The organism is Roseburia sp. MSJ-14 (genome assembly GCF_018918225.1).
Taxonomy (GTDB): domain Bacteria; phylum Bacillota; class Clostridia; order Lachnospirales; family Lachnospiraceae; genus Petralouisia.
Window position 1 is genome coordinate 230,687 of sequence record NZ_JAHLQD010000008.1, and the last position, 57,671, is coordinate 288,357.

Here is a 57,671-nt window from a genome sequence, read left to right on the forward strand (position 1 = left end):
AGGGATTCAAGAATGAAAAAGAATCTTAACAAGATTTTAACAAAAAGTATAACAAGAATAGAAAATGTGTGGTATAATATGAGCACTTAGTGAAATCGAACCAAAGGTGAAGATTGAGCTTAGAGCGAGTAATACCTAATCACTTAGCGAGGTACTTTCGAGTTTAGTGAGTACGGTATAATATGAGCACTTAGTGAACAAAGTAAAATAAGTAATAGGTGTTTCAGATAAGAAATGCAGATAAGGAGGAATCATATGGCAACAATTACAATAAAAACAGATAATTTTGAAGAAGAAGTATTAAAAAGTGAAGTACCGGTATTAATAGATTTTTGGGCAACCTGGTGTGGACCATGCCAGATGCAGGGACCAGTAGTAGAACAGGCAGCAGAAGAATTAAAAGATATAAAAGTAGGCAAGGTAAACGTAGATGAAGAAGGAGCACTGGCACAGCAGTTTCGTGTTATGAGTATTCCCACTTTAATCGTATTTAAAGACGGAAAAGAAGCAGGACGAGCAATAGGGTTCCAAACATTAGATGAGATTAAAAAATTAATGGCTTGACGTAAGTTTTAGAACAATTTATAATGAGGACGGTTGTGAAAGACAACTGTCCTTTTTGTGTGTGAAGGACTTCTTAAGAGTGAAAATAATGGAAAAGTCGCATAGTTCTATGACATTTCGTCAAAAATCAGTTGACAAGCAAAAAAAAGTATACTAATATAATAAACATAAGACGAACATAAGTTCGCTAAAGAAGGAGAATAAACATGGCTAAGGATGATAGATTAAGTGCATTAGATGCGGCAATTGCAAAAATTGAAAAGGACTATGGAAAAGGTTCTATTATGAAATTAGGAGATTCAGCGGCAACAATGAATGTTGAGACAGTACCTACAGGATGTCTGAGTCTGGATCTTGCATTAGGAGTAGGCGGAGTACCGAGAGGACGTATTATCGAGGTATATGGTCCGGAGTCCAGTGGTAAGACAACAGTTGCATTACATATGGTTGCAGCAGTACAAAAGCAGGGAGGAATTGCAGGATTTATTGATGCAGAGCATGCATTAGACCCGGTTTATGCGAAGAATATCGGAGTAGATATCGACAATTTATATATTTCACAGCCGGACAACGGTGAGCAGGCGTTGGAGATAACAGAGACAATGGTGCGTTCAGGAGCAGTAGATATTATTATTGTGGACTCCGTAGCAGCATTAGTTCCAAAGGCAGAAATTGACGGTGATATGGGAGATTCTCATGTAGGACTTCAGGCACGTTTGATGTCACAGGCATTGCGTAAATTAACAGCCGTAATCAGTAAGTCTAATTGTATTGTTATCTTTATCAATCAGCTTCGTGAAAAGGTAGGCGTTATGTTCGGAAATCCGGAGACAACTACCGGTGGTCGAGCACTGAAGTTCTATTCTTCCATTCGTATGGATGTCAGAAGAATAGAGACATTGAAGCAAGGTGGAGAATTTATCGGAAACCGAGTTAGAGTAAAGGTAGTTAAGAATAAAGTAGCACCACCATTTAAGGAAGCAGAGTTTGATATTATGTTTGGACAGGGTATTTCCCGTGAAGGAGATATTTTGGATAATGCAGCAGAAATCGGTGTGGTAAATAAATCCGGTGCATGGTATGCATATAATGGAGAAAAAATCGGTCAGGGACGTGAAAATGCAAAGCAGTATTTGAAAGAACACGAACTGATTTGTGAAGAAATTGAAGCAAAAGTAAGAGAGCATTTTAAGCCGGAAGAGAAGAAGGAAGAAGCAGAGCAGGAAACAGGAAAAACAGAAGGTACAAAAGAGGAATAAAAAATGCTGATTACACAGATTTCCGAAGTAGATAAAAAGCGCATGATGATACATACAGAAGAAGGAGTTTCTTTTGTATTGTATAAAGGAGAAATTCGTAGATTTGCATTGCAAGAAGGAGAAGAAATTGCAAGTGAAGTCTATGAAGAAATACGAACGGATATCTTAATAAAAAGAGCCAGAAAACGTGCTATGTTTTTGTTAGAAAAAATGGACCGTACAGAGTCGCAGCTTAGAAATAAGCTGCGACAAGGCTTTTATGGAGAAGACTTAATTGATGATGCAATTGCGTATGTAAAAAAATATCATTATATTGATGATAATCGTTATGCGCAGACCTATGTCAGATATCAAAAGGAACGGAAAAGTAAACGCCAAATTAAGATGGACTTAATGCAAAAGGGTGTTGACCGGGAAATTATCGAACAGGCAATAGAAGCAGAATATGAGCCGGAATCCGAACAAGAATTGATTCTGAAGTGGATAGAAAAAAGGAAGTATAAAATAGGAGAAAGTGATATAAAAGAAAAGCAAAAAATGTATCAATTTTTAATGCGAAAAGGGTTTCGTTCAGAGGATATTTTACATGTCCTGGAATGATGAATAATTCCGAAGTGTGCTACTTGACATAGCATTGAAAAAAGTATAAAATCAATATGTTGTTATACATGTAGGTAGATTGTATAGAAATGTGCAATTTATTGTATATGACATATGAAAACGAATATGTTTTACTATATGTACAATGAAAATTTCATAAGGAGGTGCTCCTGTGCAAGGAATCATTATCGCCGTAGTAGTCACATTGGTTATTGCAATACCTATTACTTACCTTGTAACACTCAGCTATCGCAAGCGTGTGGTAGAATCCAAAATTGGAAGTGCTGAGGAAAAGGCAAGAGAGATAATAGATGAGGCTGTTAAAAGTGCTGAGACGAAAAAGCGTGAAGCTATGCTGGAGATTAAAGAAGAGTCCATTCGAAATAAAAATGAACTGGATAAAGAAATCAAAGAGCGTAGAAATGAGATTCAGCGAAATGAGAGAAGAATTATCCAAAAGGAAGAAAACGTGGATAAGAAGCTGGAAGCAATTGAGAAGCGCGAGGCAGGTTTTGCAGCTAAGGAAGAAGAAATTAACAAGCAAAAAGCAGAAATTGCAAGACTACACGAAAAACGAGTACAGGAACTGGAGAGAATCTCTGGATTAACCTCTGAACAGGCAAAGGATTATCTTTTAAAAACAATTGAAGATGATGTGAAGCTTGATACTGCAAAATTGATTAAGGAAATGGAAAACAAAGCAAAGGAAGAGGCTGGAAAGAAAGCAAAAGAATACGTTGTAAATGCTATTCAAAAATGCGCAGCTGATCATGTATCAGAGACGACAATTTCCGTAGTACAACTTCCGAATGATGAAATGAAGGGAAGAATTATTGGTAGAGAGGGAAGAAATATTCGTACCCTTGAAACCTTAACAGGTGTAGATTTGATTATTGATGATACACCGGAAGCAGTAATTCTTTCGGGATTTGACCCTGTGAGAAGAGAAGTAGCACGAATTGCTTTGGAAAAATTGATTGTGGATGGACGTATTCATCCGGCAAGAATTGAAGAAATGGTTGAAAAGGCTCAAAAAGAAGTTGAGACTATGATGCGAGAAGAAGGAGAGGCGGCAACGTTAGAAGTTGGTGTACATGGCATACATCCAGAACTTGTTCGTTTACTTGGAAAGATGAAGTTTAGGACGAGCTATGGACAGAATGCATTGAAACATTCTATTGAAGTAGCACAGTTATCTGGACTTTTAGCAGCTGAGATTGGTCTTGATGTAAGATTAGCAAAACGAGCTGGTTTATTACATGACATTGGAAAATCTGTAGACCATGAAGTAGAAGGTTCTCATATTCAAATCGGTGTGGATTTATGTAGAAAATACAAAGAGAGTCCAATTATAATTAATGCAGTAGAAGCACATCATGGGGATGTGGAGCCGGAATCTTTAATTGCATGTTTGGTACAGGCAGCTGATGCAATTTCAGCAGCAAGACCGGGGGCAAGAAGAGAAACACTGGAGACATATTCAAACAGATTGAAGCAGTTAGAAGATATTGCTAATGGATTTAAAGGTGTTGACAAATCCTTTGCAATTCAGGCAGGTAGAGAGATTCGGATCATGGTAGTTCCGGAACAAATTAACGATGCAGATATGGTATTGTTAGCACGAGATATCTCAAAGCAGATTGAGAGCGAATTAGAATATCCTGGACAAATTAAGGTAAATGTAATCCGTGAATCTCGTGTTACAGAATATGCAAAATAGTATTAAGTAATATGAAACGTAAAGAAAACCGTTATATATGTAAGTATATGGCGGTTTTTCTTTATGCAATAGGAAATTGCGTCCTATTGCATAAAAAAGAAAATACCACATTGTATGAAAGCATGAAGGGTTATAAGGAGGAAACAAAATGATTAAAAGAGTGAAAAGAGAGTTAGTATATCAGGGTTCCATTTTAGATATTTATAATGATTCGATACAATTACCCGATGGAAAAATAGAACATTGGGATTATGTAGAACATCGCAAGGGAGCAGCAGCGGTAGTTGCAGTTTTAGAAGATGGAAGGTTGTTGTTAGTACGTCAATATCGCAACGCTTTGAACCGTTTTACCTTGGAAATTCCGGCAGGAGCACGAGATTCTGTAACGGAACCGACTTCAGAGTGTGCAGCAAGAGAATTAGAAGAAGAAACAGGATATCGATGTGATAATCTGGAATTTTTAATATCTCTTAAAACAACGGTAGCATTTTGTAATGAATTAGTAGATGTATATGTGGCAAGAAACTTAATCCCTTCTAAACAGAAATTAGATGAAGGAGAGGAAATAGAATTAGAGGCACATACGTTAGAAGATTTATGCGAAAAAATCTATAAAGGGGAAATCCAAGACGGAAAAACAGTGGCTGCAATTATGGCATATAAGAATAAATATCATTTATAAAAGAAAGAATGCATAGAATAGAAAAAAACGGAAATGGAACAAATGAGGGAATTGTTACGTTTGGGTAAAAAGAAGTGGGACTGGAAAAGAACCATAAAAATAGTAATGTTACTTGCATTTCTGGTGGGGGTAGTAGTGGCAAATGTCATAGGAAGAGAACAGATGGCAGGAGCAGGAGTTTTAAACGATTATTTTATTGAAAAATATAAATATGCGGGAATTAATAAAGAAAACTTGTTTTGCTATATTTTAGAAGAACGAATGCCCATGATAATTGTACTTTTGCTTTTGTCCTTTAGTTCCTTTGGAGCTGTAATCGGAGTACTGAATTTAGGGTGGGTTGGTTTTTCGGTAGGATTTATGCTTGCGGCAGCCATGGCGAAGTATGGCGGCAGAGGAATCTTATTAGTTGTTGGTGGGATGTTCCCGCAGTATATTATCTACATTTTGGTGTATATGGGATATTGTGGATTGGCATTTTTTATGGGAAAAGGAATGCATCAAGCAGCTTCAATGAACAGTTTGTGTAAAGAACAGATACGAACATATGGAATGGCATTGATAATAGGAATCGCATTAATGTTGCTATTTGTTACAGGAATTTTTCTGGAAAGTTATCTAAATCCCATATTTCTTAAAAAAATAGTAAAATTTTTTTGACAAAATTTACAAGATATAGAAGGTGAAAAACGAATAGAAACGATATGTTGTATAGAGACGAAAAAGCTGGAAAATATAGGAAAAATACTATTTGATTTTCCAAAAAATTGTCATTATAATATAGATTGTATCGAAAAAAAAGTTTACATTTATGTAAAATTTTAAGATGATAAAATGACAGATGGAGTAATCGAGTATATGGAAGATAAGATTCAAGAATTTATTGTATATTTGAGAGAAGTGAAGAAGACTTCCGAAAATACGGTACTTTCTTATGAAAGAGACTTAAGAAAATTTAATAAGTATTGTTTGGAAGTTGGAATGACAGATGTGAATCAGGTTACGGTAACAGGATTGAATTCTTATATTTTGCATTTGGAAAAGCAGGGGTTGAAGCCTGCAACTATTTCCAGAGGAATTGCTTCATTAAAGGCATTCTGGCACTTTTTACAAAAAGAAGGCTATGTGAAGCAGGATATTGCGGAAGATTTAAAGGCTCCCAAGGTAGAGAAGAAGATGCCATCTGTTTTAAGTCAGGAAGAAACAGCAAGACTGTTAAATGAAACAAATGGAACATCTCCCAAAGAATTACGAGATGGTGCCATGTTAGAATTACTATATGCTACCGGAATAAGAGTTTCGGAATTAATATCATTGCGCTTAGAAGATGTGAATCTGAAAATGGAGTACATCACATGCAGAGATGGCAATAAGGAACGCATCGTGCCTTTTGGAAATGTGGCGAAGGAAAAGCTTCAGGTATATCTTAATGAAGGAAGACCGGAGTTGGTAACACAAGAATCCAGTAATTACTTATTTACAAATTGTTCTGGACATGTTATGAGCCGACAGGGATTTTGGAAGTTGGTAAAGTCTTATGGAAAAAAGGCCGGGATTACTACGGAATTAACACCGCATACGTTGCGACATTCTTTTGCAATGCATTTGGTTAGTAATGGAGCAGATTTACATTCTGTACAGGAAATGCTGGGACATTCCGATATTTCTACTACACAGATTTATGCGAATATGAATCAAAGTAGAATCAGAGAAGTATATGCAAAGGCACATCCAAGAGTGTAAAGTAGGTAAAAGAACAAGATATAGAAAACATCAACATAAAGATACAATAAAAGGAGATGCCACATTTCGTGACATCTCCTTTTACATGTATAATCACATAATCTTTATGCTGTTTCAGCAATATGATAAATCAATTCTTCAGATTCTTTCCAGCCAAGGCATGGGTCTGTAATGGATTTTCCATAGATATGATCGCCAACTTTCTGGCTGCCTGGTTCAATATAACTTTCAATCATAACACCTTTAACCATTTTTTTGATATCCGGTGCAATCTGACGATTGTGCATTACTTCTTTTACAATACGAATCTGCTGTTCATACTGCTTATTGGAGTTTGCATGGTTAGAATCAATAATAGCAGCAGGATGTACCAAATCCATTTTGTCATACATACGGATTAAGCATTCCAAATCTTCATAGTGATAGTTTGGAAGAGAAACACCACGTTTATTTACGGAACCGCGTAGAACAACGTGAGTTAATGGATTTCCGCTGGTGCGTACTTCATATCCGCGATATACAAAGTGGTGTGGATGCTGTGCAGCATACACAGAGTTTAACATAACAGAGAAGTCACCGCTGGTTGGGTTTTTCATTCCTGCTGGAACATCAAAGCCACTCACAGTAAGACGGTGGTGCTGGTCTTCTACGGAACGAGCTCCGATTGCAACATAGGAGAGTAAGTCTTCCATGTAGCTGAAGTTTTCTGGATATAACATTTCATCAGCAGAAGAAAGTCCGCTTTCTTCTAAAGCGCGAATGTGCATTTTACGCATTGCGATTAATCCGCCTACCATATCTGGTTTCTTTTCAGGGTCAGGCTGATGTGCAATTCCTTTGTAACCTTCTCCGGTAGTACGAGGTTTGTTGGTATAGATACGAGGTACAATTACCAAACGGTCTGCAACCTTTTCCTGTACACGACTTAAACGATTGATATAGTCACAAACGGCATCTTCGTTATCCGCGGAACAAGGTCCGATGATAACAAGAAACTTATCAGAATCTCCGGTGATAATATCACGAATCATTTTATCTCTTTCTTTTTTGGTTTCCACTGCTTTTGCAGAGAGTGGAAATTGTTCTTTGATTGCTCCCGGGGAAGGAAGCTGTTTTAAAAATGTAAAACTCATAATCATTCTCCTTTAGTGTTTGAAATATTTTTCTTTAATTAGTTGAATTGGCATTTCTTGTCCGGTCCAAAAGGTAAAAGCAGCAGCACCTTGATATAACAGCATGTATAAGCCGTTAAAATGTGGGCAACCTGCTTTCTTTGCTTGCTTTAACAGCAAGGTTTCCTTAGGATTATATATAATATCTGATACAATTAAATCTTTACGAAACATAGAAACATCGCTTATTGGAGATTTTTCTGTATCAGGTGCCATACCAACGCTGGTTGCATTGGTAAGAATTGCGCTGTCAGAAATACTTTCTGCAAGTGAGTTCTGGTCGGAAATATCCCGAAGGCGAATTGGACAACCTGTTTCTGCGGTTATTTTCCGGCAAAATGTCAAGGTATCATCCCAAGAGGCATTTTTACGTTTGAACATATCAATGGCAGAAACACCATCAAGGGCAGCCTGTACACAGATTGCAGTGGCAGCACCACCAGCACCCAGCAAAGTCATCTTTTTTCCAATGATATCATGACCGGCATCAATAACAGAATGCATATAGCCAATACCATCGGTATTATGTCCTATGAGAACGCCATCCTTAATAATAACAGTATTTACAGCATTTGCAAGTCTTGCCGCAGGAGTAAGTTCATCCAGCAAGGGGATAATATGTACTTTTAAAGGCATGGTTAAGTTAAATCCATGAATTCCAATTGCCTTAAGTCCAAGAATTGCAGATTCTAAATGTTCTGGAGTTACATCAAAGGCAAGGTACACATAATCAAGTCCAAGCTGACGAAATGCCTCATTGTGCATCTGCGGTGAGATGCTGTGGGCAACGGGACTTCCAAGAAGACCGGTAAGTTTGGTTTTCCCAGTAATTTCATAATTCATATATTCACCTGCTTTAATTTATTGGTTTAATGTGTAAAAGTCCTAGACACTATCTTAATAGATAATAAAAAATATGTCAATGACTTGCGGGTTTTATTTTTGTAAGTTATACTATGGTAAAGTAATGATGTGTAAATATAAGTTAGGAGAAAATAACTGTGAATATAAAAGGCAAGAATATCGGAACAGGAAGACCATTGGTGTGCGTACCAATTGTGGAGGAAACGGAAAAGGCGATTATAAAAAAGGCAACAGAGTTAGCAAATCAACCGGAAGATATGATTGAATGGCGCATGGATTGGTACGAAGGATGCGAGAAAACAGAAGCGTTAAGTGATGTAAGTAATAAATTAGCAGAAATTTTTAAGGATAAGATTTTGTTGTGCACATTCCGTAGCAAAGCACAGGGCGGAGAAAAAGAAATATCTAGGGAAAATTATGTGAAGATGTTACAACATCTTGCACAGCATGGAAAGACAGATATGCTGGATGTAGAAGTATATGAACTGAATCATCCGCAAGAACTGATAAAAAATATAAAACAGCAGGGTATTATAACAGTTGCATCGGATCATGATTTTACAAAGACACCGGAAACGAAAGTAATGACAGAAAAATTATTCTATATGAAAAAAATAGGTGCAGACATCGGAAAGTTAGCAGTAATGCCTCAAAACAGAAAAGATGTGCTGCGATTATTAGAAGCAACAGTAGAAGTGAAGGAACAGTTAAAGGATTATCCTGTAATTACCATGTCTATGGGGAAAACTGGGATGATTTCCAGACTTACCGGGCAGTTTTCCGGCTCTTGCGTAACATTTGCAACTGCGGGAAAAGCATCCGCACCGGGACAGCTCCCACTGGATGATGCAGTAATGATGTTAAACAAAATTTCAGAAAGTATGGAAAAATAGCATGAAAAATAATATTTATTTTATTGGATTTATGGGAACCGGTAAGAGTACCATTTCAAAGCATATGGCAGCAATTACCGGATATGAAGAGATAGATACAGATCAGGAGATTGTAAAAAGAGAAAAGATGCGTATTCCTGAAATTTTTGAAGCCTATGGAGAGGAATATTTTCGCAAAAAAGAGACAGAATTTTTAGAGGGGATGCGTGAAAGAGAGCATTGTATTGTATCCTGTGGCGGTGGAATGGCACTGAGAGAGGAAAATATAAAACTAATGCACGAAACAGGTGTGGTTGTTTTGCTTACTGCAACACCGGAAACTATTTTAGAGCGAGTGAAAAACGGAAAAGAACGGCCGATTTTAAATGGACATATGAATGTGCCATATATCCAACAGTTGATGGAGAAAAGAGAACCTTTTTATAAAAAAGCCGGTGAAATAGTAATTCCAACAGACGGAAGAGAATCGTTAGATATGGCAAAAGAGTTAAAACAGAATTTGGCAACCCCCAAATTTTCTTTTGATTTTTCAAAAAAAATATGATATACTTACGAAGTTGTAGATTTTATACCGTGGAAGCACCCATAGTTTAACGGATAAAATACCAGATTCCGGTTCTGGGGCTGGGGGTTCGATTCCCTCTGGGTGCATTGTAACTGTAAATTTAAATTCACTTTTTATAGATTAATATCATAGGAGGACATATGAAGAACTCTTTGAATAATAATGAAAATAAGAAAATCAATATAGATACAATTGTTACATTTTGTAAGGATAATGCACGATATGTTTCAGCAGGAGTACTAACAGTTATTTTGGTAGTTGTATTAGCTGTAACAGCGGCTAATAATGGAAAGTCAGATAGCAAAAAGGAAGGCACCAAGCAGGAACAGGTAGCAGATGCACAGGATGAATATGCTGTAAATGAAAACAAAGAATTAAACAGTTTGATTGGACAGTATTATGGTTTATATGCAAGCGGAGATGTAGATGGGCTTGCACAGATAGCAACTCCGTTATCTGATATGGAGAAAAGTTATATTCAATTGATGAGCGGTTATGTAGAAAGTTATTCCAACATTGATTGTTATACAAAGCAGGGATTAGAGAAGAATTCTTACCTGGTATCAGCAACATATGATATGAAGTTTAATGGAGTAGACGGAACTGTTCCGGGAATGGAATCCTTTTATGTTAGAACCAATAAGGATGGTAAGCTCTATATAGATAATTTATATAGTTCTTTCAATAGCCAAATGCAAGAAACAGACGTAGATCCGGATGTAGAGGCTTTGATTGAAAAATTTAAAGAAAGTGCTGATGTCAAGGCATTACAGGCTGATTTCCAAAATCGTTATACTCAGACTGTTACCGCAGATGCAAATCTTCAGAATGCAGTAAACAGTGTAACAGACGGAATTAAAAATTGGGCATCTAATTATGTAGCACAGCAGGCGGCAGCAGAACAGGCAGCGGCAGAACAGGCGGCAGCAGATGCAGCAGCACAACAGGCGGCAGCAGACGCAGCAGCACAGCAAGCAGCAGCGGAGGCAGCGGCGCAGCAAGCGGCAGCGGAACAGGCAGCAGCAGAGGCAGCGGCACAGCAGGCAGCAGCGGAGGCAGCGGCACAGCAGGCAGCAGCGGATCAAGCAGCACAACAACAGCAGGACACAAACAACGGTTTGAATTATCTTCCGGAAGGAACGACCTTAACAGCGAACGATGCGTATAATATTCGAGTATCTATGAGCGAGACTTCTGATAAAGTAGGAACTACAGCAATCGGAGATTCTTTAAAGGTAGTCTTGAGTTATCAGGAAGGTTGGACAAAGGTTGAATGGAAAGGCAAGACCGGATATATTAAGACGGAGCTTTTGTTGAAAAACTAGAAAATGAATAAGAAATGAAGATAAAATAACAGAAAGGAGAATTGCTTTTTAAGAGCAGTTCTCTTTTCTATATCACAGGTGTGTGATAGAAGAAGATATAGAAGTATTTAGAAATCTGCATAAAAAATGAAAAATGTTTTACCCTAATCAAATAAGAAATGATTAGGAGGAAACCCATGAAAAAGTATGAAGAAATTTGTGTATTAAAAGAAACAAAGAAAAATGCGGAAATGGCAATCAAAGCTATCGATACTTTGATGCAAAAAGTGTATAATCAGGAATTCGCGTATGAATTAACCAGTCAGAAGAAGCGTTTTCAAGAATTTGAACGAAAGGCAGAAGCAGGATTGTGGGAGTATGGAATTACAGCAAAAAAATCCCCATGGGAAGAAGCAATGCTTTGGAGTGGAATTCAAATGAATACACTATGGAATATCAGTACACCCCATGTAGCTGATATGATGATACAGGGAAATACAAGAGGTATTGCAGATTTAATGAAAGTAAGGCATAATAATAAAAATGCAGGAAGTTTTGCAAATGAGATGGCAGAAGAGTTAATGGACTTTGAAGAAGAAAATATAGAACGATTAAAGGGATTTTGTAGGTGAAGAGAATGACAGAACCAGTGAGGATTAATAAGTATTTAAGTGAAGCAGGTGTGTGTTCCAGACGTGAGGCAGACCGCCAGATTGAGGCAGGCCATGTGACAATTAATGGAAGAAAGGCGGTTATGGGGGATAAAGTATCGCCGGGAGATGAGGTGTATTTTGGAAAAAAGAAAGTTTCCAAGGAGGAAGAAATAATTCTGTTGGCAGTAAATAAGCCACGGGGAATTGTATGTACAGCAGAAAAGAGAGAACGAAATAATATTGTGGATTTTGTAAATTATCCTAAGAGAATATATCCCATTGGACGCTTGGATAAGGAGTCACGAGGACTCATTTTGATGACGAATCAAGGGGAATTGGTGAATAAAATGATGCGAAGCGGAAATCGCCATGAAAAGGAATATATCGTGCGAGTGAATCGTGATATTACCAGAGATTTTTTGGAAAAAATGTCAGCCGGAGTATACTTGGAAGAATTAGATGCCACAACAAGAAAATGCAAAGTAGAACAGCTGGGAAAACGTACCTTTCGAATTGTATTAACACAGGGAATGAATCGACAGATACGACGAATGTGTGAAAAATTTCACTATCGTGTAGTAGATTTAAAAAGAACACGAATTATGAATATTCAGTTAGGTGATTTAAAAGAAGGTGCCAGCCGAAGAATTTCACCAGAAGAATGGAAAGAGTTACGGGAATTAATTAAAGATTCGTCAAATGAAACAGTAATTCCGACGTGGCAGTAGGGAGAAAGGAAAGCAGGATGGATAAGAAACAGGCAAAAGCAAGAATCGAAGAATTAAGAAAACAGATAGAATATCACAGTAATCGTTATTATAATATGGATAGTCCTGAAATCACAGATTATGAATATGATATGATGATGCAGGAATTGAAAAAATTAGAAAAAGAATTTCCAGAATTGGTGACAAAAGATTCACCAACACAGAAAGTAGGGGGAACAGCAAAACGTGAAGCAGGCGTGTTGGTGGCACATAATGTTCCCATGTTAAGTCTTCAGGATGTTTTTTCCAGAGAAGAAGTTGATGAGTTCGTAGAACAGATGCAGGAACAGTTAGACCATCCTGAATTCGTAGTAGAGTATAAAATAGATGGTTTATCAATGGCACTTCGTTATGAAGAAGGGGAACTAAAGCTGGCACTTACCCGTGGTGACGGTGTAACTTTTGGAGAAGATGTAACAGAAAATGCCAAGGTAATTCCGGATGTAAAAAAGAAATTGAAATTTCCAACGGAATATTTAGAAATTCGAGGGGAAGTTTACATGAAAAATGCGGACTTTGACCGGGTAAACGAAATACAGGAATTAAATGGGAAAAAGACATTTGCTAATCCACGAAACTGTGCGGCAGGAACACTCAGACAGTTAGATAGCAGAGTTACCAAAGAGCGTGGACTTTCAATGTTTATTTTTAATATTCAACAGGTGCGTGGCATGGAATTTCAAACTCATACAGAAGGATATGAATATTTGAAAAAGAATGGAATTCATGTAATTGATGATTATAAAGTATGTCATACCAAGGACGAAGTGTGGGATGCAATCTGCACCATAGGAGAAAATCGGGGAAATCTTGCTTACGATATAGACGGTGCTGTTGTAAAGATTAACTCACTGGCAGATAGAGAAAAATTGGGGAATACTTCAAAAGTACCACGTTGGGCAGTAGCATATAAATACCCACCAGAAGAAAAAGAAACAAAGCTTTTAGATATTGAATTGTCAGTGGGAAGAACAGGACGTATTACGCCAACCGCCGTATTTGAACCGATACGATTGTGTGGAACCAGTGTATCTCGTGCAACATTGCATAATCAGGATTTTATAGATGACTTAGATATTCGAATTGGGGATACCATACAGGTATATAAGTCCGGAGAAATTATTCCAAAGGTGCGAAAGGTAATAAAAGAAAAAAGACCGGCAGAAGCAGTTCCCTTTAAAATTCCAGAAGTCTGTCCGGTTTGTGGCGCAAAGACACAGCGAGAAAAGGACACAGCAGATATTAAATGTACCTCACCAAACTGTCCGGCACAGTTAGAACGCCATATTATCAATTTTGTTGGCAGAGATGCCATGGATATTAAAGGATTTGGTACAGTTTATATTGAAGAACTGGTACGATTGGGGTATATTAAAGATGTAGCGGATATTTATACCCTGAAAGAACATCGGGAAGAATTGATTGAACAGGGAATTATCGGAAAAGAGAAGAATACAGATAAATTGCTTGCAGCTATTGAAAAATCAAAAGAAAACGATGCCTATCAGTTGCTGACAGGGCTGGGAATTCCAAATGTAGGAAAAGCTGCTGCAAAGGGAATACTAAAGGTATTTAAAAATATGGAAACACTGGAACATGCAACTATAGAAGAACTTCAAAGTGTCAATGATATTGGCGAAGTGAGCGCACGTTGTATTCAGGAATTTTTCCAAAATGAAAAGAACGAAGAACTGATGAAGCGTTTGCGTAGTTATGGCGTGAATATGCAGACCGCAGAGACATCCGGTGGAACCCTGTTTGAAGGAATGACCTTTGTAATTACAGGAACTTTGCCAAGTATGGATAGAAAAGAAGCTGCCGCATTGATTGAAAAACAAGGCGGAAAAGTGTCCGGTTCTGTTTCAAAGAAAACAACATATCTGCTTGCAGGCGAAAGTGCGGGAAGTAAATTGACAAAAGCACAGGAGCTTGGAACAAATATTATTGATGAAGCACAGTTTATGGAAATGCTGTCAGAAGTAAATAAAAATCAATAGATAGTAATAGAAGAAATCATACGATAGAAAGCAGGAGAGAATATGCCAATTAAGGTTCAAAGCGGATTGCCCGCAAGAGAAAAACTAGAATGGGAAAATGTATTTACAATGGACGAAAAGCGGGCGATGCATCAGGATATTCGTCCAATTGAAGTGGGAATACTGAATTTGATGCCCTTGAAAGAAGACACAGAATTACAGTTGCTGCGTGCATTATCTAATACACCATTACAGGTAGATGTTACCTTTGTTACAGTATCAAGCCATGAATCCAAAAACACATCACTAAGCCATTTGAATGAGTTTTACAGCACATTTGAAGAAATCAAAGACAGAAAGTTTGATGGGTTTATTATTACCGGAGCACCGGTCGAAAAAATGGAATACGAAGAGGTAGATTACTGGAAAGAGTTTGAAGAAGTATGCGAATGGACAAAAACAAATGTAACCTCTACCTTGCATTTGTGCTGGGGAGCGCAGGCGGGGCTTTATTATTACTATGGAATACCAAAGCATTTATTGGACCATAAGATGTTCGGTTTGTTTGAACACCGTGTAAGCAATCGCAAGATTCCATTGGTACGAGGATTTGATGATTGTTTCTTAGCACCACATTCACGTCATACAGAGGTGCGTAAAGAAGATATTGAAAAAGTACCGGAACTTACAATTTTAGCAGAATCCGAAAAAGCCGGAGTATTCCTGGTAATGGATGAAACCGGAAAGAAAATTTTCGTAATGGGACATCCGGAATATGACAGAATGACCTTGCACTCAGAATACATACGCGACAAGGAAAAGGGTCTGGATATTCAGGTGCCGGAAAATTATTATGAAAATGATGATTGTACCATTAAGCCAAACCTGATGTGGCGGGCACATGCCAATGCATTATTTACAAACTGGTTGAACTACTATGTGTACCAGACAACGCCGTATGAGTATATTACAGTGCCGCAGAAATAGGGGAAACATTCCAGAAAATCTTTGCAAAAGTACAAGATTCTGTTATAATATAACAATGAATAAGTTTAGGAGGCGTAAAAATGGCTGAAGACAGAAAAGCATATATGATAAAAGACGATAATTTAGGAGAGGTGCGTATTGCAGACGAAGTAGTTGCGATTATTGCAGGACTTGCCGCTACCGAAGTGGATGGAGTAAGCTCCATGGCTGGCAATATCACCAACGAGTTAGTAAGCAAGCTTGGAATGAAGAATCTTTCCAAGGGAATCAAAGTAGACGTACAGAACAATGTTGTAAGTGTAGATGTTGCACTTCATATTAAGTTCGGATTTGTTATTCCGGAAGTATCTGCTAAGGTACAAGAAAGAGTAAAGAGTGCGATTGAGAACATGACCGGATTAGAAGTATCTGATGTAAATGTAAGAATTGCCGGTGTGGAAATGGAAAAGAGCAAGTAAGAGAACCTTGAAAACAAGACAGCGAAGAAAAGTTTCACAGTAATAAGTATACTAGAATAGAAACTGTGAGATATAAAAAACAAAACAAGGGTGTCTTATTTTATGAGGCACCCCTTTTTGAAAGGAAAAAGAATGAGTCGAAGAGAGATTAGAGAACAGATATTCAAACTGTTATTCCGTGCAGAGTTTTATGAGAAAGAAGAGATGTCAGAACAGTTATCTTTATTTTTTGAAGAATTAGATCAGAGAAAAGAAAAAGATATGGATTATATTCAGAAAAAATACGAGGATATCATGGCACATTTAGCAGAGATAGATGCAATGATTAATGAAGTAGCAGAAGGATGGAAAACAAGTCGTATGGGAAAGGTAGATTTAACATTGATTCGCCTTGCAACCTACGAATTAAAATATGAAGAGGACATTCCAACAGGAGTAGCAATCAATGAAGCCGTAGAACTAGCAAAGGCATACGGAACGGATGATTCTGCATCCTTTGTAAATGGAATTCTTGCAAAATTAGTATGATAAAGAACGTATATACCGTAGGACAGGTAAACTCCTACATTAAAAATATGTTTACCCAGGACTTTATGATGAACCGCATTTATGTAAAGGGTGAAGTATCAAACTGCAAGTATCATACTTCCGGTCATATTTATTTTACTCTGAAAGATGAAAGCGGAGCACTCACAGCGGTTATGTTTGCAGGAAATCGTAAGGGTCTTACATTTCCTATGAAAAATGGAGACAATGTAATTGTATTAGGTTCTATTTCCGTATATGAACGAGACGGAAAATATCAGCTTTATGCCAAAGAAATTATTTTGGATGGGGCAGGAGTGTTATATCAGAAGTTCGAGGCATTAAAAAAAGAATTAGAAGAAATGGGTATGTTTGCAGAGGAATACAAACAGCCCATTCCCAAATATATTAAAACATTAGGAATTGTGACAGCACCTACCGGAGCAGCAATTCGTGATATTCAAAATATTTCAAAAAGACGTAATCCCTATGTGCAGACAATTTTGTATCCTGCCTTGGTGCAGGGAGAGGGTGCCGTAGCAAGTATTGTAAATGGAATCCATGCATTAGAACAGCTTAAGGTAGATGTAATCATTGTCGGACGAGGCGGAGGTTCTATCGAGGATTTGTGGGCATTTAACGAAGAAGCGGTAGCACGGGCTATTTTTGAGTGTAGTATTCCCATTATTTCAGCAGTAGGTCATGAAACCGATACGACTATTGCAGACTTTGTGGCAGATTTGCGAGCACCTACCCCATCTGCGGCAGCAGAGTTGGCGGTCTATGATTGGCAGGAATTAGCACAACAATTGTTGTCTGTTAAAATGGAATTAAATCGTGGAATGAGTGATAAGTTAGAGCAGACAGAGGAACGTTTAAAGATGTATGAGCGACAGTTGAAGTTGTTGACTCCCCAGAATCGTTTGAATGATAAGCGTCAGTATGCCATAGACTTAGAGGAAAAACTTCACTTATATATGCAACAAAAACTTCGGGAAAAGAAACATCAGATAGAATTGTACGCAGGGCAACTGGAAGGAATGTCACCGGTAAAAAAACTCAGTCAGGGATATTCCTATGTATCGGATGAGACCGGAAAGGCATTGTCCGATGTAACTAAGGTGAAAAAGGATGATAAGATTATCGTTCATATGCTAAATGGAAAAGTAAATGCAACAGTAACAGAAACGGAGGTTTTCTCATGGGAGAAAAAGAACAGACATTAGAAGAAGTCTTCAAAGAGTTAGAGGAGATTATAGAGAAAATGCAACAAAGAGAAGTATCCCTAGAGGATTCCTTCCGATTATATGAACAGGGAATACAAAAATTAAAACAATGCAATAGTAAGATAGATTATGTAGAAAAGCAAATGCTTTTATTGAATGGTCAGGGAGAACTGGAACCATTAGATGCGGAATAGGAGAAAATACTATGGATATGAAGACAGAAATCGCAGCTCGCACCCAAGCGGCAGAGCAGATTATAAAACAATATCTTCCCATAGAAGAAGGGTATCAGAAAACAGTCATAGAAGCTATGAATTATAGTGTTTTAGCAGGTGGAAAGAGACTTCGACCTATCCTTATGCTGGAGACTTATCGGATGTTCGGTGGTCGTTCTAAGGTAATAGAGCCTTTTATGGCAGCAATGGAAATGATTCATACATATTCCTTGGTGCACGATGATCTTCCGGCAATGGATAATGACGAATTTCGAAGAGGAAAGAAAACAACACACGCTAAGTACGGCGAAGCAATGGGAATCCTTGCAGGAGATGGACTGTTAAATTATGCATTTGAAACAGCGACCAAGGCATTTGAAATAGAGCCGGAAAATAGCAATATAGGAAGAGCATTACAGGTATTGGCATCTAAGGCAGGCATTCATGGTATGTTAGGCGGTCAATGTGTGGATGTGGAATCAGAAGGAAAAGAAGTAACCGAAGAAGTGTTACAGTTTATAGATAAGTTAAAGACAGCAGCATTATTGGAAAGTTCTATGATGATTGGTGCGATCCTTGCAGGAGCGACCAAAAACGAACAGAAAATTGTGGAACAGGCAGCAAGGGAGTTAGGGCTGGCATTTCAGATTCAGGATGATATTTTAGATGTGACCAGCAGTACAGAAGTGTTAGGAAAGCCGGTGGGAAGTGACGAAAAAAATCACAAAACCACCTATGTTACATTAAAAGGACTTGAAGCATCAGCCAAAGAAGTGGAAGAACGCTCCAAGCATAGTGTAGAGCTATTAAGTTCCTTAGTAGTAAAAAATGAGTTTTTAACAAATCTGATGATGGAATTAGTGCATCGTAAGAAATAGTAATGCACAAAGAAAGAAGGAAATTCTTCATGGTATTGGAAAAGATAAATAAGCCCAATGATATAAAAAAATTAACAAGTGCAGAATTACCCATTCTTGCAGATGAAATTCGTGATTTCCTGATTCAGAAAATATCAGAAAATGGCGGACATCTGGCATCAAATCTGGGAGTTGTAGAGCTTACCATGGCATTGCATCTTGCATTTCATTTACCGGAAGATAAGATTATCTGGGATGTAGGGCACCAGTCTTATACCCATAAGTTATTGACGGGACGCAAGGCAGGGTTCGACGAATTGCGAAAATATGGTGGAATGAGTGGATTTCCAAAGAGAAAAGAAAGTGAATGTGACTGTTTTGACACCGGACACAGTTCCACTTCTATTTCCGCAGGACTAGGCTATGCGGAAGCAAGAGAGCTTACTGGACAGGATTATCATGTGATATCGGTAATTGGTGATGGAGCATTAACCGGAGGAATGGCATACGAGGCTTTGAATAATGCTTCTCGTATGAAAACGAATTTTATTATCGTATTAAACGACAATAATATGTCCATTTCAGAAAATGTAGGAGGACTTTCCAGACATTTGGGGAATTTACGGACAGCAGAGGCATACAAGGACTTGAAAACAGGTGTGACGAATTCCTTAAGCAAGATTCCGGTATACGGAGAGCGTATGGTGTCGCAGATACGCAGAACCAAGAGCGGAATCAAGCAATTGTTTATTCCGGGAATGTTATTTGAAGACATGGGAATCACTTATTTGGGACCGGTAGATGGACATGACATTTCAGCAATGTTGCGAATTTTCCGTGAAGCAGTAAAGGTGGATGGTGCAGTATTGGTACATGTATTGACACGCAAGGGGAAGGGCTACCTTCCGGCAGAACGACATCCTGCAAGATTTCATGGAGCAGCACCTTTTGAAATAGAAACAGGAATTCCAATCCATCCAAGAACAAAGGCAAACTATACAGATATTTTTTCTACAGTAATGCGTAAATTAGGAGATCGGGATGAAAAAGTAGTTGCTATTACAGCAGCTATGGGAGACGGAACAGGGTTAAAGCGTTTTCACAATATGTTCCCGGAACGTTTCTTTGATGTGGGAATTGCAGAAGGGCATGCAGTAACATTTGCAGCAGGACTGGCAGCAGCCGGCCTAAAGCCCATTGTGGCTATTTATTCTTCTTTTTTACAAAGAGCGTATGATCAGATTTTACACGATGTCTGTATTCAGGACTTGCCGGTAGTATTTGCCATTGATCGCGCCGGTTTAGTAGGTAGTGATGGAGAAACCCATCAGGGAATTTTTGATTTGTCTTATTTATCTACCATTCCCAATATGGTAGTTATGGCACCCAAAAATAAATGGGAGCTTTCCGATATGGTAAAGTTTGCAGTAAAATATCAGCATCCAATCGCTATTCGTTATCCAAGAGGAGAAGCTTATGACGGCTTGAAAGAGTTTCGTGAGCCGATTACATTTGGAAAAAGTGAAGTAATAAAAAGAGAAAGTCAGATAGCACTTTGGGCTGTGGGAAGCATGGTAAAAACAGCAGTAGAAGTAAGAGAGCTGTTAAAAGCCATGGGGTACCAATGTTCTCTTATCAATGCAAGATTTGTAAAACCGTTGGATTATCAGTTATTGGATGAATTAGCGGAAAATCACCAGCTTATCGTTACGATGGAAGAAAACGTAATCAGTGGCGGATTTGGCGAGCATGTGGTATGCTATATGAATGAAAGAGATATGAAAGAATCAGGTAGTAAGGTTCTTAACATTGCCATTCCGGATGAATATGTGGAGCAGGGGAACGTAGATATATTGAAAAAAGAAACCGGAATTGATAAAGAATCCGTGGTAAAGAAAATTGTAGCGGAATATGCTAAAATACGAGAAAGGTTATAGCATGAAAGAAAGATTAGATGTATTATTAGTACAACGAGGACTTGCACCTTCCAGAGAAAAGGCAAAAGTCATGATAATGGAAGGAAATGTATTTGTAGCAGGTCAAAGAGAGGACAAGGCAGGAACCTCTTTTGATGAAAAAGTGGAAATTGAAGTAAGAGGAAATACGTTAAAATATGTAAGCCGCGGTGGATTAAAACTAGAAAAGGCCATGGCAAACTTTGGAATTTCCTTAGATGGTAAGATATGTATGGATATTGGTGCATCTACCGGAGGATTTACTGATTGCATGCTTCAAAACGGAGCAAAAAAAGTATATTCCGTAGACGTAGGATATGGACAGTTTGCATGGAAGTTACGTCAGGATGAGCGCGTGGTATGTATGGAAAAAACCAATATCCGTTATGTAACACCGGAAGATATTGATGATGTTTTAGATTTTGCATCAGTGGATGTATCCTTTATTTCACTTACCAAAGTACTTCCGGCAGCAAAGGAATTGTTAACCGAACATGGTGAGATGGTATGCCTGATTAAGCCACAGTTTGAGGCTGGAAAAGAAAAGGTAGGGAAAAAAGGAGTTGTTAGAGATCCGAAAGTACATGAAGAAGTAATTGAAAAAGTAATTTCTTTTGCACAGGAAATCGGATTTGGTGTTAAAAATCTGGAGTTTTCCCCAATCAAAGGTCCGGAAGGAAACATAGAATATCTTGTATACATTCAAAAGGGCATGGAAAGTCAGGAGGAGCCGGTAGACGTAAAAGCTGTGGTTGCCAAGGCACACAGTACGCTGGCATAAGAGCATGAAGCATTTTTACATTATTGCAAATCCACAAAAAGATAAAGAATTAGTATTAACAAAGAGAATAAAAAAATTTGTCGAAGAACGTGGTGGAAGCTGTGATTATCAGTTAAATCAGGCATGTGATGTAACAGAACTTCCCGATAAAACGGAGTGTATCTTAGTAGTCGGAGGGGATGGAACATTGCTTCGGGCAGCCCGTGATATGGCAGAATACAATATTCCCTTAATCGGAATCAATACCGGACATGTAGGGTATTTATGTGAGCTGGATACAGAAAATGTCATGAGCGGTTTAGAAATACTTATGAAAGGAACGGGCTATTCTGTGGAGGAGCGTATGCTTTTAACCGGATATTTGATGAATAAGTCGGGACATTCCGGACAGCAGGTTGCATTAAATGATATCGTAATCCATCGTTCCGGGGTACTTCAGGTAGCAGATTTTATTATTTCCGTAAATGGAGAATATTTGAATACATATAGTGCAGATGGTATTATTATCGCAACCCCTACGGGTTCCACTGCTTATAATATGTCTGCGGGAGGTCCTATCGTAGATCCCAGAGCAGAGCTGATACTAATCACACCCATTAGTCCTCATACCTTGAATGCAAAAAGTATCGTACTTGGTGCAGATGCAGAAATTACCATAGAAGTAGCACCAAGGCGAGTAGAAAATGATGAAAAGGCAGAAGTGAGCTTTGATGGCGATCATGTAGGAATTTTGGAGGTAGGAGAAAAGATTGTAGTAAAAAAAGCAGGAACCAGAACAGGAATATTAAAACTCAGTAAGTTAAGTTTTTTGGAACGTTTGGGAAAGAAGTTGCAAGGATATACCAGCTAATAAAAGGAGAATAGAGATAATTATGAAATCAAAACGTCATGCTAAGATTTTGGAAATTATAAGGAAGTATAATATTGAAACACAGGAAGAATTGTCAGACCGCTTAGAGCAGGAAGGATTTGCGGTAACACAGGCAACGGTATCAAGAGATATTCGTGAATTGAAGCTTACAAAAGTGGCTAGTGGAACAGGTGGAAGACAAAAGTATGTGGCACTGAATGAAAATCATGTAGATATGAGTGAGAAGTACATTCGTGTTTTTCGAGATGGATTTGCATCCATGGATATGGCACAGAATATTTTAGTGATAAAGACGGTGTCGGGAATGGCTATGGCAGTTGCCGCAGCATTAGATGCCATGGATTGTCATGAAATAGTAGGAAGTATTGCAGGTGATGATACGATTATGTGTGCAGTACGAACTGTAGAAGATACAGAGAATTTAATGAAACGATTAAGAAAAATCGTAGAAAGTTAAATGTAAGATACTGATTTTTAAGCCGTTGTAAATGAGAGAGCAGAAGGAGAACGGATATGTTAGTAAGTCTGCATGTGAAAAACCTTGCGTTAATTGAAGAAGCGGAGGTAGAATTTGGACCGGGATTAAATATTCTTTCCGGTGAAACAGGAGCGGGAAAATCAATTATTATAGGCTCCATTAATCTGGCGTTAGGAGAAAAAGTCTCAAAAGAGATGTTACGGGAAAACGCAGAATATGCTCTGGTTGAGCTGATTTTTAAAGTGGAGAATCCACAGCAACAGAAATTATTAGAGGAGATGGATATTTTTCCGGAAGATGGAGAAATCATCATGTCCAGAAAGATTACAGCTACAAGAAGTGTAGGAAAAATCAATTCTGAGACAGTATCAGCATCCTGTATGAAGGCAGTAGCTGCACTTCTGATTGATATTCATGGACAACATGAACATCAATCTTTGCTTCATAAAAAGAAGCATTTAGAAATATTGGATGAATATGCCAAAGAGGAATTAAAAGAAAAAAAGGAAACATTAAAGGCTTGTTATCAGGAATATCAGAAGATATTAGAAGAAAAGAAACAAGCAGTAACGGATGATGTGCAACGAGAGCGCGAGCTGTCTTTCCTGGAATATGAGATAAATGAAATTCAGGAGGCTCATTTGGTAGTTGGAGAAGATGAAACCTTAGAAAGCAGCTATCGGAAAATGACAAACAGCCGTAAAATTATGGAAGCAGCGAATATTGCCCATAATCTAACCGGAGGAGACGGCAGTGCTACAGAACAGATAGGACGAGCTTTAAGAGAGCTTACTTCGGTGGCAGAGTATGATAGCGAGTTAGAGCAGATAGCAGAGCAAATCGGTGAAATTGATAGTTTGTTGAATGATTTTAATCGAGAATTGGCAGCCTATATTTCCAATGGAGAATTTGACGAAGAGACCTTTTTTGAAACAGAGAAACGTTTAGATGAAGTAAATCATTTAAAGGATAAGTTTGGCGGTTCTATTGAAGCAGTGTTAAAAGCACAAGAAGAAAAAGAGCAACGTTATCAGCAACTTAAGGATTATGAACATTATCTGGAAGAATTAGCAAAGCGAGAAGAAAAGGCAGAACATGCATTGCAGAAAAGTTGCAAGGAAGTATCTGACATTCGAAAACGTTATGCAGAAAAATTGACAAAACTGGTACAAGATGCCTTAGTAGATTTAAATTTCTTAGATGTAACATTTACCATGGCATTTCAGAATACACCAAATTATACGGCAAACGGAACAGATGATGCAGAATTTTTAATTTCTACCAATCCGGGTGAACCGGTGAAACCACTGGGAAAAGTAGCATCCGGCGGTGAATTGAGTCGTATTATGTTAGCAATTAAAACAGTTTTAGCAGAGAGTGACCAGATAGAAACATTGATTTTTGATGAAATTGATTCAGGTATCAGTGGACGAACAGCACAGATGGTAGCCGAAAAAATGAATGTGATAGGAAAAAATCATCAGGTCATTTGTATTACCCATCTTCCACAGATAGCAGCCATGGCAGATCAACATTTCTTAATTAGTAAAAATGTGGTAAATCAGTCAACGGTTTCTAATATTTCCAGATTAAAGGAAAAAGAAACCATTGAAGAGTTGGCAAGAATGCTTGGCGGTGTGAAAGTAACGGATACGGTATTAGAAAGCGCAAAAGAAATGAAAGAACTTGCAAAGTCAGTTAAAAAATCCCAGAGTTAAAAAGTAAAGAACTTCATATAATAAAAAAGGATTTCAGTAGAAGCTGAAATCCTTTTTTATGTAATAGGAGGAATATGAAAATATGAAAAAGCAAAAATGTATTGCAAAAGCCAGTATACTAGGAGGGCTTGGACTGTTGTTGGTATTTTCTTTCTTTATTATGAAAGAATCAATTCCCGACAAGATATGGATGGTACAGGGGAAAAAAGAAGAATTTAATTTTCATGTTCCAATGACTGGAGTAGTGGAGAAAGAGGGATTAGAGGTATTTGACAATCAATCTCAGACGGTAAATCAGGAAGAAATACATGTAGATTTGAATAAAAAGTTTTCCATAAAGTCAGCAAAGCAAGGAAGTTATTCTATGATATGTCGGCTTTTTGGAATTTTTGAAGTAAAAGAAGTTGCAGTAGAAGTTATTGAAGAAGAAAATGTGGTGCCTTGTGGAATCCCAGTGGGAATTTATGTAAAAACAGAGGGCGTATTAATTATTGGAACAGGGGTGGTAAACGGAACAGATGGGATGAATTACGAACCTGCTGCAAATATTGTAAAAAGCGGAGATTATATCAAAACAATCAATGAACAGGTAGTAAAAACAAAAGAAGATGTAATAGAGGCAATCAACAAATGCGGGGGCAATGCGGTGGTTCTTGGAGTCGTGCGTGACGGTGAATATATTGAGTTAAAGGTAGAGCCGGTAAGAACAGGCGAAAATGAATATAAGCTAGGGGTATGGGTAAGGGATGACTTAGCGGGGGTTGGGACACTTACTTTTTCCGATAGTGCAGGAAATTATGGAGCGTTAGGGCATCCGGTAAGTGATATGGATACAGGAACTAAAATATGCATGTCAGAGGGAACCTTATATGAAGCTCAGGTAGTAGGCATTACCAAAGGAGAAAAAGGAAAGCCGGGAGAAGTATCGGGTCTTATCACATATCTGGATCAATTTAAGTTAGGAAATGTAGAAAAAAATACAGAAGTTGGAATTTACGGAAAGTTACAGCGTATACCGGAGCAGATTCAGGGAGAAAAATATTGCCCGGTGGCAATGAAGCAGGAAGTGCAGGAAGGAAAAGCTCAGATTATTTCCTATCTTTCCGGAGAACGAAAAGAATATGAAATTAATATTACCGGTATAGATTATAGCAGTAATAATATTAATAAAGGAATTCTCTTTGAAGTGACAGATTCGGAATTATTGGAATTAACAGGTGGAATTGTGCAGGGAATGAGCGGCAGCCCCATTATTCAGAATGGAAAAATGATAGGAGCGGTAACCCATGTATTTGTACAGGATGCAGCAAAGGGATACGGAGTTTTTGCAGAACAAATGATTGAAAGGTAAAGTTTAAAAACTTAGTGACATTCTTCGACAAAATCCAACTAACGAAAACAGATATTATCAATGGGAAAAGGTATTTAGTTCTTTTTAAATGACAGGGTTCGTGTTATTATGGAACAATAGATGGTATGTTGTCGAAATTACAAGAAATCTTTTCATTGAAGTAATATTCAGATACAGTTATAATACAAATTGTTTCTAATTATGATGAAAAGCAACAGGAGGATATGACGTGGAAAAATTAAATGTAGCAATTGCAGATGATAATGAGAGAATGCTGCAAGTATTAGGGGATATTGTTAGAAGTGATGAGGAGTTTCAGGTGGTCGGAACTGCAAAAGACGGTGAAGAAGCCTATGAAATGATAAAAAAGAAAGAACCGGATGTTGTATTATTGGATATTATCATGCCAAAATTAGATGGATTGGCAGTCATGGATAAGGTGAAAAATGACAAAAATATGAAACACTGTCCGGCATTTATCATGATAAGCGGTGTAGGACAACAAAGCATCACAGAGGATGCCTTTGACTTAGGTGCGGATTATTATATTATGAAGCCCTTTGACAGTGATGTAGTCATCAGTCGTATCAAACGTGTGCGAGATAAAGAGAAGAGCAAAGGATTAGAAGCAAGAAAAGTAAATCCTTATGAGAAAAAGGAAAAGTTAGAAGAACGTAATTTAGAAAATGATGTTACCAACATCATTCATGAAATCGGAGTGCCGGCACATATTAAGGGGTATCAGTATTTAAGGGAAGCAATTATGATGTCCGTTACCGATATGGAAATGCTCAATTCCATTACCAAAATTCTATATCCAAGTATTGCAAAGAAGTTTCAGACAACGCCAAGCCGGGTAGAAAGAGCAATTCGTCATGCAATAGAAGTAGCATGGAGTCGTGGAAAAATGGACACCATAGACGAACTTTTCGGATATACCATACATAATGGAAAGGGAAAACCGACAAATTCAGAATTTATAGCTTTAATTGCAGACAAAATTCGGTTAGAATATAAGATAGGAAAATAATTACTAACCGGAGGTACTAAATGAAGAAAATACTTTTTGCAGCATCAGAGGGCAATCCATTTATAAAAACAGGAGGTTTGGCAGACGTAGTTGGAGCACTGCCAAAGTATATTGATAAGTCATTGTATGAAATCAGTATTATTATGCCACTGTATCGGTGTATACCCCAGAAATTTCGTGAACAGATGAAAAAAGTAACCCATTTTTATGAAAATATGCCAAGAGAACAAGAGTATATTGGAATCTATAAAATGGAAGAGTCAGGAATTACCTATTATTTCATAGATAATGAATATTATTTTGCAGGAGATGCGCCGTATCACCATATCTGTGAAGATGTAAATAAGTTTGCATTTTTTTCCAGAGCGGTGTTAGCAGCATTACCACAGTTAAAATTCTGTCCGGATGTAATACATTGCCATGACTGGCAAACAGGATTACTTCCAATGCTATTAAAAGTATTTTATGGGGAAAATAAATTTTATCAGAACATCAAAACAGTTTTTACTATTCATAATCAAAAATTCCAGGGAAGATGGCAAATTGATGATATTGAAAATTGCAGAGATATCCCTGCAAAGTATCGGTATGGTGCTATGGAAGCATATGGAGAAAGTAATTTCCTAAAAGCAGGAATTCTTTATGCAGATCAGGTTACTACCGTAAGTGAGACTTATGCCAGAGAAATACAGACACCGGAAGGCGGTGAAGGCTTAGATGGTGTAATGAGAGAAGTCTCAGGAAAACTTTGTGGAATCATCAACGGGATTGATGAAAAGGAATATGATGCACAGACAGATAAAAATATTCCATATCCATTTGGAACTAAAAATATAGCAGAAAAGAAAAAGGATAAGAAAGCACTGCAAAAGGAAATGGGATTAAAACAGGATGCAAAAGCATGTGTTATTGCAATTGTATCACGTTTAACCCAGCAAAAAGGCTTTGAATTAGTAGTTTCTGTTATGGAGGAGTTATTGCAGACAGAACATGTACAGGTAGTTGTTCTTGGAACAGGAGAAGAGCGATTTCAGCATGATTTCTCCTGGTTTGCACAGAAGTATCCGAGCCAGATGTGCGCCAATATTGGGTATAGTGAAGATAAGGCGCATCGCATTTATGCAGGAGCAGATATGTTCTTAATGCCTTCTCAGTTTGAGCCTTGCGGACTTAGTCAGCTTATTAGTATGCGGTATGGAACAGTACCAATTGTGCGAGAAACCGGTGGATTGAAAGATACTGTAGAGCCTTATAATGAGATTTGGCAGACCGGAACCGGATTTGGATTTCGCAATTATGATGCAGGGGAAATGTTATTTATTATTCGGTATGCACTTAAAATCTACCAGGAGCAACCAAAAGCATGGAAAGCCATGATGAAACGTTGTATGAAACATGATAGCTCCTGGCAGACCGTTACTAAGAAGTATGAAGCGATTTATGAAAAAATCACATCGTAATACTATCTGTATTTCTGTGGTAATAGTAAACATGATCCGATAAGATTTCTTCAGCAGCCACTTCGGATTCATTGACTTCCGTTACCATTTGAGATAAGGAAGAAATGGATTCTGTGACAGTGGTAGGCATAAGAATTACCTCATGAATGCTGCTGGGAAGAATATAGAGGTCGCTATTCAGGCGTTCGGCAATATCTTTTAAAACATTGTCATAGAGAATGCAGCAGGCTCCACCAAAACGTTGTTGATTGGTTAGTACATACATGGGAACAGTAGTGGAAGAATGAAAGGCTTGCTGTGTGTCTGAGTGTTCCGCAAACGGAAGCTGCTCCAGTGCCGGAAGCAAAAGCTCCTCCAGTGAATTACAACAGGAATTGAGTAAAAACGGTGTATTCTTTTCTGCCAAAGAAAGCAGATCAGGGGCAGTGACATTCCAATAGGAAAGGTGTTCATTTCGAATAAGTACAGAAGCACTTTCGGTAGAGGATTTCGATAGAAGACAATAAAATACAATGGCAAGATCTAAAAAAGGAATCCAGGGAACTTCTTTGAGGAGTTCTCTGTTTTTTTTCTGATGAATGAGTTTGTATACAATATGGGAACGCACATTATCAAAGTCGGTGAAAAAACTTGTATCAATACTGTGAGAAGTACGATGTTCCTGATAGTAACTGTAAATCTGTGAAACAATAGATGCAAAAGGGATATCTTGCCGTAATTGCTTGAAATAAGGGGCTAGATAAATTGTGGGTGAGATATTAAGTCCGGGTTCTAAAATAGTCAATGCATCTTCTGTTTGATTATTGTTACGGGAAATAGATTGAATGGTAATAGATGTGCCCGAAGGAAACTGTTCTTCCAATTGAGCAACTACCTGAGTTTTAAATATTTCGTATGTCATAAGACCTCCTGCGCTGTGCTGGCAAAGCAGGACCCACACAGGATTCTGTGTGGGTCTAAATGTAACATGAAATAAAAAGAAATACAAGTAAATAAAAGAAAATTTGATATTTGCGTATAGCGTATGCGTTACTCGGAGTAGGCTTTTAGTTCCAGCCAAAGTTCACTGTAAAGAGTAGTAGTATCATCATCTAATGATTTTAATACTTCACAGTTATTAAGGATATCCTTCGGTGGAAAGATGGTAGTGTTCGCCTGTAAATCCGGGTCTAATTGCTCCACTACCTTGGTGTTAGGAGTAGCATAGTAGACATAGTCAAAATTCATTGCTGCAATATCTTCACGACATAGGAAGTTCAGAAACTTTTCTGCATTTTCCTGATTGGTACAGGTTTTGGGAATGAACCAAGAGTCAATCCACATATTGGAACCTTCCTTTGGAACAGAGAAAGCAAGATTATCATTGTAGTCCATAGCAAGTCCTGCTTCTCCGGAATAAACAACAGCCATAGCTGCATTTTCTGCAATCATTTCGTCCTGTGCTTCATCCACCAGATAAGAGTAAATCATGGACTTTTGCTTTAAAAGCAATTCCTGGGCCTCACGAAGTTCTTTTTCATCGGAAGTATTAAGAGAATATCCAAGACGTTTTAAAGCAACCATAAAGGCATCTCGAACGGAATCCGGCATGATAATCTGTCCATCGTAATCTTTGTCCCAGAGAATATCCCAAGAATCCACTTTGGATTCATCCACCATATTTTTATTATATAAAATTCCTACAGTTCCGAAGAAATAAGGAAGGGTGTATTTGGTATCCGGGTCGAAAGACTTGGAAAAATCAAAATAAGCTTTATCAAGATTTTCTGCCAATGGAATATTGTCATAATTCATTTCTAAGACCTGACCTTCTTTGATAAGTTTTTCAACCATATAGTCGGAGGTGCAGATAAGGTCGTAGTCAATCGCTCCCGCTTTGTATTTGGTATACATATTTTCAGGGGTAATATACTCTTCATAATCCACATGAATTCCGGTTTCTTTTTCAAAGAGTTCTAAAACTTCTGGATCAATATATTTTCCATAGTTTAAAACGGTAAGTGTATTTTCTGATTTTTTAGAACCGCATCCGCTAAAAAGAGTCAGAGCGGTTAATGTAGCACAAAAAATAGCAATTAATTTCTTTTTCATAGAGATTACTCCTTTTCTATGGAATTACTTACTTGCTTTTTCACGTTTGGCAGAAGGACCAAAGTTCATCAGAAGTAAGAGTATCAATGCTGCCATAAATAAAATCGTAGACAAGGCATACATTTCAGGGTTAATACCTTTTCGCATATTTGTATAAATCATCGTAGATAAGGTATTAATTCCGGCACCTTTTGTAAAGTAAGTAATGGAAAAGTCATCCAGGGACATAGTCATCGCCATAAGGAAGCCGGATAATACGCCGGGGCGCAACTGTGGCCAGGTGATTTTGAAAAAAGCGTATAAAGGTGTAGCACCAAGGTCTAAAGCTGCTTCGTAAGTGTATTTACTGGTCTGACGCAATTTTGGTAATACATTTAAGATAACATAAGGAATATTAAATGTAATATGTGCAATCAGAACAGTTCCCATACCAAGACGGGTAAATCTCACGAACAAAAGCATCATGGAAATACCGGTTACAATATCCGCATTTAACATGGGAATGTTTGTTGCGCCAAGCATAATGGTCTGATTCCGCTTTTTCATTGCATTAATACCCAAAGCGGCAAGGGTGCCAAGCAAGGTGGCAATGAGGGCAGAAGCAAGTGATATTATAATGGTGGTTCCAAAAGCCTTCATAATCGTAGGACTTGTAATCATTTTCTGATACCATTTCAAGGTAAATCCGCCCCAGTATACTCTGGATTTAGAATTGTTAAAAGAGAGTACAATTAAAACAGCAATAGGCAGATAGAGAAATAGAAAAATCAAGGTTAAGTAAATACGTTCTGCTGATTTTTTTACCATACGTTAGCACCTCCTTCGGTATCACGAGAATTTACAAGTGTCATGCTGACTAATACAAAAATCATTAATACAAAGGAAAGACCTGCCCCAAGGTTCCAGTTATAGTCCTGGGTAAATGCCTGTTCAATAATATTTCCTATTAATAAAACTTTTCCACCACCCAATAAGTCAGAAACAGCGAAAGAAGTTAATGCAGGTACAAATACCATGATAATACCGCTGATTACACCTGACATGCTTAAAGGTACAATGATTTTAAAGAAAATCGTAATATTTCCGGCACCAAGATCCTTTGCTGCCTCAATCACATCACGGTTGATGCGAGCCAGGGCATTATAAATAGGCAGTACCATAAATGGAAGAAAATCGTACACCATACAAAGAACAACAGCCGCAGGAGTATTAATAATATGAAGGTCCGGTAATCCGAAAAAGCCTAGTATCGTATTAATAATACCGTTATTGGATAGAAGCATTTTCCAGGCAAGGATTCGAAGCATAAAGTTCATCCACATAGGAAGAATGAAGATAAACACAATAAATCCCTGACTTCCGTTTTTCATATTATTTAGTATCATGGCAAGTGGATATGCCAATACCAGACAAATCAATGTACAGACCAATGCCAGTTTTAAAGAAAACAGCAGTGCCCGGAAAAAGATAGGGTGTGTAATCGTCAATACATTGGATATGGTAAAAGAACCGCTGGAGGTAGTAAATGCATAGTAGAGAATCATAACTACCGGTAGCAGGATAAATCCAACAATCCATATCATATAAGGACCAGCAAAAAGCTGACGTTTTAAGTTACGCATCTAATTCCACCGCCTTTTCATCACTAGATTCCGGTTTATTCATAATCTGAATGTTAAACGGGTCTACGCGGATTCCGACTTTTGAACCCACAGGATGCATCTGGGTAGTATGAACCAGCCATTCATATCCTCCGGCAAGTACCTCAATTTCCCAGTGAACACCTTTGAAAATAAGAGAAGTAACTTCTCCGGATAAAAGTTCCTGTTCCGGAGCAACCAGTTCTACATCTTCCGGGCGGATAACTACGTCTACCGGAGTATTTGTGCCAAAGCCTTCATCCACACATGGAAATGTTACATTTAAAATTTTTACCAGTTTGTCTTCTAACATAATACCATCAATGATATTGCTTTCGCCGATAAAGTCAGCTACAAAGGCATTGCATGGCTCGTTATAAATATCTTCCGGTGTTCCAATCTGTTGAATATAACCTTGATTCATAACTACAATGGTATCAGACATGGTGAGGGCTTCTTCCTGATCATGGGTAACATAGATAAAAGTAATGCCTAATTCATTTTTTAAACGAATCAATTCATATTGCATATCCTGACGAAGCTTTAAGTCCAAAGCACCTAATGGTTCGTCTAAAAGTAAAACCTTCGGTTCATTTACAATGGCACGGGCAATGGCAATTCGCTGTTGCTGTCCACCACTTAGAGAATCAATGCTTCGTTTTTCAAAACCATCCAGATTCACTAATTTTAGTGCATATTTGATTTTATCATTAATATAATCCTTGCTTTTTTTCTTAATTTTTAGACCAAAAGCAATATTTTCTGCAATAGTCATGTGTGGAAAGAGAGCATAACGCTGAAACACGGTATTGAGTTGACGCTCATTTGGTGCGAGATTGGTAATATCTTTTCCGTCAAAAATAATTTTACCGTTATCCGGGGACTCAAAGCCGCCGATTAAACGTAGGGTAGTAGTCTTACCACATCCGGAAGGACCAAGCAGGGTAAGAAATTCATTTTCACGAATATAGAGATTCAGATCATCTAAAATTGTGTGTCCGTCATAGGATTTGGTAATATGTTGTAAATCAATTAATTTTTTACTCATGGAAGTTCCTCCTAAAAGCTTGGGGGAGTAGTAATCCAAAGAATTGTAGACTCCCTGTTGCCGTAATTTTCAATATAATGTTTTTTCCCAGATTTAAAATAAAAACTTTCCCCGGTTTTTACAATAGAAGAGCGGGAACCGTAGTGTAATTTGATACTGCCTTTTAGCACATAGCCAAATTCTTCTGCTTCATGGGGAAGATGAGTATCAGAAGAACCTCCCGGACGTAATGTCATAAGAATAGGCTCCATGGCATTTTTCTGTGCATTGGGAATTAACCATTTCGTAGTACTGCCTAGAGGTTCGTTTTCCTTCTCGAAATAATCTTCCTGTCGAAAAATCAGTTGTTCCGGTTCTTCGTCTGTAAAAAACTCAGATGGAGTGGTGCCAAGACATTGAATAATGTCTAATAGCGTACTAATAGAAGGAGAGGTAAGATTACGTTCCAATTGGGAGATAAATCCCTTAGAAAGCTCACTGCGGTCAGCCAGTTCCTGCTGGGTAAGCCCATATTGAATACGCAGTTCTTTCATACGATGTCCAATATCCATCTTTGTTCATCCTTTCTGTAAAAATAAAACTAATAATATATTCTGAGTTTAATAATAATAAACAAAACAAGATATATTATAGACATTAAGTCATGAAAATACAATAGAAATTGTAAAAAGGAAAATTGTAACAATGCGGTGTATAATAAAAAATATTGACAAGTGGAATAGAATGTTTTATGATATACATACCTCATGGGGGTATAAAGGAGGCTTTGAAATGAAAAAAGATATCTACTTAGAAGTAAACGGAATGACTTGTGCTTCCTGTTCAGCAGCAGTGGAGCGTGTTACCAGAAAATTAGATGGTGTAGAGACATGTGATGTGAATCTTACCACACGAAGAGCCCATATTATCTATGATACAGATAAGGTAAAGCTTTCCGATATTAAAAATAAGATTACCAAGGCTGGATTTGAGCCAAAGGATATTGATGCAGAAAATGCAGATGAATTTGGTACACAGGAATTAAAGGAAGTAAAAGAGAAACGTAATCGTTTAATTGCAGCGGCAATTTTTTCTATTCCGCTTCTTTATATTTCCATGGGACATATGTTACCAGTGGCACTTCCGTTACCAGGATTTTTGGATATGATGATGCATCCCATGAATTTTGCACTTGCTCAGTTAGTATTAGCGGCGGCAGTAATGATATGTGGATGGAAATTCTATACCGTAGGATTTAAGACCTTGTTTCGCGGACATCCTAATATGGATTCCTTAGTAGCAATTGGAACAGGAAGTGCATTCTTATATAGTCTTGTGATGACCATACAGATTCCAGGCAATGAACATGCAGTTCACCATTTGTACTATGAGGCAGCAGCAATTGTAATTACATTGATTATGCTGGGAAAATACATGGAGAGCCGAAGTAAAGGAAAAACTTCAGAAGCAATTCGTAAGTTAATAGCATTGGCACCGGATACTTCTATCTTAATTCGTGATGGAGAAGAAGTAGAAGTACCTACGGATGAAATTACAGAAGGAGAGATTCTGTTAATTAAGCCAGGCAGTAAAATACCATTAGACGGTGAGGTAGTCTCCGGAGAAAGTTCCGTAGACGAGTCCATGTTGACAGGAGAGAGCATTCCGGTAGAAAAGCATATGGGTGATGAAGTTATCGGTGGAAGTATGAACTACAATGGTACCATGCAGATGAAGGTAACAAGAACCGGAGAAGATACTACACTTTCTAAGATTATTCAAATGATTGAAGAAGCACAGGGAAAGAAAGCACCAATATCCAAACTGGCAGATACGGTAGCAGGGTATTTTGTACCGGTTGTTATGGCGATTGCAGTACTTGCTGCATTTGGATGGTTTTTAGCAGGAAAAGATACAGCATTTATATTGAATATTTTTGTATCGGTGTTAGTTATTGCGTGTCCGTGTGCCCTTGGATTGGCAACACCAACTGCCATTATGGTAGGAACCGGATTAGGTGCAAACCATGGAATTTTATTCCGAAGTGGAGAGGCATTGGAAGTATTGCAGAATACCAATGCGGTTGTATTGGATAAGACAGGAACCATTACAGAGGGAAAACCCAAGGTTGTGGAAATCATTCTTTCAGAAAACGGTAACTATGCGAAGGATGAATTAATGAAAATAGCAGCAGCCTGTGAACGACTTTCAGAGCATCCCCTGGCACAGGCAATGGTAGATTACGGAAAAGAGCATGCGTTACTTGGAAATGAAGTTGCTGAAAATGTGAGTGATTTTGAGGCAGTAAGCGGAAGAGGCATTCAGGCAAAATATCAAAATATCGCAGTTTCCATTGGAAACCGACGATTTATGGAAGAACAAAAGCAAGATATTTCTAAATTGGAAGAAGCGGCTGCAAGTTGTGCTAAAAAGGGACAAACACCAATGTTTGTAGTACTAAATGGAAAAGCAGAAGGTGTCATTGTAGTGTCTGATACAGTAAAGGATAGTAGTAAAGAAGCAATTCACAGCTTACAAAAAGCAGGAATGGAAGTAATTATGCTGACAGGCGATAATCAGGCAGCAGCAGAGTTTATAGGCGCAGAAGTAGGAGTAAATCAGGTGATTGCAGAGGTACTTCCAAAGGATAAGGCAAGAATTGTGGCAGAATTGCAGCAACAAGGCAAAAAAGTGGTAATGGCTGGTGATGGAATTAATGATGCCCCCGCATTAGTACAGGCAGATGTAGGAGTGGCAATTGGAAACGGAAGCGATATTGCTTTAGAGTCTAGTGACGTGGTTTTGATGAAATCTGATTTACAAGATGTTTATAAAGCAGTAAAATTAAGTAGAGGAACAATTCGCAATATTAAGGAAAATCTTTTCTGGGCATTTTTCTATAACAGCTTAGGAATTCCGGTAGCCGCAGGCGTATTGTATATCTTTGGAGGTCCATTATTAAGCCCAATGTTAGGTGGACTTGCAATGTCCTTTAGTTCTGTGTGCGTAGTAGGAAATGCATTGCGTTTACGCAGATTGAACTTGGAAAAATAGTTTGGCGAGAAAGGAAACAACAGATGGAAAAAGAAGTAGATTGCACCAAGGAGTGTTGTTGCTGCGAGAAGAAAAAAGAACGTAGCTCAAAAGAAATTAAGGATATGGTTCACCGGCTGAACCGAATCGAGGGACAGGTTCGAGGAGTAAAGGCAATGGTGGAAGACAATCGTTACTGCGTAGATATTTTAACACAGGTATCGGCGATACAGTCTGCATTGAACAGTTTTTCAAAGTGTTTGCTTTCAGAGCATATTAAGTCTTGTGTGGTAGAAAATATTAAGGCAGGAAATGAAGAAGTAGTAGATGAACTTTGCAGCACAATTCAAAAGCTGATGAAGTAATAGAATGTAAAATATTAGGAGGAAGAAAAATGACAGTATTAAAAGCAGAAGATATGCATTGTGAAAAATGTGTGGAGAGAATCAATAAAGCATTAGATGCAGCAGGAATTACTCATGAGGTAAATTTAGCAGAAAAAACAGTAAGCATTGATGGATGCGAGCACTGCGTAAAAACAGCCATTGAAACATTAGATGATTTGGGATTTGAAGCTGTGGTAGTAGAGTAGTTTCCAAATTACTGTAATTTTACATGAAAATTACAAAAAAACGGTAGTAGAAAAATAGTTCTTCTTTTATTCTAAAAGCTGGTGACAACAATTTAGAATAGAGGAGAACTATTTTTTATGAAAAAACGGAAAAACGAAAAAAAGACATTGCGTAAAGGTATAGTAATTGTAAGTATGGCAACAATCTTGATATTATTTCAGTCGGGTAATGTTCACGCGGCTGGAAGTTCAGAAAATATGAAAACTCCAGTTATAATTACAGAAATCGTAGCAGATACAGATAATGTAAATGGGGCAGATGCCTGGGAATATGTGGAACTATACAATACAAGCAATCAAATCATTCAATTGAATCAATATGAATTAATTTATAATGGAGATATTTGGAGCCCTGATCAGAGTGGGATTACGATAGAACCTGGAAAAACAGTAGTATTATGGATTATTAATGATGGGAACAAGGATTGTACAGCGGAAGAATTTAATACCTATTATGGTACCAATCTTGAAATGGGAAGAAATCTTGCTACGATACATAGCGGTGGACTTCATAATTCATAAGAAGTTTAACACGAACTTAGAGTTAAATAAAAATTTGTTTGAAATTCATAATGGGGGAATGGCAAATGGCAGTGCAAGAGCACTTCGTCTTACTACAAGAACAAAAGAACAGGTAGATTTTGTTGCGTATAATATGGTGGCAGGGGTAAAAGACCTACATGCGGATAAAGGAATTACTTACCGTTATGATGCTATTTCCAATAAGACTCTTATGCTTGCAAATGATGCAGAACCGACTCCGGGTGTTGTTACTGCGGAAGAAAGTCCAATGCATGCAGAGGTTCGCATACCGGATGAGGAGCCAACAATTAATAATCAGACAGTGGCAGAGTTTCAAAATGACGGGGGAGTGACGTTTTCAGTACAGGCATCTTCCGGTATGGGTTTTGTTAAACGTGTAGTGCTTCAAGTAAAAGATAATACAATGGAAGAGTATGAAAACTACAATTTATTGAAAAATGGAGATAGTGATGTTTTCCGGAAAAGTATGGAAGCAGTAGATTTGTATGGAAAGAAGTATTTTGATTATAGATTTATCGTTAGTGGTGGTTTTCATACAGTAGTAACTGAGGAAAAAAGGATAACTTCTACAAGTTCACAAGAAGATACTTTGCGATTTGAAATGGAAAAAAATCAGTATAAATCTGAAGATAACCAGTATCTATCAGGGGAAACTTCAATTATAACTACAGGAGACCAATTTTTGTTAGATGAAAAGGATATAACAGCAGAGACTGTAAGTTCTATTGCGGGAAACGCAAAAATTTTAATTGATGTGAGTCAAACAGATACATTTTTTAAAAATGCAATTGCGATTGGAGATAATGTGATTGGAATTTTCAATGAGGGAACTTATGAAAATTGGGCAACCGTAGGATATGATGTGGATGCTTCTTATTTTGTAAAAGGAGATAGTTTGACCATTGATATTCATGCAGGAAATAAGGCAAATCCGTTAGAACACAATGAAGAAAATAATGACGATTTTGTAGTGAAAAACATACGTCTTGTATTACCAGATGGAAGAACATTGCGCGCAAAAGGGTATGAAAATCCGGAGACGATTATAAATATGGGGGATTCAGCAGGAAAAATAGAAATTCTTCATGCTAAATTTACTGCACCGGATGCTGCTTATCAGGCAATTCGTTATGATGTGGATACGAATACCCTTGCAGATGGAGAACATGTGTTTACAGCAAAAGATGGGGGAGAAGAACGTAGATTGACGGTACATGTAGATAATACACCAGCGGAAATTATTTCCAATATAACCGATGGAGAAGTATGTAAAGGAACTTATACAATTGAGCCGTCTTTCGTAGAAGAAGGTTCAGGAGTTTCCTCAGTGACTGCTAAGCTGGATGGAAAGAAAATAGAACTTCCGTATGAGTTTCGTTCATTAGAAATGACAGCAGGAGAACAACAGGAAAAAATAGAGACATTAAACGGATTCCCGTATCAACAGTTTGAAATTCAGGTTGGAGAAACGGTAACGGAAAATGACCAGATTCAGGTAAAATGGAAGGGAAACAGTAATAGTGAGAAAACGAAGTTGTATGTTTATTCTGTAGTAACAGGAAAATGGGATTTGGCGGAAACAAAAAGTACAGAAGAAGACGGCGAAAAGTCATTGACAGCTTTGATTAGTCTGAAAGACCATATTGAGAATGGAAAAGTAAAGGTAATGGTTCAAAGTGGAGAAGGGTATACACCGGTTCAGTATGAAGAAGGTGCAGCAGCATTGCCATCGGATAATCCAAACGTTAAAGTAGCGAATGAAAAAGATACACCGAGAAATCAGTATGATTTTACCTTTGCAGTTGAGTCGGATACCCAGTATTATAATGAAGACTATGTGGGAAATCCTCAAAAGGACGTAGATGGAAAGTATCAATATCAATTGGATATTCATGATTGGATTATTGCAAATCAGCCAAGAATGAATATTCAGTATTTATTCCATGATGGAGATATTATTGATGATGCGCCACTCATCCCGGGGTGGGAAAATGCAGATAACGCATATAAGAAATTGGATGATGCAGGAATTCCTTATGGTATTCTTGCAGGAAATCATGATGTAGGACATTTAAGTGGAGATTATACAAATTATTGCAAGTATTTTGGCGCAAGTCGTTATGAGAACAGACCATGGTATGGCGGAAATAATAAGGATAATCGTCAGCACTATGATTTGATTACAGTAGGTGGTATTGATTTTATCATGCTATACACCGGATGGGGAATTGAAGATGAAGAAATCGATTGGATGAATGAGGTATTAAGCCAGTATCCGGAAAGAAAGGCAATTTTGAATTTCCATGAATATTTATTAGCCAGTGGTGGCTTGGGAGAAGAACCGCAATGGGTATATGATGAAGTGGTTTCCAAAAATCCGAATGTATGTATGGTATTATCAGGACATTATCATAATGCACAGACAGTGGTAAGTCAGTTTGACGATGATGGAGATAGTATAGCGGAACGCAATGTGTATCAAATGCTTTTTGACTATCAGGGATTAGCAGAAGGCGGAATGGGATATATGCGGTTGATGCATTTTGACCTGGAAGGACAAAGAATTATCGTAAGAACCTATTCTCCATCATTAGATGATTATGATGCAAAGGATAATAGTAACCTTGGAGGAGAAGCGATTGTAGGAGAAGAAGATTTTGAAATACCTTTTGCAGACCTTGGAATTGTTTCGAAAGAAAAAGTTTTATCCACTACGGACTTTGATGTAAATGTGTATACGGATCAGGTAATTGGAGAAGTAAAGAATGTGGAAAGTGGAAGCAAAGCAGAATACACATGGACCGATGCACAAAATGGAGTCTATGGATGGTATGCAGAAATCAAAGATGATTTTGGAGGAAACGTTTGTACAGATGTAAGATATTTTTCATTGAATCGGGATATTGTAGCACCAGTAATTACACTTCCGGAAAAGAATGAAATAGTACAGGATGCAGAATTTACAATCATGGATGGTGTTACAGCAATGGATGACAGAGAGGGGGATTTGACCTCTGCGATTAAGACAAGTGGAAACATTGATATTCATACACCGGGATTGTATACGATTGTTTATACAGTTAGTGACAGTAGTGGAAATGAGGCGCAGACAACAAGAAATATTACAGTCTTAGAAAAAAGAGAAGGCACAGAAAATAAAGATATAACAGCACCTGTTCTTACAGTACCCGGGGATGCGGTAATAAAGGTAGGTGAAGCGTTTGATGTACGAAAGGATGTATCGGCGCTGGATGATGTTGATGGAGATTTAACAGACAAAATACAAATAAGTGGAAAATTTGATATTCGTACACCGGGAACTTATGTGATTGTTTATCGTGTTAGTGATAATGCCGGAAATACAGCAACGGCAGAAAGAAAAATTACAGTAGAATACAATAATGTAGTAAAGACTGGTGATTCAACATTCTTAGGCTGGTTTGGAATAGGATTAGTAACGCTTGGAACTATGGTGAAAATTAAAAGAAAGCGGATGAAAGACTTTAAGTAATACAAAAAAGCATTTGTCAAAGGTAATAATATTGATAAATGCTTTTTTTACTTGATTTTTTTATCCAAAACCTTTATAATATTTAAAGATTTGTTTCCAATATGCCAAAGTGGCGCAGTTGGTAGCGCGTCGCATTCGTAATGCGCAGGTCGAGGGTTCGAGTCCCTTCTTTGGCTGAATAGCATTTATCATTATCTAAGAGATTTTGGTAAATGCTTTTTGTGTATTAGGATATTAAAAAAGTTAAATTAGAGAAAGTTTTGTGCTAGGATTTTTCTTTAAAGTATGTTATAGTAAGGGAAAATGTGTAAGTGATGCATGAGATGGAGAAAATAACGTAAGGAGTAATTGAATATGGAGTTGACAAAGGAAGAAAAGCGAGCAATAAAAAGAGGATATGCATATAGGAGCTGGAGAAGAAGAAATTGGCTGACAGGTATATGCGGTCTTTTGTGGATTTTTGGTGGAATGTTTTTGGTGAAAATAAGTGCGCTTGGCGGTGTAATTTATTTCATTGGCGTAGCTCTTACAATTTTTGCAGAATTCTACAATTTTAAGGGTAGGTGTTGGCAATGTCCACGGTGTCAGGCGAAGCTTCCGAAGATAGAGAGAATGCAAGGGTATGTATATCCATTTTTGGAGAAAAATTGTTATCGGTGCGGGCTGGATTTGACAATTCAACGGAAAGAAGAATGTAAAGCCAAAAAGAATTAAAAAGGCAATCGGGTAAAAGCAAATGGAATTAAGATAGAATAGTTGAAAAAGAAGAAAAAGAGATGGGCAAGGGGGAATGGGGAATGGATGATAGAGAAGAAATTGTAATTGAAGAATTTAAAACCAGTAGAAAAAATATAAAAAATGATGGAGGGGAAAAAATGAAAAAAGATTATATAATTCCCGGAGCGTATGGAATAGCAATGTTGTTGGCAATATTGGCAGGAATTTTTTTGCTGGATATGCCGATTGTTATTGTATGTATAATTTTAGTATTGGAATCTATGATAGGAGTGTGTCTTCATGATATGCCTATTTGGGTGCATGGAATAGAAATTATTATAAGTATAGTTGCAGGAATTATTTTTAAAGAGACGGTTTTTATGGTAATTGCGGCAGTTATTTATGTGGTTACGATCTTTGCACTTCATTTTATGAGAGAGTCTAAGAGTCAGTCATGAATCATCAGGTAAATGTTTATTATAAGTATTGTAAGGAAAAGGAAAATTATATAGGCGATTACCACCGGTATCAGCGTGAACTGGCAGATAAGATATTAGATTATGGACTAAAAGAGATATTTCAAATAGACGGGGCAGAAAAAGTCATAGAAAGATTTTCTTATGGAAAGCCGTATTTAAAAGGAAAAGAGCAATGTCAATTTAATATCAGCAATACCAACGGAATGGTGGTTTGTGCCATAGGGGATGTTGAAATTGGCGTGGATGCAGAAAAGAAAAAGTCTTTTCGAAAGGCAATATTGAAAAAGTGTGCAACCGGTTTAGAAAGAAAATATATTTTGGACGGACAAGAGGCAGAACAGGAAAGTCGTTTCTTCCAACTTTGGACACTAAAAGAAAGTTATGTGAAAATGACCGGCGAGGGATTGAGAATTCCATTGCAGGAAGTAGCGTTCACTGTTGCAAAAGAAGAGGCCGGAGAGAACGGAATCATATGCAGTAAAGCAGGAAATTTTTATCAGTATCAGGAAAAGGAATATTGGATATCTTTGTGTGCAAAAGAAAAAGTAACCGTGCAATGGATTCCCGGCGTATAATAGTAAAGAGATAATAGAAGGTGAAGAATAATATGACAAAGCAAGAGTTTATTGAAAAACATAAGGAAGATACAAAAGGATATTGTCCGTGCGTGGTAGACTATGAAGGAAATGTATATGAATGTCCCAAAGGACATTTGGAAGCATTAATGGAATTAGGAAGAGAAAAGAATTTATTATTGGAAATACCAGATAATATTTCACCATTGTTTTATATGATATTTCAGACAAGGGCAGTAGCGGTCGATTATGAGAATCAGGTATATAGTGATGAACTGACACAGGAACAACGTTATACGTTGATAGAGTTAAGTGAAGTAGGATTGATTCGTATTAATCTAAAAAATATACATGAGAATATACAGTTGTAAAAGGATAGAATCTCCTTAGTGGAGCGTTTTTAATGTAATAGGACGCAATTTCCTATTACATAAAGAAAAGGTGGCTGTATAGCAAGGTGGCTGTATAGCCACCTTTTTAATGATGTTTTAAACAATATTTTTCTGCAATCGCAATTGCCTGGTAGAGTGCAATGGCAATAATACAAAGAATTGCAATACTTAGGATAACCCAATCTAATTTGAAAACCTGACTGCCATAAATGATTAAATAGCCAAGACCAGCACGGGCAGCAATAAATTCACCGATGATGACACCTACCAGACAAAGTCCGATATTTACCTTCATGATAGAAAAAAGAGAAGGGAGACTGGAGGGGAGTACGACTTTGGTAAGCACATGGAATTTATTTCCGCCAAGAGTATAAATCAACTTTACTTTTTCTGTATCTACAGATTGAAAACTATTGTAGAGACTTAAAATAGAACCAAAGATAGCAACGGACATTCCGGTAATAATAATAGTATTGTAATTTGCACCAAGCCACACAATAAGAAGGGGAGCTAATGCAGACTTGGGAAGGCTATTTAAAACTACCAGATATGGTTCTAAAGTTTCGGAAATGTGTTTATTAAACCATAATATAATAGTTATGAAAAGAGCAAAGAATATCACAAGTAGAAAGCTTACGATGGTTTCAAAAAGTGTAATGCCAATGTTAGTAAAAAGTGTATGATCTAATATCATGCCATAAGCGCAAAGGAAAAGCTTCGAGGGACTACTGAAAATAAAGGAATCAATAAGTCCGCTTTGAGAAGCAACTTCCCAAAGTCCGAAAAATAAAAGAAAAATGCACAAACGGCTGGTTCTGACAGAGCGTTTGTGACGTTTTTGCGCTAATAAAAAATTTTGTTGTGCTAAAGAAATTTCAGTCATCAGAGTTCAGCTCCTTCCAGATAGTATTGAAATAGTCCTTGAATTCCGGTGCATTTCTACGTTGCAGAGGAGTCATAGTATCAGAAAAATTGATTGGTACAATGGATTTTATGGTAGCGGGACGTTTACTGAGTACCAAAACCTGATTGCCAAGGCTAACAGCTTCGGAAAGGTCATGGGTAACCAGGATGGCAGTTTTTTGTTCCTTTTTTATAATGGAGCCAATATCGTCTCCAACAGTAAGTCTTGTCTGATAATCAAGGGCAGAAAAAGGTTCGTCTAATAATAATAACTCAGGTTCTAAGGCAAGTGTGCGAATCAGTGCAGCACGTTGACGCATGCCACCGGAAAGTTGAGAAGGTCTTGCGTCTTTGAACTTGTACAAACCATAACGTTTTAACATATCCATGACTTTTTCTTGATTTTCCGGTGTAAGTCGGTTTTGTATTTCCAATCCTAAAAGTACGTTTTTTTCAATGGTGCGCCATTCAAAAAGGTGATCATGTTGCAGCATATAGCCGATAGTGCCTCTGCCTTTTTCAAAGAGTTTTTGACCATAGAGCAAAATGGAGCCGTGTTCTGGCTCAATAAGTCCCGTAAGAAGAGATAATAAGGTGGATTTTCCACAACCACTGGGACCTACAATGCTTAAAAAGTCACCCTTATGAACGGTAAAATTTATATTCGTTAAAGCCGGAGTTTCTCCTTCTAAGGTATGATAGGAGTAACTCACATGGCTGATTTCCATAAGTTTTTCCATAAGAATCTCCCGTTTCTTTTGTATATTATATGTGGGAAAAGAGTATGAGTGCTATATAGAAAGGGCACTGTCAAGATATTTTCATATAGTAGAAAATGTGGTAGAATATGAAGTGCATAATTATAAAAATAAGTGGAAGTGAAATGTATGAAAGATAGGCATAAGATATCTTTTGTAATTGCAATGGGGCTGTCTTTGGTAATGCTTGCAGGATGTGCAGGTGGGCAGTCGGCAAATGTTGCAGTCACAGAGAAAAACACTCAGTCGGAGGATACCGGTAAGAACACTCAGATAAAGGATACTGGTAAAAACACTCAGGCAAAAGATTCCGGCAATGAAGCAGAAAACAGCAATATTGCAAAGACAGAAACGGTTGAAATAATTGAGCCACAGAAGGCAGGAGAGGTAATCAACAGTGATGCAATAGAAGCAATGGGTGTGGCGAATTTGTTTTATAGTAGTGAAATATCACCGGATATACAAAATAGAATCATGGGCAGTTCTTATCAGGAAAATGAAGATATTGCATTATCAGAATTGCGGTATTTGCGTGTTTTATATTACGGATTTGATGGAGAAACACATATCGGAGAAATGATTGTAAATGAAAAAATTGCACAGGATGTTTTGGAAATTATGCAGGAATTGTATGAAAATCAATACCCAATTGAAAAAATGGTATTGATTGATGAATATAATGCAGACGATGAAGCAGCTATGGAGGATAACAATACGTCAGCCTTTAATTATCGAAAAATTAATGGGAGTACAAAGTTATCCAAACATAGTATGGGGTTAGCAATAGATATTAATCCTAGATTTAATCCTTGCGTAAAAACAATCAATGGAGCCTTATCTGTGGAGCCAATTAATGGAGAAGCATATACAGACCGTACACAGGAATTTCCATACAAAATAACAAAAGAGGATTTATGTTATCAGTTGTTTATTGAGCATGGTTTTACCTGGGGAGGTAGTTGGAATTCATTAAAAGACTACCAACATTTTGAAAAAGATATTTGAAATAGGATAAACATTGCATTTTTATTATGATTAATGTAAAATAAATGCAATGTACTTTTATGAGGTAAAGACATGAAGCGTAATTATCAAAAAGAGTTAGAAGAACTTTTGAAAAACTTAAAAGAGCAAAATACAGTACCAACGCTTTTTTTACATAGCTGTTGCGCACCTTGTAGCAGTTATGTATTGGAATATCTGTCAGAGTATTTTCAAATTACTGTGTTCTACTACAATCCCAATATCTATCCCGATGAAGAATACTACAAGCGGGTAGAGGAACAGAAACGGTTTATTGAACGTTTTCCGGCAAAACATAAGATTTCCTTTGTAGAGGGAAATTATGACAAAGACCGATTTTATGCAATTGCAAAAGGTTTAGAACTGGTACTGGAAGGCGGAGAACGTTGTTTTGCATGTTATGAATTACGCTTGCGTGAGGCAGCCGAATATGCCAAAGAACGAGATATGGACTATTTCACCACAACCTTGTCTATCAGTCCGATGAAAAACGCAGAAAAGCTAAATGAGATTGGAGAAAAACTGGTACAGGAATATGGTGTAAAATATCTGACATCCGATTTTAAAAAGAAAAACGGATATAAGCGTTCGGTAGAAATTTCTGAAGAATACGGAATGTATCGCCAAGACTATTGTGGATGTGTGTTTTCCATGCAAGAGCGGGAACGACAAAAGCAGGAGTATCGAGTGATTCGGATTATAGAGCCGGATTTTGGATGCGAAGGCAGACCGGAAGGGGAAAAGCCGACAGACATCGTATATCTGGAAAATATAAAAACACAAGAACAGTTGAGTATAAAAGCGTTAGATGAAGTTCTATACAAAAAAGAGATAGAAGAAAATTCGATTATCACTGGAAAAGTATTAGAACAAATTAAAAGGTAAATAATTAAATCATAATTATACAAATAAAAAAACACAAAGAAAGAGGTAAGTTATATGGCACAGTTATGGGGCGGACGCTTCACAAAGGAAACAGATCAATTAGTTTATAATTTCAATGCGTCCATATCATTTGATAAGAAATTTTATAAGCAGGACATGGAAGGAAGCATTGCACATGTAAAAATGTTAGGAAAGCAGGGCATTCTTACAGAGCAGGAAACAAATGACATTGTAAAGGCAATTTGTGAGATTTTAAAGGAAGTAGAAGAAGGAAAGTTGGAGATTTCCCACGAATATGAAGATATTCACAGCTTTGTAGAGGCAACATTGATTGACCGTTTAGGAGATACCGGTAAGAAATTACATACCGGAAGAAGTAGAAATGACCAGGTAGCATTGGACATGCGTCTTTATACCAGACAGGAAGTTTTAGCGGTAGATGATTTATTAAAAGAATTGTTAAATGCAATTTTAACAATTATGGAAAATAACACAGATACCTTTATGCCGGGATTTACACATTTACAAAAAGCACAGCCTGTTACCTTGGCACATCATATGGGAGCTTACTTTGAAATGTTTAAACGTGACCGTTTACGTTTACAGGATATTTACCATAGAATGAATTATTGTCCATTAGGTTCCGGTGCATTGGCAGGAACAACTTATCCATTGGATCGTGATTATACAGCAGAGTTACTTGGATTCTATGGACCGACTTTAAATAGTATGGATGGTGTATCTGACAGAGACTACTTAATCGAATTTTTATCTGCAATGTCTACCATTATGATGCACTTAAGCCGTTTTTCAGAAGAAGTAATTATCTGGAATTCCAATGAATATCAATTCGTAGAAATTGACGATGCATACAGTACCGGAAGCAGTATTATGCCACAGAAGAAAAATCCGGATATTGCAGAATTGGTAAGAGGAAAGACAGGACGTGTCTATGGTGCCCTGACAGCACTCCTTACAACTATGAAAGGAATTCCATTAGCATACAACAAAGACATGCAGGAGGATAAAGAATTAACCTTTGATGCAATGGATACTGTAAAGGGATGTATTGCGTTATTTACGGGAATGTTAGCAACAATGAAATTTAATAAAGATAAAATGGAAGCCAGTGCCAAGAACGGATTTACCAATGCAACAGACGCAGCGGATTATCTGGTAAATCATGGAGTGCCTTTCCGTGATGCACATGGTATTGTTGGAAGAATTGTTCTTTATTGTATAGAGAAGGGAATTTCCATCGATGATATGTCATTAGAAGAATTAAAAGAGATTAGCCCGGTATTTGAAGCGGATATTTTTGAAGCAATTTCTATGGAAACATGTGTAAATAAACGCCTTACTATTGGTGCACCGGGACAGGAAGCAATGAAAAAAGTAATTGCCATAGAAAAAGAATATCTTTCTAAGGACTGGAAAGAAGAATTAACCGACTGGGAAAGCAAATTAGTAAAATAGAAAATAAATACAAAACCCTGCATATTTATACACATTACCTATAAACGAATTAGATAAAATGGTAAATTTGTATAATATTCGGGGTTGCATTTTCTTGTAAAGTGTAATAATATATTTACTACAAAGACAATTGTACGTGACAAACGGACAGAATAAAAACGAGGAGATTTAGAAAAATGAGTCAAAAGTTAAAAGTAGGTATTCTTGGTGGAACAGGTATGGTAGGACAGAGATTTATCTCTTTATTGGAAAATCATCCATGGTTTGAAGTAACAACAATTGCAGCAAGCCCACGTTCTGCCGGAAAGACATATGAAGATGCAGTAGGTGATCGTTGGAAAATGGATACTCCAATGCCAGAAGCAGTAAAGAAAATCGTTGTTATGAATGTAAACGAAGTAGAAAAAGTTGCTGCTGAAGTTGATTTTGTATTTAGTGCAGTAGATATGTCTAAAGATGAAATCAAGGCAATTGAAGAAGCATATGCTAAGACAGAGACACCGGTTGTTTCTAATAACAGTGCTCATAGATGGACACCGGATGTACCAATGGTAGTACCGGAAATCAATCCGGAACACATGAAAGTTATCGATTTCCAGAAGAAACGTTTAGGCACTACCAGAGGATTCGTAGCAGTAAAGCCTAACTGTTCTATTCAGTCTTATGCACCAGTTTTAACAGCATGGAAAGAGTTTGAACCATATGAAGTAGTTGCAACTACATATCAGGCAATTTCCGGAGCAGGAAAGACTTTCAAAGATTGGCCGGAAATGGTTGGAAATATCATTCCATACATCGGTGGCGAAGAAGAAAAGTCCGAAAAAGAACCTCTTCGTATCTGGGGCGAAATCAAGGATGGTGTGATTGTTCCTGCAACAAGTCCGGTTATCACATGTCAGTGTATCCGTGTTCCGGTATTAAACGGACATACAGCAGCTGTATTTGTTAAGTTTAAGAAAAAACCAACCAAAGAACAGTTAATTGAAAAATTAGTAAACTTTAGCGGTGTGCCACAGGAATTAAATCTTCCAAGTGCTCCAAAGCAGTTTATTCAGTATTTAGAAGAAGATAATCGTCCTCAGGTATCTGAAGATGTAAATTATGAAAACGGTATGGGAATCAGCGTAGGACGTTTGAGAGAAGATACCGTATATGATTGGAAGTTCATCGGATTGTCTCATAATACCGTAAGAGGAGCAGCAGGTGGAGCAGTACTTTGTGCAGAACTTTTAAAGGCACAGGGATATATTACAGCAAAATAAAATCTTGATATAAAAAAAGAGGTTGCGCAGGCAGCCTCTTTTTGCTTATAATAGAAAGTAACAAAAAGATAAGGGAGAAGGGAAACGTTACTATGAACGAACCAGATTTTATTACATTAACGATTGGAAAACAGAAAAGTATTGCATTAATTGCTCATGACAGCAAAAAACGGGAATTGATTTCATGGTGTGAGGAGCATAAAGAGGAATTGAAGAAACATTTTTTATGCGGAACAGGAACAACCGCCCGCATGATTACAGATCAGACCGGACTTCCGGTAAAAGGATATAATAGTGGCCCATTAGGAGGAGACCAGCAGATTGGAGCAAAGATTGTAGAAGGAAAAATTGACTTCGTTGTATTTTTCTCCGATCCATTGGCAGCGCAACCACATGACCCGGATGTAAAAGCATTACTTAGAATTGCACAGGTGTATGATATTCCTATGGCAAATAACCGGGCAACAGCAGATTTTATGATTACTTCATCATTTATGAATGAATCTTACGATCATAATATTATTAATTTTAAGAAAAATATTAAAGACAGGGCAAATACCTTATAGAAATTTAGAGGAGACAGCCATGACAGGAAGAAATGCACAGATACGAAGATTAGAAGAATTATATCAGCAACAAGGAAATCAATTGATTGTATTATATGGAAGACGGGAAAATGGGATTCAGGAATTATTGCAGAATTTTTGCAAGGAAAAGAAATCCTTTTATTATCATGCGCCGGAGATTTCAGCGAAGGCGCAGGTGCAGAGGATGTCTCGGGAAGTAGAAAAGCAATATGACGTATCTATTTCTGAAGTATCCTATGATAGTTGTTTTAGCCGTACCAGAAGTGGTGATGCAAGTAAGCTGGTGGTGATAATAGACGAATTTGAACACATCGTAAAAAGAGATGAGCAGTTTATGGAAAGCATTGTGAGGTTAAAAGAACATAAACTTTATCCGGGACCGGTTATGATTCTTCTATATACATCCGCAGTAGCGTGGGTAAATCAAAATATGCCGAAAGTCTTAGGAAAGTATCAAAAGAAGTTAGATGGCATAGAGCAGCTTTCAGAGCTGAAGTTTGTAGAGATGGTAAAGTCATTTCCAGATTATACCGTCAGTCAAAGTGTAGAAGTGTACGGAGTCATAGGTGGAGTGGCGAAATATATCAAACAATGGGATGAAAAACGCGATATTCAATATAACATTTGCAAATATATTTTGGCACCGGATGGGTTCTTATTCCATGAGGCAGAAAGAGTTATCAGTAGCCAATTGCGAGAACTTTCTGTGTATAATACCATCTTAGAAGCAGTAGCATCCGGAAAACGTAAGCTTAACGATTTATATCAGGAAACAGGATTTTCCAGAGCGAAGATAAGTGTCTATTTGAAGAACCTTATGGCATTTGGCATGATAGAAAAGGTTACGTCCTTTGAAACAGGAGGATGGGAAAATGTTCAAAAAGGCTTATATCAGATAAAAGATACATTTATTAATTTCTGGTTTAAGTTTGTATATCCACATTTATCCGACTTGTATCAGATGAAACCGGAAGAATTTTATGAAACATACATTGCAGACGGTTTAGAAGAATATTTGAATCGTTATTTTGTAAAAGTATGTATGGAATACTTAGAACTGATGAATCAGGTACATAAACTTCCACTACAGATACATAAAATGGGAACCTGGGTTGGAAAGCGTGGGCATATTGATATTATTGCTCAAAATGAAATACGAGAAAACCTCATCTGTTTATGTAACTGGTCAGAACCGGAAATGACTTTTGAAATGTGCCAAAAGTTATTCCAGAGTATGGAACAGGCAAAACTTACAGCGAACTATTATTATCTTTTTTCCGCAAAGTCATTTGATGAAAAATTAAGAAAAATGGTTGCTGCGGACAAACGTATCCTGTTAGTGGATATGAATCAGATGTAACGATAAAAGAAAGCAGGATATGGATTTATGGCGAAAGCTTTATATATAGCAGAAAAACCCAGTGTTGCCAGAGAGTTTGCAAAGGCATTAAAACTGGATTTAAAAAATCATGATGGATACATGGAATCCCCGGAGGCAATCGTGACTTGGTGTGTAGGACATTTGGTTACCATGAGCTATCCGGAAGTCTATGATGCAAAATACAAGAAATGGAGTCTTGCTACATTGCCATTTCTTCCGGAAGAGTTTAAGTACGAAGTGATTCCGGGAGTAAAGAAGCAGTATGATATAGTGGCAGGACTTTTAAATCGTCCGGATGTGGCAACCATTTATGTCTGTACGGACTCAGGACGAGAAGGAGAATACATTTACCGTCTGGTGGAACGACAGGCAGGAGTGACCGGTAAGGATCGAAGAAGAGTCTGGATTGATTCCCAGACTGAAGAAGAGATTTTACGAGGAATCCGAGAGGCGAAGGATTTATCAGAATATGATAATCTTTGTGAGTCTGCATATTTGCGGGCAAAAGAAGATTATCTCATGGGGATTAATTTCTCCAGATTATTGTCCTTAAAGTATGGAAATGCGATTTCTAATTTCTTAAACACGAAATATACTGTGGTGAGTGTAGGTCGTGTAATGACCTGTGTTCTTGGAATGGTAGTAAGAAGAGAACGTGAAATTCGCGATTTTGTAAAGACTCCTTTTTATCGTGTGCTTAGTAACCTGGATATTCAAGGACATCAGGTAGATGGAGAATGGCGCGCAGTGGAAGGGTCTGCCTATTTTCAATCTCCAAAGTTATATAAGGAAAACGGATTTTTAAAGGAAGAAGATGCAAAACAGTTAATCGAAGAACTGAAGGGGACAATGCCGGAGGGAGCATTAAAAGCGGTAGTAGTTTCTATGGAAAAAAAGAAAGAAACGAAAAATCCACCGTTGTTGTACAACTTGGCAGAACTTCAGAACGATTGTTCCAGACTCTTTAAAATCAGTCCGGATCAGACTTTGCAAATTGTACAGGAATTATATGAAAAGAAATTAGTGACATATCCCAGAACAGATGCCCGTGTGTTATCCAGTGCGGTAGCCAAGGAAATACATAAAAATATTGGAGGATTGAAAAATATTCCTTCTGTTAAAACTTATGCAGAAGCTATTTTGGAGAAAGGCACTTATAAAAATATTGCAAAGACAAGATATGTTAATGATAAACAGATTACCGACCATTATGCTATTATTCCAACAGGACAGGGGTTTGGTGCTATTCGTACCTTGAATCAGACAGCGTTGAATGTTTATGAAACCATTGTGCGAAGATTTTTAGGTATTTTTTGTCCACCGGCAATTTATCAGAAAATCAGTTTGGTAACCGGAATCGGTACAGAGAAGTTTTTCTCCAGTTTTAAAGTATTGGCGGAACCGGGCTATTTAAAAGTGATGGAATATTCCTTTCAGAAGAAAAAAGAGACAGACAGTACAAACAGTGGAAACGGAGAAACAGAAGAGTCTTGTGATGTAAGTTTTATGGAGGTTCTCTCGGGACTGAAAAAGGGCATGGAACTGGGTGTGAAAGATTTGAACATCAAGGAAGGCGAAACAGCTCCACCAAAACGTTATAATTCCGGTTCTATGATTCTTGCTATGGAAAATGCCGGACAGCTCATTGAAGATGAAGAACTTCGTGCACAGATTAAGGGAAGTGGAATTGGTACCAGTGCAACCCGTGCTGAGATATTAAAAAAATTAGTGAACAATAAGTATCTGGCATTGAATAAAAAGACACAGATTATTACTCCAACCCTATTGGGAGAAATGATATATGATGTGGTAAATGCATCTATTCGCTCTTTGTTAAATCCAGAATTAACAGCTAGTTGGGAAAAAGGGTTGAACTATGTGGCAGAAGGAAGTATTACTCCAGAGGAATATATGGTAAAACTGGAAAACTTTATTAAGTCCCGCACCAGTGGGGTATTAGGATTGAACAATCAGTATGCACTAAGGGGATATTTCCAAAAAGCGGCGACTTATTATAAAACGCCGGCGAAACAAACCGGAAAGACCAAAGGAAAGAAACAGACAAAAGAACAAAAAGAGAAAGAAAAAGAAGTAGCGTCCACTACTTAAACTTTAATTTTAATAAAGAAGAAATATGTTGAAAGAAGGAAGTAAAAATGGAAACAGCAAAAATCAGTAACTTATATACACTAGAGGAGACAATCGCAGCAGATTTGTTTCAAAATCACAATTATCCATGGGAAGTATTACCGGAAATCAGTGCCTTTATCGTAAAATTAGGAAAAACATTAGACCCGGCAGTATACGAACAAAAGGGAGAAAATGTTTGGATAGCTAAAAATGCTAAAGTAGCACCAACAGCATTTATCAATGGACCTGCAATTATTGATGAGGAAGCGGAGATTCGTCATTGTGCATTTATCCGTGGAAATGCAATTGTGGGAAAAGGTGCGGTAGTCGGAAACTCAACAGAACTGAAAAATGTGGTACTTTTTAATAAAGTGCAGGTGCCACATTACAATTATGTGGGAGATTCCGTGTTAGGTTACAAAGCACATATGGGAGCAGGTTCCATTACTTCTAATGTGAAATCCGATAAAACTTTAGTAGTAGTAAAGGATAAGAAAACCGGAGAAGAACATGCAACCGGATTAAAGAAGTTCGGAGCAATGTTAGGAGATGAAGTGGAAGTAGGATGCAACAGTGTGTTGAATCCGGGAACAGTGATTGGAAAACACAGCAATGTATATCCATTGTCTATGGTGCGTGGTGTGATACATGAAAATTCTATTTATAAGAATAAGAACGAAGTAGTAGAGAAGCGATAGTATGAATTCTGACAGTAAGATAAAGTTAGAAAAACGGATGATGAATTTGTCCCTGTGTGGAAGTATTGCCTTTGTACTGGTAGAGGCAATAATGGCATATGTGACACATTCTCATTCTTTATTGATGGACTGCATTTTTGACATAACAGATTTAGTAATGATAGGTCCGTTTTTGCTGTTGGTACCGCTGTTGTATCGTCCTGTAACGGAACGCAGACCTTATGGTTTTTCCCAAGTAGAATCCCTGTTTTTGGTTGTAAAATATATTGTGCTGTTAGTGATTACCCTGCAACTTATCTGGGACAATATAAAATATATTTTGCATGGTGGGCATGAAGTGGATGCCGGACAGGTAGCATTTTTTGAATTGGGAGTTTTTGCAGGATGCCTGGTAGTATATTGTTTGCTTTACTATTACAGCAGACGTTATGCATCGGTATCTATACAGGCAGAAATGTATAACTGGAAGCTGGATGTAATCAGCAGTTTGGGAGTTGCGTTAGCATTCTTCGGACAAATGTTATTTCAAAATACATCCTATGATTGGATTACTCCATATATCGATCCGGTTGTAGCGATTGCAATGGCATTGATATTGATTGTAGAACCAATAAAAATAATCGGAAGAGGTGTGCGAAAATTAGTTTTGTTTGCCCCGGAAGAAGAGGTAATGAATGAAATCCGCTCCATTGCAGAAAAATATATGCAGACTTGTTCCTATACCATTGAATTTTTGGATGTAATTCAAACAGGGCGAAAAACCTGGGTAGAAATCTATATTGACAGTCCAAATGATATTATTACAATGCGTTCTCTTAGCAGAATTCGAGATGGAATACGAGAAGAATTAAAGAAGGAATTTGATCAGGTCTATGTAGAACTGATACCTAATTTACCGGAGTAAGAAAATTTAAGATTAACTTAAGATAAAACATATTGACAGAAAATGATACGCATATTATTGTATTAAGTAACTAATACAATCGTATGCGTATTATTATATATAAAAAAGGAGAAAAGTTATGTTAGAAGTTCAAGAGTTAACGAAAAAATATGGAAAAAATCTAGCAGTAGACCATGTGAGTTTTGCAATTCCCGATGGAAAAGTAGGAATTTTATTAGGACCAAATGGAGCAGGAAAGTCCACAATTATTAAAAGCATAGCGGGATTATTACGGTATGAAGGTGGAGTTGGTATTCAGAAAATGCCTGCAAGAAGTTTAGAAGCAAAGCGTATCTTTGGTTATGTGCCGGAAATGCCAGCAATGTTTGAAGCGTTGACCGTAAGAGAACATATAGAATATATTCGTCGTGCATATAATTCAGGAATAACAGACGAAGAGGTAGATGCACTGTTAAAAAGATTTGAACTGGATGATAAGCAGGATAAGCTTGGAAATGAGTTGTCCAAGGGAATGATGCAGAAAGTAAGTATTTGTTGTGCATTGGCAGTAAAACCTAAGGTACTTATGCTGGATGAACCCATGGTTGGATTAGACCCTGCGGCAATCAAAGAATTAAAAGAAGTAGTACTGGAATTAAAAGAACAGGGTGTTACGATTTTGATTAGTACTCATATGTTGGAAATGGTAAAAGATTTGTGGGACATTATGATTATTATGGAAAAGGGAAAAATAGAAGCAGCTTTCCCCAGAGAACAGGCTCAAAACGAAGATATTGAGGAGCTATTCTTTAAAATCACAGGAGGCGGGGAAGAAAAATGCAAGGATTGATTTATCTTTATCAGCGAACAATTGTAAATAGAATCAAAAAAGCAGTAAAGAAACCAACTACCTATGTGGGACTTGTTTTTGTAGTATTCTATGTAGTGATGATTTTCTGGAGCTTTCAGATGATTATAAATGATGCTAAAATTGCAACTCCTGAAAATATGGTAACAGTACTCTCCTGTATTATTTTATTGATTCTTCCCAGCAATGTAATTAGTTATAGTAAAAGGCATGGGCTACTGTTTCGACCTTCCGAGGTACATTTCGTTTTTCAGTCTCCGGTAAGTCCAAAGACCATACTAATGTTTGCAGGAATAAAATCCTTTGCAGGAAATCTTCTGATAGGAATTGCAATTTTTGTATTTGGTATCTGTTGGTTTCATGCGGGAGTAGGGCAGATGTTACTCTATTTTCTGTTTTTTGAAGTGTTTGAAACTATTTTAGAAGCAAGTATTATTATTTTTTGCTATGGCAATGAAAAATTACATGAAAAGTTTTTCAAGGGGTTAACCATTGTAATGTATATTTTCATGGCTGTTATAGCAGGAATCGGAATTTATCTTTTAATGACCCGGAAAATGGAATTTTCTGTAATTCGTGAATATTTAGATATGCCTGTTATTCAACTGATTCCTATTGTGGGCTGGAATATTGCAGTAGCACATTTAATCTTTGTGGGACCAAATATAATAAATGTTATTGGAACTGCATTATTTTTAACTTCTACACTTGGAATGCTTTATGTGGCGAGAAAAATGAAGTGTACCGGCGAATACTTTGAAGATGCAGAAAAGTTTGCAGATGAGATTCAGGCAAAGCGTATGGAAGTGAAGAAAAGAGGAACCGTATCACTCCGCTTTGGGAAAAAGAAAAAATATCGGGAAGCTGCGGTGGAATATAAAGGAAAATATGCAAAGGCAATTTATTACCGACAGTTATTGGAATATAAGAAAAATAGGATGTTTATTTTTGGATGGAATACCTTTATGTGCCTAGTTGCCGGAATTGTAATCGGAGTATATGGATGTCTTGGAGATATTGAAGCGTTCGGACAATGGAAAGTATTTATTATTCCGGGAATTGTAGCCTATGCAGTATTTATTTTTAGCGGATATCCTACAAAATGGTCAAAAGAGTTAGAAAGTCCTTACACTTACCTGATACCGGATACATCTTTGAAAAAGGTTTGGTATTCCACAAAAATAGAACATCTTCGTGCGTTGATAGATGGAATCCTTATTACTGTTCCGGGAGCAATTACATTTCAAATTAGTCCGGTAATTGCAGTGTTGACGGTGCTTTTGTACATGTGCCTTATGGCAAATCGTTTATATTACGGAATGTTAGCGGATACGGTGATTGGAAAAAATCTGGGAAGTACTGGAAGAAGTCTTATAAAAATGTTCCTTCAGGGAATTGCTATGGTAATTGCAATGATAGCTGCGGCTGTAGGATATGTTGTTTGGGGATTAGAAGCAGGATTCTTTTTGATGATTTTATTTATGGCACTTTTAACCTTTGCGGG

Annotated in this window: 56 protein-coding genes, 2 tRNA genes and 1 pseudogene (1 of these 59 cut by a window edge); 49 read left to right on the plus strand and 10 right to left on the minus strand. The window is 37.5% G+C overall.

Going from position 1 to position 57,671, the window contains the following annotated elements; translation table 11 throughout:
• Positions 1-255: 255 nt before the first annotated feature.
• From trxA to xerD, 7 genes are all read left to right on the plus strand, one after another.
• Positions 256-564 carry a thioredoxin gene (gene trxA / locus KQI83_RS03485; protein WP_216554781.1) on the plus strand — a complete coding sequence of 103 codons (309 nt, stop codon included), beginning with the start codon at positions 256-258 and terminating at the stop codon, positions 562-564.
• 206 nt (positions 565-770) lie between these two features.
• On the plus strand, positions 771-1,823 hold the full coding sequence (gene recA / locus KQI83_RS03490; protein ID WP_216554782.1) for a recombinase RecA: 1,053 nt from the start codon (positions 771-773) through the stop codon (positions 1,821-1,823).
• A gap of 3 nt (positions 1,824-1,826) precedes the next feature.
• A complete protein-coding gene (locus KQI83_RS03495) occupies positions 1,827-2,423 on the plus strand; it encodes a regulatory protein RecX (protein ID WP_216554784.1) in 597 nt (198 codons plus the stop codon).
• 172 nt (positions 2,424-2,595) lie between these two features.
• Entirely contained in the window at positions 2,596-4,143 is a 1,548-nt protein-coding gene (rny, locus tag KQI83_RS03500; RefSeq protein WP_216554785.1) for a ribonuclease Y, read from the plus strand.
• A gap of 148 nt (positions 4,144-4,291) precedes the next feature.
• A complete protein-coding gene (locus tag KQI83_RS03505) occupies positions 4,292-4,825 on the plus strand; it encodes an NUDIX hydrolase (protein WP_216554786.1) in 534 nt (177 codons plus the stop codon).
• 33 nt (positions 4,826-4,858) lie between these two features.
• Positions 4,859-5,485, plus strand: a complete 627-nt coding sequence (locus KQI83_RS03510) for a stage II sporulation protein M (RefSeq protein WP_216554787.1) — start codon at positions 4,859-4,861, stop codon at positions 5,483-5,485.
• 198 nt (positions 5,486-5,683) lie between these two features.
• Positions 5,684-6,568 carry a site-specific tyrosine recombinase XerD gene (gene xerD, locus KQI83_RS03515; protein WP_216555404.1) on the plus strand — a complete coding sequence of 295 codons (885 nt, stop codon included), beginning with the start codon at positions 5,684-5,686 and terminating at the stop codon, positions 6,566-6,568.
• Positions 6,569-6,672: 104 nt separating this feature from the next.
• On the opposite strand, the gene KQI83_RS03520 is transcribed toward xerD, so the two are convergent.
• The gene (locus KQI83_RS03520; RefSeq protein ID WP_216554788.1) at positions 6,673-7,701 is read right to left on the minus strand and encodes a 3-deoxy-7-phosphoheptulonate synthase; all 1,029 of its coding nucleotides are present in this window, start codon (positions 7,699-7,701) and stop codon (positions 6,673-6,675) included.
• Positions 7,702-7,713: 12 nt separating this feature from the next.
• On the minus strand, positions 7,714-8,583 hold the full coding sequence (gene aroE / locus KQI83_RS03525; RefSeq protein WP_216554789.1) for a shikimate dehydrogenase: 870 nt from the start codon (positions 8,581-8,583) through the stop codon (positions 7,714-7,716).
• A 158-nt stretch (positions 8,584-8,741) separates the two neighbouring features.
• On the opposite strand from aroE, the gene aroD reads away from it, so the two are divergent.
• The 21 genes from aroD (at position 8,742) to glgA (ending at position 28,674) form a co-directional block, all read left to right on the plus strand.
• Positions 8,742-9,497, plus strand: a complete 756-nt coding sequence (gene aroD / locus KQI83_RS03530) for a type I 3-dehydroquinate dehydratase (RefSeq protein WP_216554791.1) — start codon at positions 8,742-8,744, stop codon at positions 9,495-9,497.
• A gap of 1 nt (position 9,498) precedes the next feature.
• Positions 9,499-10,041, plus strand: coding sequence for a shikimate kinase (locus KQI83_RS03535; protein WP_216554793.1), 543 nt, complete (start codon positions 9,499-9,501; stop codon positions 10,039-10,041).
• Between the two features lie 35 nt (positions 10,042-10,076).
• Positions 10,077-10,148: transfer RNA gene (locus tag KQI83_RS03540), tRNA-Arg, on the plus strand.
• Positions 10,149-10,202: 54 nt separating this feature from the next.
• Positions 10,203-11,387 (plus strand): hypothetical protein, encoded by a 1,185-nt coding sequence (locus KQI83_RS03545; protein ID WP_216554794.1) that lies wholly within the window; start codon positions 10,203-10,205, stop codon positions 11,385-11,387.
• Between the two features lie 176 nt (positions 11,388-11,563).
• Positions 11,564-11,998 (plus strand): hypothetical protein, encoded by a 435-nt coding sequence (locus KQI83_RS03550; protein ID WP_216554795.1) that lies wholly within the window; start codon positions 11,564-11,566, stop codon positions 11,996-11,998.
• Positions 11,999-12,003: 5 nt separating this feature from the next.
• Positions 12,004-12,747 (plus strand): pseudouridine synthase, encoded by a 744-nt coding sequence (locus KQI83_RS03555; RefSeq protein WP_216554796.1) that lies wholly within the window; start codon positions 12,004-12,006, stop codon positions 12,745-12,747.
• Positions 12,748-12,764: 17 nt separating this feature from the next.
• Entirely contained in the window at positions 12,765-14,783 is a 2,019-nt protein-coding gene (gene ligA / locus KQI83_RS03560) for an NAD-dependent DNA ligase LigA (protein ID WP_216554797.1), read from the plus strand.
• 42 nt (positions 14,784-14,825) lie between these two features.
• Positions 14,826-15,749, plus strand: a complete 924-nt coding sequence (gene metA / locus KQI83_RS03565; RefSeq protein WP_216554798.1) for a homoserine O-acetyltransferase MetA — start codon at positions 14,826-14,828, stop codon at positions 15,747-15,749.
• 80 nt (positions 15,750-15,829) lie between these two features.
• Positions 15,830-16,207 carry an Asp23/Gls24 family envelope stress response protein gene (locus KQI83_RS03570; protein WP_216554799.1) on the plus strand — a complete coding sequence of 126 codons (378 nt, stop codon included), beginning with the start codon at positions 15,830-15,832 and terminating at the stop codon, positions 16,205-16,207.
• A 132-nt stretch (positions 16,208-16,339) separates the two neighbouring features.
• Positions 16,340-16,735, plus strand: coding sequence for a transcription antitermination factor NusB (gene nusB / locus KQI83_RS03575; protein ID WP_216555406.1), 396 nt, complete (start codon positions 16,340-16,342; stop codon positions 16,733-16,735).
• Positions 16,732-17,958 (plus strand): exodeoxyribonuclease VII large subunit, encoded by a 1,227-nt coding sequence (gene xseA / locus KQI83_RS03580; protein ID WP_216554800.1) that lies wholly within the window; start codon positions 16,732-16,734, stop codon positions 17,956-17,958. The genes nusB and xseA overlap by 4 nt, the downstream gene beginning before the upstream one ends.
• On the plus strand, positions 17,934-18,152 hold the full coding sequence (gene xseB / locus KQI83_RS03585) for an exodeoxyribonuclease VII small subunit (protein WP_216554801.1): 219 nt from the start codon (positions 17,934-17,936) through the stop codon (positions 18,150-18,152). The genes xseA and xseB overlap by 25 nt, the downstream gene beginning before the upstream one ends.
• A gap of 11 nt (positions 18,153-18,163) precedes the next feature.
• Complete coding sequence (locus KQI83_RS03590) at positions 18,164-19,051, plus strand: polyprenyl synthetase family protein (RefSeq protein ID WP_216554802.1); 888 nt, start codon at positions 18,164-18,166, stop codon at positions 19,049-19,051.
• 29 nt (positions 19,052-19,080) lie between these two features.
• Positions 19,081-20,967, plus strand: coding sequence for a 1-deoxy-D-xylulose-5-phosphate synthase (gene dxs, locus KQI83_RS03595; RefSeq protein ID WP_216554803.1), 1,887 nt, complete (start codon positions 19,081-19,083; stop codon positions 20,965-20,967).
• A 1-nt stretch (position 20,968) separates the two neighbouring features.
• Complete coding sequence (locus KQI83_RS03600; protein WP_216554804.1) at positions 20,969-21,766, plus strand: TlyA family RNA methyltransferase; 798 nt, start codon at positions 20,969-20,971, stop codon at positions 21,764-21,766.
• A gap of 4 nt (positions 21,767-21,770) precedes the next feature.
• Positions 21,771-22,616 (plus strand): NAD(+)/NADH kinase, encoded by an 846-nt coding sequence (locus KQI83_RS03605; RefSeq protein ID WP_216554805.1) that lies wholly within the window; start codon positions 21,771-21,773, stop codon positions 22,614-22,616.
• 22 nt (positions 22,617-22,638) lie between these two features.
• The gene (gene argR / locus KQI83_RS03610) at positions 22,639-23,094 is read left to right on the plus strand and encodes an arginine repressor (RefSeq protein ID WP_216554807.1); all 456 of its coding nucleotides are present in this window, start codon (positions 22,639-22,641) and stop codon (positions 23,092-23,094) included.
• A gap of 56 nt (positions 23,095-23,150) precedes the next feature.
• Positions 23,151-24,833 carry a DNA repair protein RecN gene (recN, locus tag KQI83_RS03615; protein WP_216554809.1) on the plus strand — a complete coding sequence of 561 codons (1,683 nt, stop codon included), beginning with the start codon at positions 23,151-23,153 and terminating at the stop codon, positions 24,831-24,833.
• A gap of 82 nt (positions 24,834-24,915) precedes the next feature.
• Complete coding sequence (gene spoIVB, locus KQI83_RS03620; RefSeq protein ID WP_216554810.1) at positions 24,916-26,184, plus strand: SpoIVB peptidase; 1,269 nt, start codon at positions 24,916-24,918, stop codon at positions 26,182-26,184.
• Between the two features lie 229 nt (positions 26,185-26,413).
• Positions 26,414-27,214, plus strand: a complete 801-nt coding sequence (gene spo0A, locus KQI83_RS03625) for a sporulation transcription factor Spo0A (protein WP_216554811.1) — start codon at positions 26,414-26,416, stop codon at positions 27,212-27,214.
• Between the two features lie 20 nt (positions 27,215-27,234).
• A complete protein-coding gene (gene glgA / locus KQI83_RS03630) occupies positions 27,235-28,674 on the plus strand; it encodes a glycogen synthase GlgA (protein ID WP_216554812.1) in 1,440 nt (479 codons plus the stop codon).
• On the opposite strand, the gene KQI83_RS03635 is transcribed toward glgA, so the two are convergent.
• The 6 genes from KQI83_RS03635 to KQI83_RS03655 form a co-directional block, all read right to left on the minus strand.
• Positions 28,664-29,575: a DUF5688 family protein gene (locus tag KQI83_RS03635; protein WP_216554814.1), complete on the minus strand. Its 912-nt coding sequence runs from the start codon at positions 29,573-29,575 to the stop codon at positions 28,664-28,666. The genes glgA and KQI83_RS03635 overlap by 11 nt on opposite strands.
• A 128-nt stretch (positions 29,576-29,703) precedes the next feature.
• On the minus strand, positions 29,704-30,765 hold the full coding sequence (locus tag KQI83_RS16670) for an ABC transporter substrate-binding protein (RefSeq protein ID WP_253295484.1): 1,062 nt from the start codon (positions 30,763-30,765) through the stop codon (positions 29,704-29,706).
• Between the two features lie 24 nt (positions 30,766-30,789).
• A complete protein-coding gene (locus tag KQI83_RS16675) occupies positions 30,790-31,572 on the minus strand; it encodes an ABC transporter permease (RefSeq protein WP_253295485.1) in 783 nt (260 codons plus the stop codon).
• Complete coding sequence (locus tag KQI83_RS03645; RefSeq protein WP_216554815.1) at positions 31,566-32,387, minus strand: ABC transporter permease; 822 nt, start codon at positions 32,385-32,387, stop codon at positions 31,566-31,568. Before KQI83_RS03645 ends, KQI83_RS16675 begins: the two co-directional genes overlap by 7 nt.
• Complete coding sequence (gene potA, locus KQI83_RS03650) at positions 32,380-33,453, minus strand: spermidine/putrescine ABC transporter ATP-binding protein (protein ID WP_216554816.1); 1,074 nt, start codon at positions 33,451-33,453, stop codon at positions 32,380-32,382. The genes KQI83_RS03645 and potA overlap by 8 nt, the downstream gene beginning before the upstream one ends.
• A gap of 11 nt (positions 33,454-33,464) precedes the next feature.
• Positions 33,465-34,004, minus strand: a complete 540-nt coding sequence (locus KQI83_RS03655) for a helix-turn-helix domain-containing protein (protein ID WP_216554817.1) — start codon at positions 34,002-34,004, stop codon at positions 33,465-33,467.
• A 220-nt stretch (positions 34,005-34,224) separates the two neighbouring features.
• Here KQI83_RS03655 and KQI83_RS03660 point away from each other — a divergent pair, with 220 nt between their 5' ends.
• From KQI83_RS03660 to KQI83_RS03705, 10 genes are all read left to right on the plus strand, one after another.
• On the plus strand, positions 34,225-36,486 hold the full coding sequence (locus KQI83_RS03660) for a heavy metal translocating P-type ATPase (RefSeq protein WP_216554818.1): 2,262 nt from the start codon (positions 34,225-34,227) through the stop codon (positions 36,484-36,486).
• 23 nt (positions 36,487-36,509) lie between these two features.
• A complete protein-coding gene (locus KQI83_RS03665; protein WP_216554820.1) occupies positions 36,510-36,830 on the plus strand; it encodes a metal-sensing transcriptional repressor in 321 nt (106 codons plus the stop codon).
• Positions 36,831-36,859: 29 nt separating this feature from the next.
• Positions 36,860-37,057 (plus strand): heavy-metal-associated domain-containing protein, encoded by a 198-nt coding sequence (locus KQI83_RS03670; RefSeq protein WP_216554822.1) that lies wholly within the window; start codon positions 36,860-36,862, stop codon positions 37,055-37,057.
• Positions 37,058-37,174: 117 nt separating this feature from the next.
• Positions 37,175-37,618 (plus strand): lamin tail domain-containing protein, encoded by a 444-nt coding sequence (locus tag KQI83_RS03675; RefSeq protein WP_216554824.1) that lies wholly within the window; start codon positions 37,175-37,177, stop codon positions 37,616-37,618.
• The gene (locus tag KQI83_RS03680; protein WP_216554826.1) at positions 37,581-41,150 is read left to right on the plus strand and encodes an immunoglobulin-like domain-containing protein; all 3,570 of its coding nucleotides are present in this window, start codon (positions 37,581-37,583) and stop codon (positions 41,148-41,150) included. The genes KQI83_RS03675 and KQI83_RS03680 overlap by 38 nt, the downstream gene beginning before the upstream one ends.
• 103 nt (positions 41,151-41,253) lie before the next feature.
• Positions 41,254-41,326, plus strand: a tRNA-Thr gene (locus KQI83_RS03685).
• Positions 41,327-41,504: 178 nt separating this feature from the next.
• Positions 41,505-41,864, plus strand: a complete 360-nt coding sequence (locus KQI83_RS03690; protein ID WP_216554828.1) for a hypothetical protein — start codon at positions 41,505-41,507, stop codon at positions 41,862-41,864.
• 83 nt (positions 41,865-41,947) lie between these two features.
• Positions 41,948-42,325, plus strand: coding sequence for a hypothetical protein (locus tag KQI83_RS03695; protein WP_216554829.1), 378 nt, complete (start codon positions 41,948-41,950; stop codon positions 42,323-42,325).
• Complete coding sequence (locus KQI83_RS03700; RefSeq protein ID WP_216554830.1) at positions 42,322-42,921, plus strand: 4'-phosphopantetheinyl transferase family protein; 600 nt, start codon at positions 42,322-42,324, stop codon at positions 42,919-42,921. The genes KQI83_RS03695 and KQI83_RS03700 overlap by 4 nt, the downstream gene beginning before the upstream one ends.
• A 32-nt stretch (positions 42,922-42,953) precedes the next feature.
• On the plus strand, positions 42,954-43,292 hold the full coding sequence (locus KQI83_RS03705; protein WP_216554831.1) for a hypothetical protein: 339 nt from the start codon (positions 42,954-42,956) through the stop codon (positions 43,290-43,292).
• 106 nt (positions 43,293-43,398) lie between these two features.
• On the opposite strand, the gene KQI83_RS03710 is transcribed toward KQI83_RS03705, so the two are convergent.
• Both KQI83_RS03710 and KQI83_RS03715 read right to left on the minus strand, forming a co-directional pair.
• On the minus strand, positions 43,399-44,196 hold the full coding sequence (locus tag KQI83_RS03710; protein ID WP_216554832.1) for an ABC transporter permease: 798 nt from the start codon (positions 44,194-44,196) through the stop codon (positions 43,399-43,401).
• Positions 44,189-44,956 (minus strand): ABC transporter ATP-binding protein, encoded by a 768-nt coding sequence (locus KQI83_RS03715; RefSeq protein WP_216554834.1) that lies wholly within the window; start codon positions 44,954-44,956, stop codon positions 44,189-44,191. Before KQI83_RS03715 ends, KQI83_RS03710 begins: the two co-directional genes overlap by 8 nt.
• A 147-nt stretch (positions 44,957-45,103) precedes the next feature.
• Here KQI83_RS03715 and KQI83_RS03720 point away from each other — a divergent pair, with 147 nt between their 5' ends.
• The 11 genes and pseudogenes from KQI83_RS03720 to KQI83_RS03770 form a co-directional block, all read left to right on the plus strand.
• Positions 45,104-45,979: a M15 family metallopeptidase gene (locus tag KQI83_RS03720; protein WP_253295486.1), complete on the plus strand. Its 876-nt coding sequence runs from the start codon at positions 45,104-45,106 to the stop codon at positions 45,977-45,979.
• A gap of 72 nt (positions 45,980-46,051) precedes the next feature.
• Positions 46,052-46,669 (plus strand): annotated as a pseudogene (locus KQI83_RS03725) (epoxyqueuosine reductase QueH); the annotation flags it as partial.
• Between the two features lie 267 nt (positions 46,670-46,936).
• Complete coding sequence (gene argH, locus KQI83_RS03730; RefSeq protein ID WP_216554836.1) at positions 46,937-48,358, plus strand: argininosuccinate lyase; 1,422 nt, start codon at positions 46,937-46,939, stop codon at positions 48,356-48,358.
• 176 nt (positions 48,359-48,534) lie between these two features.
• Positions 48,535-49,620, plus strand: coding sequence for an aspartate-semialdehyde dehydrogenase (gene asd / locus KQI83_RS03735; protein WP_216554837.1), 1,086 nt, complete (start codon positions 48,535-48,537; stop codon positions 49,618-49,620).
• A 92-nt stretch (positions 49,621-49,712) separates the two neighbouring features.
• Positions 49,713-50,186 (plus strand): methylglyoxal synthase, encoded by a 474-nt coding sequence (locus KQI83_RS03740; protein WP_216554838.1) that lies wholly within the window; start codon positions 49,713-49,715, stop codon positions 50,184-50,186.
• Positions 50,187-50,205: 19 nt separating this feature from the next.
• Positions 50,206-51,567, plus strand: coding sequence for an ATP-binding protein (locus KQI83_RS03745; protein WP_216554839.1), 1,362 nt, complete (start codon positions 50,206-50,208; stop codon positions 51,565-51,567).
• 27 nt (positions 51,568-51,594) lie between these two features.
• The gene (locus KQI83_RS03750) at positions 51,595-53,697 is read left to right on the plus strand and encodes a DNA topoisomerase (protein ID WP_216554841.1); all 2,103 of its coding nucleotides are present in this window, start codon (positions 51,595-51,597) and stop codon (positions 53,695-53,697) included.
• Between the two features lie 47 nt (positions 53,698-53,744).
• Positions 53,745-54,416 (plus strand): UDP-N-acetylglucosamine pyrophosphorylase, encoded by a 672-nt coding sequence (locus KQI83_RS03755; RefSeq protein ID WP_216554843.1) that lies wholly within the window; start codon positions 53,745-53,747, stop codon positions 54,414-54,416.
• Position 54,417: 1 nt separating this feature from the next.
• A complete protein-coding gene (locus KQI83_RS03760) occupies positions 54,418-55,320 on the plus strand; it encodes a cation diffusion facilitator family transporter (RefSeq protein ID WP_216554845.1) in 903 nt (300 codons plus the stop codon).
• Between the two features lie 118 nt (positions 55,321-55,438).
• Positions 55,439-56,149 (plus strand): ABC transporter ATP-binding protein, encoded by a 711-nt coding sequence (locus KQI83_RS03765; protein WP_216554847.1) that lies wholly within the window; start codon positions 55,439-55,441, stop codon positions 56,147-56,149.
• Positions 56,137-57,671 carry the 5' portion of a putative ABC exporter domain-containing protein gene (locus KQI83_RS03770; protein ID WP_216554849.1) on the plus strand. It continues 49 nt past the right edge of the window, so 1,535 of the gene's 1,584 nt are visible here — the first part of the coding sequence; its start codon is at positions 56,137-56,139; its stop codon lies beyond the right edge, outside the window. Before KQI83_RS03765 ends, KQI83_RS03770 begins: the two co-directional genes overlap by 13 nt.

What these genes read in the sequence shown, in the direction of transcription:
- trxA (WP_216554781.1), top strand. Translation starts at nt 256, where the DNA reads ATGGCAACAATTACAATAAAAACAGATAATTTTGAAGAAGAAGTATTA.
- recA (WP_216554782.1), top strand. Translation starts at nt 771, where the DNA reads ATGGCTAAGGATGATAGATTAAGTGCATTAGATGCGGCAATTGCAAAA.
- KQI83_RS03495 (WP_216554784.1), top strand. Translation starts at nt 1,827, where the DNA reads ATGCTGATTACACAGATTTCCGAAGTAGATAAAAAGCGCATGATGATA.
- KQI83_RS03505 (WP_216554786.1), top strand. Translation starts at nt 4,292, where the DNA reads ATGATTAAAAGAGTGAAAAGAGAGTTAGTATATCAGGGTTCCATTTTA.
- KQI83_RS03510 (WP_216554787.1), top strand. Translation starts at nt 4,859, where the DNA reads ATGGAACAAATGAGGGAATTGTTACGTTTGGGTAAAAAGAAGTGGGAC.
- xerD (WP_216555404.1), top strand. Translation starts at nt 5,684, where the DNA reads ATGGAAGATAAGATTCAAGAATTTATTGTATATTTGAGAGAAGTGAAG.
- KQI83_RS03520 (WP_216554788.1), bottom strand. Translation starts at nt 7,701, where the DNA reads ATGAGTTTTACATTTTTAAAACAGCTTCCTTCCCCGGGAGCAATCAAA.
- aroE (WP_216554789.1), bottom strand. Translation starts at nt 8,583, where the DNA reads ATGAATTATGAAATTACTGGGAAAACCAAACTTACCGGTCTTCTTGGA.
- KQI83_RS03535 (WP_216554793.1), top strand. Translation starts at nt 9,499, where the DNA reads ATGAAAAATAATATTTATTTTATTGGATTTATGGGAACCGGTAAGAGT.
- KQI83_RS03545 (WP_216554794.1), top strand. Translation starts at nt 10,203, where the DNA reads ATGAAGAACTCTTTGAATAATAATGAAAATAAGAAAATCAATATAGAT.
- KQI83_RS03550 (WP_216554795.1), top strand. Translation starts at nt 11,564, where the DNA reads ATGAAAAAGTATGAAGAAATTTGTGTATTAAAAGAAACAAAGAAAAAT.
- KQI83_RS03555 (WP_216554796.1), top strand. Translation starts at nt 12,004, where the DNA reads ATGACAGAACCAGTGAGGATTAATAAGTATTTAAGTGAAGCAGGTGTG.
- ligA (WP_216554797.1), top strand. Translation starts at nt 12,765, where the DNA reads ATGGATAAGAAACAGGCAAAAGCAAGAATCGAAGAATTAAGAAAACAG.
- metA (WP_216554798.1), top strand. Translation starts at nt 14,826, where the DNA reads ATGCCAATTAAGGTTCAAAGCGGATTGCCCGCAAGAGAAAAACTAGAA.
- KQI83_RS03570 (WP_216554799.1), top strand. Translation starts at nt 15,830, where the DNA reads ATGGCTGAAGACAGAAAAGCATATATGATAAAAGACGATAATTTAGGA.
- nusB (WP_216555406.1), top strand. Translation starts at nt 16,340, where the DNA reads ATGAGTCGAAGAGAGATTAGAGAACAGATATTCAAACTGTTATTCCGT.
- xseA (WP_216554800.1), top strand. Translation starts at nt 16,732, where the DNA reads ATGATAAAGAACGTATATACCGTAGGACAGGTAAACTCCTACATTAAA.
- xseB (WP_216554801.1), top strand. Translation starts at nt 17,934, where the DNA reads ATGGGAGAAAAAGAACAGACATTAGAAGAAGTCTTCAAAGAGTTAGAG.
- KQI83_RS03590 (WP_216554802.1), top strand. Translation starts at nt 18,164, where the DNA reads ATGGATATGAAGACAGAAATCGCAGCTCGCACCCAAGCGGCAGAGCAG.
- dxs (WP_216554803.1), top strand. Translation starts at nt 19,081, where the DNA reads ATGGTATTGGAAAAGATAAATAAGCCCAATGATATAAAAAAATTAACA.
- KQI83_RS03600 (WP_216554804.1), top strand. Translation starts at nt 20,969, where the DNA reads ATGAAAGAAAGATTAGATGTATTATTAGTACAACGAGGACTTGCACCT.
- KQI83_RS03605 (WP_216554805.1), top strand. Translation starts at nt 21,771, where the DNA reads ATGAAGCATTTTTACATTATTGCAAATCCACAAAAAGATAAAGAATTA.
- argR (WP_216554807.1), top strand. Translation starts at nt 22,639, where the DNA reads ATGAAATCAAAACGTCATGCTAAGATTTTGGAAATTATAAGGAAGTAT.
- recN (WP_216554809.1), top strand. Translation starts at nt 23,151, where the DNA reads ATGTTAGTAAGTCTGCATGTGAAAAACCTTGCGTTAATTGAAGAAGCG.
- spoIVB (WP_216554810.1), top strand. Translation starts at nt 24,916, where the DNA reads ATGAAAAAGCAAAAATGTATTGCAAAAGCCAGTATACTAGGAGGGCTT.
- glgA (WP_216554812.1), top strand. Translation starts at nt 27,235, where the DNA reads ATGAAGAAAATACTTTTTGCAGCATCAGAGGGCAATCCATTTATAAAA.
- KQI83_RS03635 (WP_216554814.1), bottom strand. Translation starts at nt 29,575, where the DNA reads ATGACATACGAAATATTTAAAACTCAGGTAGTTGCTCAATTGGAAGAA.
- KQI83_RS16670 (WP_253295484.1), bottom strand. Translation starts at nt 30,765, where the DNA reads ATGAAAAAGAAATTAATTGCTATTTTTTGTGCTACATTAACCGCTCTG.
- KQI83_RS16675 (WP_253295485.1), bottom strand. Translation starts at nt 31,572, where the DNA reads ATGGTAAAAAAATCAGCAGAACGTATTTACTTAACCTTGATTTTTCTA.
- KQI83_RS03645 (WP_216554815.1), bottom strand. Translation starts at nt 32,387, where the DNA reads ATGCGTAACTTAAAACGTCAGCTTTTTGCTGGTCCTTATATGATATGG.
- potA (WP_216554816.1), bottom strand. Translation starts at nt 33,453, where the DNA reads ATGAGTAAAAAATTAATTGATTTACAACATATTACCAAATCCTATGAC.
- KQI83_RS03655 (WP_216554817.1), bottom strand. Translation starts at nt 34,004, where the DNA reads ATGGATATTGGACATCGTATGAAAGAACTGCGTATTCAATATGGGCTT.
- KQI83_RS03660 (WP_216554818.1), top strand. Translation starts at nt 34,225, where the DNA reads ATGAAAAAAGATATCTACTTAGAAGTAAACGGAATGACTTGTGCTTCC.
- KQI83_RS03665 (WP_216554820.1), top strand. Translation starts at nt 36,510, where the DNA reads ATGGAAAAAGAAGTAGATTGCACCAAGGAGTGTTGTTGCTGCGAGAAG.
- KQI83_RS03670 (WP_216554822.1), top strand. Translation starts at nt 36,860, where the DNA reads ATGACAGTATTAAAAGCAGAAGATATGCATTGTGAAAAATGTGTGGAG.
- KQI83_RS03675 (WP_216554824.1), top strand. Translation starts at nt 37,175, where the DNA reads ATGAAAAAACGGAAAAACGAAAAAAAGACATTGCGTAAAGGTATAGTA.
- KQI83_RS03690 (WP_216554828.1), top strand. Translation starts at nt 41,505, where the DNA reads ATGGAGTTGACAAAGGAAGAAAAGCGAGCAATAAAAAGAGGATATGCA.
- KQI83_RS03695 (WP_216554829.1), top strand. Translation starts at nt 41,948, where the DNA reads ATGGATGATAGAGAAGAAATTGTAATTGAAGAATTTAAAACCAGTAGA.
- KQI83_RS03700 (WP_216554830.1), top strand. Translation starts at nt 42,322, where the DNA reads ATGAATCATCAGGTAAATGTTTATTATAAGTATTGTAAGGAAAAGGAA.
- KQI83_RS03705 (WP_216554831.1), top strand. Translation starts at nt 42,954, where the DNA reads ATGACAAAGCAAGAGTTTATTGAAAAACATAAGGAAGATACAAAAGGA.
- KQI83_RS03710 (WP_216554832.1), bottom strand. Translation starts at nt 44,196, where the DNA reads ATGACTGAAATTTCTTTAGCACAACAAAATTTTTTATTAGCGCAAAAA.
- KQI83_RS03715 (WP_216554834.1), bottom strand. Translation starts at nt 44,956, where the DNA reads ATGGAAAAACTTATGGAAATCAGCCATGTGAGTTACTCCTATCATACC.
- KQI83_RS03720 (WP_253295486.1), top strand. Translation starts at nt 45,104, where the DNA reads ATGAAAGATAGGCATAAGATATCTTTTGTAATTGCAATGGGGCTGTCT.
- argH (WP_216554836.1), top strand. Translation starts at nt 46,937, where the DNA reads ATGGCACAGTTATGGGGCGGACGCTTCACAAAGGAAACAGATCAATTA.
- asd (WP_216554837.1), top strand. Translation starts at nt 48,535, where the DNA reads ATGAGTCAAAAGTTAAAAGTAGGTATTCTTGGTGGAACAGGTATGGTA.
- KQI83_RS03740 (WP_216554838.1), top strand. Translation starts at nt 49,713, where the DNA reads ATGAACGAACCAGATTTTATTACATTAACGATTGGAAAACAGAAAAGT.
- KQI83_RS03745 (WP_216554839.1), top strand. Translation starts at nt 50,206, where the DNA reads ATGACAGGAAGAAATGCACAGATACGAAGATTAGAAGAATTATATCAG.
- KQI83_RS03750 (WP_216554841.1), top strand. Translation starts at nt 51,595, where the DNA reads ATGGCGAAAGCTTTATATATAGCAGAAAAACCCAGTGTTGCCAGAGAG.
- KQI83_RS03755 (WP_216554843.1), top strand. Translation starts at nt 53,745, where the DNA reads ATGGAAACAGCAAAAATCAGTAACTTATATACACTAGAGGAGACAATC.
- KQI83_RS03760 (WP_216554845.1), top strand. Translation starts at nt 54,418, where the DNA reads ATGAATTCTGACAGTAAGATAAAGTTAGAAAAACGGATGATGAATTTG.
- KQI83_RS03765 (WP_216554847.1), top strand. Translation starts at nt 55,439, where the DNA reads ATGTTAGAAGTTCAAGAGTTAACGAAAAAATATGGAAAAAATCTAGCA.